General features: G+C 42.1%; 67 protein-coding genes and 1 pseudogene (1 of these 68 only partly in view). 9 read left to right on the top strand and 59 right to left on the bottom strand.

Going from position 1 to position 55,146, the window contains the following annotated elements; translation table 11 throughout:
• Window positions 1-232: 232 nt before the first annotated feature.
• The 31 genes from QM830_RS09415 to tgt form a co-directional block, all read right to left on the bottom strand.
• Window positions 233-1,504, bottom strand: coding sequence for a gamma-glutamylcysteine synthetase (locus tag QM830_RS09415; protein WP_414326683.1), 1,272 nt, complete (start codon window positions 1,502-1,504; stop codon window positions 233-235).
• 254 nt (window positions 1,505-1,758) lie between these two features.
• Window positions 1,759-2,145: a 50S ribosomal protein L17 gene (rplQ, locus tag QM830_RS09420; RefSeq protein ID WP_003002399.1), complete on the bottom strand. Its 387-nt coding sequence runs from the start codon at window positions 2,143-2,145 to the stop codon at window positions 1,759-1,761.
• A gap of 11 nt (window positions 2,146-2,156) precedes the next feature.
• Window positions 2,157-3,095, bottom strand: coding sequence for a DNA-directed RNA polymerase subunit alpha (locus tag QM830_RS09425; RefSeq protein ID WP_009732031.1), 939 nt, complete (start codon window positions 3,093-3,095; stop codon window positions 2,157-2,159).
• Window positions 3,096-3,140: 45 nt separating this feature from the next.
• On the bottom strand, window positions 3,141-3,524 hold the full coding sequence (rpsK, locus tag QM830_RS09430; protein WP_001118385.1) for a 30S ribosomal protein S11: 384 nt from the start codon (window positions 3,522-3,524) through the stop codon (window positions 3,141-3,143).
• Between the two features lie 23 nt (window positions 3,525-3,547).
• Entirely contained in the window at window positions 3,548-3,913 is a 366-nt protein-coding gene (gene rpsM, locus QM830_RS09435; RefSeq protein ID WP_003009631.1) for a 30S ribosomal protein S13, read from the bottom strand.
• A 17-nt stretch (window positions 3,914-3,930) separates the two neighbouring features.
• On the bottom strand, window positions 3,931-4,047 hold the full coding sequence (gene rpmJ / locus QM830_RS09440; RefSeq protein ID WP_001808836.1) for a 50S ribosomal protein L36: 117 nt from the start codon (window positions 4,045-4,047) through the stop codon (window positions 3,931-3,933).
• Between the two features lie 23 nt (window positions 4,048-4,070).
• Window positions 4,071-4,289, bottom strand: a complete 219-nt coding sequence (gene infA, locus QM830_RS09445) for a translation initiation factor IF-1 (RefSeq protein ID WP_001029883.1) — start codon at window positions 4,287-4,289, stop codon at window positions 4,071-4,073.
• A 116-nt stretch (window positions 4,290-4,405) separates the two neighbouring features.
• Complete coding sequence (locus QM830_RS09450; RefSeq protein WP_414326710.1) at window positions 4,406-5,044, bottom strand: adenylate kinase; 639 nt, start codon at window positions 5,042-5,044, stop codon at window positions 4,406-4,408.
• Window positions 5,045-5,140: 96 nt separating this feature from the next.
• Window positions 5,141-6,451, bottom strand: a complete 1,311-nt coding sequence (gene secY, locus QM830_RS09455) for a preprotein translocase subunit SecY (protein ID WP_414326712.1) — start codon at window positions 6,449-6,451, stop codon at window positions 5,141-5,143.
• 12 nt (window positions 6,452-6,463) lie between these two features.
• Entirely contained in the window at window positions 6,464-6,904 is a 441-nt protein-coding gene (gene rplO, locus QM830_RS09460; protein ID WP_414326714.1) for a 50S ribosomal protein L15, read from the bottom strand.
• Between the two features lie 145 nt (window positions 6,905-7,049).
• Window positions 7,050-7,232, bottom strand: coding sequence for a 50S ribosomal protein L30 (gene rpmD / locus QM830_RS09465; RefSeq protein ID WP_002894509.1), 183 nt, complete (start codon window positions 7,230-7,232; stop codon window positions 7,050-7,052).
• A 14-nt stretch (window positions 7,233-7,246) separates the two neighbouring features.
• Window positions 7,247-7,741 carry a 30S ribosomal protein S5 gene (gene rpsE / locus QM830_RS09470; RefSeq protein WP_006595182.1) on the bottom strand — a complete coding sequence of 165 codons (495 nt, stop codon included), beginning with the start codon at window positions 7,739-7,741 and terminating at the stop codon, window positions 7,247-7,249.
• 17 nt (window positions 7,742-7,758) lie between these two features.
• A complete protein-coding gene (gene rplR / locus QM830_RS09475; RefSeq protein ID WP_003010871.1) occupies window positions 7,759-8,115 on the bottom strand; it encodes a 50S ribosomal protein L18 in 357 nt (118 codons plus the stop codon).
• An 83-nt stretch (window positions 8,116-8,198) separates the two neighbouring features.
• Window positions 8,199-8,735 carry a 50S ribosomal protein L6 gene (gene rplF, locus QM830_RS09480; protein ID WP_009732027.1) on the bottom strand — a complete coding sequence of 179 codons (537 nt, stop codon included), beginning with the start codon at window positions 8,733-8,735 and terminating at the stop codon, window positions 8,199-8,201.
• Window positions 8,736-8,960: 225 nt separating this feature from the next.
• Window positions 8,961-9,359 carry a 30S ribosomal protein S8 gene (gene rpsH / locus QM830_RS09485; RefSeq protein ID WP_003010897.1) on the bottom strand — a complete coding sequence of 133 codons (399 nt, stop codon included), beginning with the start codon at window positions 9,357-9,359 and terminating at the stop codon, window positions 8,961-8,963.
• A 212-nt stretch (window positions 9,360-9,571) separates the two neighbouring features.
• Entirely contained in the window at window positions 9,572-9,757 is a 186-nt protein-coding gene (locus tag QM830_RS09490; RefSeq protein ID WP_001085699.1) for a type Z 30S ribosomal protein S14, read from the bottom strand.
• A gap of 17 nt (window positions 9,758-9,774) precedes the next feature.
• On the bottom strand, window positions 9,775-10,317 hold the full coding sequence (gene rplE, locus QM830_RS09495; RefSeq protein ID WP_003009606.1) for a 50S ribosomal protein L5: 543 nt from the start codon (window positions 10,315-10,317) through the stop codon (window positions 9,775-9,777).
• Between the two features lie 23 nt (window positions 10,318-10,340).
• Window positions 10,341-10,646 carry a 50S ribosomal protein L24 gene (gene rplX, locus QM830_RS09500; protein WP_003002315.1) on the bottom strand — a complete coding sequence of 102 codons (306 nt, stop codon included), beginning with the start codon at window positions 10,644-10,646 and terminating at the stop codon, window positions 10,341-10,343.
• 73 nt (window positions 10,647-10,719) lie between these two features.
• Entirely contained in the window at window positions 10,720-11,088 is a 369-nt protein-coding gene (gene rplN / locus QM830_RS09505; RefSeq protein WP_003002384.1) for a 50S ribosomal protein L14, read from the bottom strand.
• 25 nt (window positions 11,089-11,113) lie between these two features.
• Window positions 11,114-11,374 (bottom strand): 30S ribosomal protein S17, encoded by a 261-nt coding sequence (rpsQ, locus tag QM830_RS09510; RefSeq protein ID WP_000440801.1) that lies wholly within the window; start codon window positions 11,372-11,374, stop codon window positions 11,114-11,116.
• 23 nt (window positions 11,375-11,397) lie between these two features.
• A complete protein-coding gene (gene rpmC / locus QM830_RS09515) occupies window positions 11,398-11,604 on the bottom strand; it encodes a 50S ribosomal protein L29 (RefSeq protein ID WP_003002350.1) in 207 nt (68 codons plus the stop codon).
• Between the two features lie 9 nt (window positions 11,605-11,613).
• Window positions 11,614-12,027, bottom strand: coding sequence for a 50S ribosomal protein L16 (gene rplP, locus QM830_RS09520; RefSeq protein ID WP_000960947.1), 414 nt, complete (start codon window positions 12,025-12,027; stop codon window positions 11,614-11,616).
• A gap of 3 nt (window positions 12,028-12,030) precedes the next feature.
• Window positions 12,031-12,684, bottom strand: a complete 654-nt coding sequence (gene rpsC, locus QM830_RS09525) for a 30S ribosomal protein S3 (protein WP_003002336.1) — start codon at window positions 12,682-12,684, stop codon at window positions 12,031-12,033.
• Between the two features lie 12 nt (window positions 12,685-12,696).
• On the bottom strand, window positions 12,697-13,041 hold the full coding sequence (gene rplV / locus QM830_RS09530; RefSeq protein ID WP_000818139.1) for a 50S ribosomal protein L22: 345 nt from the start codon (window positions 13,039-13,041) through the stop codon (window positions 12,697-12,699).
• Window positions 13,042-13,052: 11 nt separating this feature from the next.
• The gene (gene rpsS / locus QM830_RS09535; protein ID WP_000533766.1) at window positions 13,053-13,334 is read right to left on the bottom strand and encodes a 30S ribosomal protein S19; all 282 of its coding nucleotides are present in this window, start codon (window positions 13,332-13,334) and stop codon (window positions 13,053-13,055) included.
• 96 nt (window positions 13,335-13,430) lie between these two features.
• Entirely contained in the window at window positions 13,431-14,264 is an 834-nt protein-coding gene (gene rplB / locus QM830_RS09540; protein WP_000512900.1) for a 50S ribosomal protein L2, read from the bottom strand.
• 17 nt (window positions 14,265-14,281) lie between these two features.
• Window positions 14,282-14,578 carry a 50S ribosomal protein L23 gene (locus QM830_RS09545; protein WP_003009593.1) on the bottom strand — a complete coding sequence of 99 codons (297 nt, stop codon included), beginning with the start codon at window positions 14,576-14,578 and terminating at the stop codon, window positions 14,282-14,284.
• Window positions 14,578-15,201 (bottom strand): 50S ribosomal protein L4, encoded by a 624-nt coding sequence (gene rplD / locus QM830_RS09550; protein ID WP_003009591.1) that lies wholly within the window; start codon window positions 15,199-15,201, stop codon window positions 14,578-14,580. Before rplD ends, QM830_RS09545 begins: the two co-directional genes overlap by 1 nt.
• 24 nt (window positions 15,202-15,225) lie before the next feature.
• Complete coding sequence (gene rplC / locus QM830_RS09555) at window positions 15,226-15,852, bottom strand: 50S ribosomal protein L3 (RefSeq protein ID WP_003010846.1); 627 nt, start codon at window positions 15,850-15,852, stop codon at window positions 15,226-15,228.
• Between the two features lie 81 nt (window positions 15,853-15,933).
• Window positions 15,934-16,242: a 30S ribosomal protein S10 gene (rpsJ, locus tag QM830_RS09560; RefSeq protein WP_003009585.1), complete on the bottom strand. Its 309-nt coding sequence runs from the start codon at window positions 16,240-16,242 to the stop codon at window positions 15,934-15,936.
• Window positions 16,243-16,674: 432 nt separating this feature from the next.
• The gene (tgt, locus tag QM830_RS09565; protein WP_003010858.1) at window positions 16,675-17,817 is read right to left on the bottom strand and encodes a tRNA guanosine(34) transglycosylase Tgt; all 1,143 of its coding nucleotides are present in this window, start codon (window positions 17,815-17,817) and stop codon (window positions 16,675-16,677) included.
• Window positions 17,818-17,967: 150 nt separating this feature from the next.
• Here tgt and QM830_RS09570 point away from each other — a divergent pair, with 150 nt between their 5' ends.
• Window positions 17,968-18,837 (top strand): DUF975 family protein, encoded by an 870-nt coding sequence (locus QM830_RS09570; protein ID WP_414326729.1) that lies wholly within the window; start codon window positions 17,968-17,970, stop codon window positions 18,835-18,837.
• A gap of 70 nt (window positions 18,838-18,907) precedes the next feature.
• Here the strand turns inward: QM830_RS09570 and QM830_RS09575 are convergent, their stop codons facing one another.
• From QM830_RS09575 to hisS, 16 genes and pseudogenes are all read right to left on the bottom strand, one after another.
• Entirely contained in the window at window positions 18,908-19,360 is a 453-nt protein-coding gene (locus QM830_RS09575) for a CoA-binding protein (protein WP_414326731.1), read from the bottom strand.
• 134 nt (window positions 19,361-19,494) lie between these two features.
• Entirely contained in the window at window positions 19,495-22,140 is a 2,646-nt protein-coding gene (gene polA, locus QM830_RS09580; RefSeq protein WP_414326733.1) for a DNA polymerase I, read from the bottom strand.
• 257 nt (window positions 22,141-22,397) lie between these two features.
• Window positions 22,398-23,861 (bottom strand): alpha-L-fucosidase, encoded by a 1,464-nt coding sequence (locus QM830_RS09585; protein ID WP_009732022.1) that lies wholly within the window; start codon window positions 23,859-23,861, stop codon window positions 22,398-22,400.
• Window positions 23,862-24,002: 141 nt separating this feature from the next.
• Complete coding sequence (gene trpA / locus QM830_RS09590) at window positions 24,003-24,779, bottom strand: tryptophan synthase subunit alpha (protein WP_414326735.1); 777 nt, start codon at window positions 24,777-24,779, stop codon at window positions 24,003-24,005.
• Between the two features lies 1 nt (window position 24,780).
• Window positions 24,781-25,986, bottom strand: a complete 1,206-nt coding sequence (trpB, locus tag QM830_RS09595; protein ID WP_414326736.1) for a tryptophan synthase subunit beta — start codon at window positions 25,984-25,986, stop codon at window positions 24,781-24,783.
• On the bottom strand, window positions 25,976-26,563 hold the full coding sequence (locus QM830_RS09600) for a phosphoribosylanthranilate isomerase (protein ID WP_414326737.1): 588 nt from the start codon (window positions 26,561-26,563) through the stop codon (window positions 25,976-25,978). Before QM830_RS09600 ends, trpB begins: the two co-directional genes overlap by 11 nt.
• A complete protein-coding gene (trpC, locus tag QM830_RS09605; protein ID WP_414326739.1) occupies window positions 26,550-27,317 on the bottom strand; it encodes an indole-3-glycerol phosphate synthase TrpC in 768 nt (255 codons plus the stop codon). The genes QM830_RS09600 and trpC overlap by 14 nt, the downstream gene beginning before the upstream one ends.
• On the bottom strand, window positions 27,314-28,318 hold the full coding sequence (gene trpD, locus QM830_RS09610) for an anthranilate phosphoribosyltransferase (protein ID WP_414326842.1): 1,005 nt from the start codon (window positions 28,316-28,318) through the stop codon (window positions 27,314-27,316). Before trpD ends, trpC begins: the two co-directional genes overlap by 4 nt.
• 9 nt (window positions 28,319-28,327) lie before the next feature.
• A pseudogene (locus tag QM830_RS09615) lies at window positions 28,328-28,888 on the bottom strand (aminodeoxychorismate/anthranilate synthase component II); the annotation flags it as partial.
• Entirely contained in the window at window positions 28,885-30,243 is a 1,359-nt protein-coding gene (trpE, locus tag QM830_RS09620; protein ID WP_414326740.1) for an anthranilate synthase component I, read from the bottom strand. The gene trpE and the pseudogene QM830_RS09615, both read right to left, overlap by 4 nt.
• Window positions 30,244-30,819: 576 nt before the next feature.
• The gene (locus QM830_RS09625) at window positions 30,820-31,182 is read right to left on the bottom strand and encodes a DUF1304 domain-containing protein (protein WP_049483572.1); all 363 of its coding nucleotides are present in this window, start codon (window positions 31,180-31,182) and stop codon (window positions 30,820-30,822) included.
• A 15-nt stretch (window positions 31,183-31,197) separates the two neighbouring features.
• Window positions 31,198-31,626, bottom strand: coding sequence for a MarR family winged helix-turn-helix transcriptional regulator (locus QM830_RS09630; protein ID WP_414326742.1), 429 nt, complete (start codon window positions 31,624-31,626; stop codon window positions 31,198-31,200).
• Between the two features lie 268 nt (window positions 31,627-31,894).
• Window positions 31,895-32,524, bottom strand: coding sequence for an HAD-IA family hydrolase (locus QM830_RS09635; RefSeq protein WP_414326744.1), 630 nt, complete (start codon window positions 32,522-32,524; stop codon window positions 31,895-31,897).
• On the bottom strand, window positions 32,521-33,798 hold the full coding sequence (locus tag QM830_RS09640) for an MATE family efflux transporter (protein WP_414326746.1): 1,278 nt from the start codon (window positions 33,796-33,798) through the stop codon (window positions 32,521-32,523). Before QM830_RS09640 ends, QM830_RS09635 begins: the two co-directional genes overlap by 4 nt.
• A gap of 50 nt (window positions 33,799-33,848) precedes the next feature.
• Window positions 33,849-35,333: a threonine synthase gene (gene thrC / locus QM830_RS09645; protein WP_414326748.1), complete on the bottom strand. Its 1,485-nt coding sequence runs from the start codon at window positions 35,331-35,333 to the stop codon at window positions 33,849-33,851.
• Between the two features lie 161 nt (window positions 35,334-35,494).
• A complete protein-coding gene (hisS, locus tag QM830_RS09650) occupies window positions 35,495-36,778 on the bottom strand; it encodes a histidine--tRNA ligase (protein ID WP_414326750.1) in 1,284 nt (427 codons plus the stop codon).
• Window positions 36,779-36,950: 172 nt separating this feature from the next.
• On the opposite strand from hisS, the gene QM830_RS09655 reads away from it, so the two are divergent.
• Window positions 36,951-37,292 (top strand): metal-sulfur cluster assembly factor, encoded by a 342-nt coding sequence (locus QM830_RS09655; RefSeq protein ID WP_009732009.1) that lies wholly within the window; start codon window positions 36,951-36,953, stop codon window positions 37,290-37,292.
• A gap of 48 nt (window positions 37,293-37,340) precedes the next feature.
• Here the strand turns inward: QM830_RS09655 and ilvD are convergent, their stop codons facing one another.
• Window positions 37,341-39,044: a dihydroxy-acid dehydratase gene (gene ilvD / locus QM830_RS09660; protein ID WP_414326752.1), complete on the bottom strand. Its 1,704-nt coding sequence runs from the start codon at window positions 39,042-39,044 to the stop codon at window positions 37,341-37,343.
• A gap of 187 nt (window positions 39,045-39,231) precedes the next feature.
• On the opposite strand from ilvD, the gene QM830_RS09665 reads away from it, so the two are divergent.
• From QM830_RS09665 to rpmG, 4 genes are all read left to right on the top strand, one after another.
• Window positions 39,232-40,254 carry an SPFH domain-containing protein gene (locus QM830_RS09665; RefSeq protein WP_414326753.1) on the top strand — a complete coding sequence of 341 codons (1,023 nt, stop codon included), beginning with the start codon at window positions 39,232-39,234 and terminating at the stop codon, window positions 40,252-40,254.
• A 2-nt stretch (window positions 40,255-40,256) separates the two neighbouring features.
• Window positions 40,257-40,457, top strand: coding sequence for a PTS ascorbate transporter subunit IIC (locus tag QM830_RS09670; RefSeq protein ID WP_003011522.1), 201 nt, complete (start codon window positions 40,257-40,259; stop codon window positions 40,455-40,457).
• Window positions 40,458-40,607: 150 nt separating this feature from the next.
• Window positions 40,608-40,790, top strand: coding sequence for a 50S ribosomal protein L32 (rpmF, locus tag QM830_RS09675; protein WP_003009516.1), 183 nt, complete (start codon window positions 40,608-40,610; stop codon window positions 40,788-40,790).
• A gap of 15 nt (window positions 40,791-40,805) precedes the next feature.
• Window positions 40,806-40,955, top strand: coding sequence for a 50S ribosomal protein L33 (rpmG, locus tag QM830_RS09680; protein ID WP_001265622.1), 150 nt, complete (start codon window positions 40,806-40,808; stop codon window positions 40,953-40,955).
• Window positions 40,956-41,434: 479 nt separating this feature from the next.
• On the opposite strand, the gene QM830_RS09685 is transcribed toward rpmG, so the two are convergent.
• Genes QM830_RS09685 through QM830_RS09700 form a run of 4 tightly spaced genes read right to left on the bottom strand, consistent with a single transcriptional unit; the run spans window position 41,435 to window position 44,195 of the window.
• Entirely contained in the window at window positions 41,435-42,220 is a 786-nt protein-coding gene (locus tag QM830_RS09685; RefSeq protein WP_003013947.1) for an ABC transporter permease, read from the bottom strand.
• Between the two features lies 1 nt (window position 42,221).
• Window positions 42,222-43,016 (bottom strand): ABC transporter permease, encoded by a 795-nt coding sequence (locus tag QM830_RS09690; RefSeq protein ID WP_414326762.1) that lies wholly within the window; start codon window positions 43,014-43,016, stop codon window positions 42,222-42,224.
• Window positions 43,013-43,999 carry an ATP-binding cassette domain-containing protein gene (locus QM830_RS09695; RefSeq protein ID WP_003010129.1) on the bottom strand — a complete coding sequence of 329 codons (987 nt, stop codon included), beginning with the start codon at window positions 43,997-43,999 and terminating at the stop codon, window positions 43,013-43,015. The genes QM830_RS09690 and QM830_RS09695 overlap by 4 nt, the downstream gene beginning before the upstream one ends.
• A complete protein-coding gene (locus QM830_RS09700; RefSeq protein WP_003010127.1) occupies window positions 43,992-44,195 on the bottom strand; it encodes a hypothetical protein in 204 nt (67 codons plus the stop codon). The genes QM830_RS09695 and QM830_RS09700 overlap by 8 nt, the downstream gene beginning before the upstream one ends.
• Window positions 44,196-45,148: 953 nt before the next feature.
• On the opposite strand from QM830_RS09700, the gene QM830_RS09705 reads away from it, so the two are divergent.
• Entirely contained in the window at window positions 45,149-45,745 is a 597-nt protein-coding gene (locus tag QM830_RS09705) for a hypothetical protein (RefSeq protein ID WP_009732005.1), read from the top strand.
• A 2-nt stretch (window positions 45,746-45,747) separates the two neighbouring features.
• A complete protein-coding gene (locus tag QM830_RS09710) occupies window positions 45,748-45,972 on the top strand; it encodes a helix-turn-helix transcriptional regulator (protein ID WP_009732004.1) in 225 nt (74 codons plus the stop codon).
• A 316-nt stretch (window positions 45,973-46,288) separates the two neighbouring features.
• Here QM830_RS09710 and QM830_RS09715 read toward each other — a convergent pair whose 3' ends face one another.
• Together QM830_RS09715 and QM830_RS09720 are read right to left on the bottom strand one after the other, a co-directional pair.
• A complete protein-coding gene (locus QM830_RS09715; protein WP_126403614.1) occupies window positions 46,289-46,924 on the bottom strand; it encodes an SdpI family protein in 636 nt (211 codons plus the stop codon).
• Window positions 46,911-47,192, bottom strand: coding sequence for an autorepressor SdpR family transcription factor (locus QM830_RS09720; RefSeq protein WP_195612289.1), 282 nt, complete (start codon window positions 47,190-47,192; stop codon window positions 46,911-46,913). Before QM830_RS09720 ends, QM830_RS09715 begins: the two co-directional genes overlap by 14 nt.
• A gap of 1,013 nt (window positions 47,193-48,205) precedes the next feature.
• On the opposite strand from QM830_RS09720, the gene QM830_RS09725 reads away from it, so the two are divergent.
• Window positions 48,206-49,375, top strand: coding sequence for a CynX/NimT family MFS transporter (locus QM830_RS09725; protein ID WP_009732001.1), 1,170 nt, complete (start codon window positions 48,206-48,208; stop codon window positions 49,373-49,375).
• Between the two features lie 90 nt (window positions 49,376-49,465).
• Here the strand turns inward: QM830_RS09725 and QM830_RS09730 are convergent, their stop codons facing one another.
• From QM830_RS09730 to QM830_RS09750, 5 genes are all read right to left on the bottom strand, one after another.
• Complete coding sequence (locus QM830_RS09730; RefSeq protein ID WP_414326765.1) at window positions 49,466-50,602, bottom strand: LysM peptidoglycan-binding domain-containing protein; 1,137 nt, start codon at window positions 50,600-50,602, stop codon at window positions 49,466-49,468.
• A gap of 370 nt (window positions 50,603-50,972) precedes the next feature.
• On the bottom strand, window positions 50,973-51,596 hold the full coding sequence (locus tag QM830_RS09735) for a V-type ATP synthase subunit D (RefSeq protein WP_009731999.1): 624 nt from the start codon (window positions 51,594-51,596) through the stop codon (window positions 50,973-50,975).
• Window positions 51,597-51,599: 3 nt separating this feature from the next.
• Complete coding sequence (locus QM830_RS09740) at window positions 51,600-52,985, bottom strand: V-type ATP synthase subunit B (RefSeq protein WP_414326767.1); 1,386 nt, start codon at window positions 52,983-52,985, stop codon at window positions 51,600-51,602.
• Entirely contained in the window at window positions 52,972-54,762 is a 1,791-nt protein-coding gene (locus QM830_RS09745; protein ID WP_414326768.1) for a V-type ATP synthase subunit A, read from the bottom strand. Before QM830_RS09745 ends, QM830_RS09740 begins: the two co-directional genes overlap by 14 nt.
• A gap of 33 nt (window positions 54,763-54,795) precedes the next feature.
• Window positions 54,796-55,146 carry the end of a GNAT family N-acetyltransferase gene (locus QM830_RS09750; RefSeq protein WP_414326770.1) on the bottom strand. The gene runs 354 nt beyond the window's last position, so only the last 351 of its 705 coding nucleotides appear in the window; its start codon lies off the right edge, out of view; it ends in the stop codon at window positions 54,796-54,798.

Raw genomic sequence — 55,146 nt, forward strand, 5'->3', positions numbered from 1 at the left:
TATTGTTTTTTTATTGTTCAGTTACTATAACTTCCGTTATAGCGCCCTGCACATTGGTTCGTCTTGTTCAGTTTTCAAAGGTCTTTGTCGCTCTCTCGCGACAACTATATTAGTATATCACGTACACGATCTCTTGTCAATAACTTTTTTTAAAAAATTTTACTTTTTTGAAAGTTTTTTTAAAATGATAAATTGTAAAAAGAAAAAAACCTGTAAACACAAGCTTTTTATCTCAATCTATCTCCTTATTAATCAATAAGTATTGTTCTTCACCATATTCTCTTTCTAATAATCCTGCTTTAGATATTTCAATAAGATCTTTTGAAAACTTTTTAATACTTTCCGTTTCTTTTTCACTTAATTTTTTCTTTGAATATTTTTTTCGGAGCTCTCGATAGTTTGTTCCTTCCGTTGCAAAAAATGGACAGGTCTCTAAATAGTTTTCTAGTTTCTCTAACTGAACGAATAGGCCTAATTCGAATGCTATTGGCGCAAATGTCCTTTCTAATGCTTGAGTACAGACACTTCTAAACTCTATCGTTCCCCGTGCTGTCAGATCTTGAAATTGGTAACTTCGATGGTGTTTTAGATCCTCTTCTAATGGTGTGATGATAACTTCTACTCCATCAGCTGTATAGGCCTTTATTTCCCTTTTTTCTAGATAGTTTTCAACTCGAATTGGTTTAAAATAAAGGGATTTGTTTTCCCGTATAGCGGTAAAGATAGCTGTTTTAGAAAGATGATGAAAAAAATCTTCTTCGTTTTTGTAGTCCTGTGGATATACGCCCACATTTTCTTTAAAATACCCATGCAATGATTTTTCCCAGAAAATATCTCTTGCGACTCTTGTATCCCATTCTTCTTCTATGAATTCTGAATTTGAAAACAAGTAAGCCTTTGCTGCTTCAATTTTATTAAAAGCATTAATGATCCGAAGATAATTATCTCGCCTAACATCCAATTGAACTTGGTTTCCGCAAATAAAAGCTCCATATGAAGGATAGCAGTGGGTTTGCATCTCTGTGTCTTTCATTGCAAGAAAAGCCATCAACATTTTGTATCGTTCAATTTTCACCGGACGATTATCGTTTTCTTTCCACTGAGGATGGATTCCTTTCCCTTGGATTTCATGGTTATCCTCTCGTAAAATGGGTTTTATCACACTTAAATAGGAATCAAAGCGTTCAGCAACCTCACGAATAGAATGAGCTCTCTCAAATGCAAATTCAATTGTATTGTAACTTAATTCAAATAAGATGCGATCTTTTGATGCTATATGAACTAATTGTATAGGGTTATTGTCTTGATCTTTTTTTTCGATCTCAAATTCAGGAAAATCTGCTAAGGTTTGAAATAATTTTTTCGTTACTTCAATATTTGTTTTGTTTCCATTTATTTCTACGATTGGAAACTCTAACTCGACGCCAACAAAGAGTTCCGAATCCTCTTTCATATTACTAAGGTACTTCTCTTTTAGTAATTTAATTGCTTGTTGTTTTGTCATTGAATCCTTTTTCTTCTATTGGAGATATGGGTTCCATTATATCATTTTTTGCTATTCTCGACTACTCACGAAAACAAGACAAAACGCCTGCTTACGAAATTGTTTTAAATTAAAGCAATTTCGTAAACAAGCGTCTACTATTTCATCTAGTATGATGAGTGTTCCCGCTGGGGAAAACCCCCAGCGGTAGACCAGAGCTAGACTAAGAATAACAATGTATTCCATCATCATAACACTCAACAAAATTGATGATATTATACCAATTCGATGATAGCCATTGGCGCAGCATCCCCACGACGTGGTTCAGTTTTAAGGATACGAGTATATCCACCATTGCGCTCAGCATAACGAGGTGCTAATTCAGAGAACAATTTTTGAAGTGCAGTTGTTTCTGAATATTTACCTGTTTCTTCATCAAAGTTTTGTGATGCAACTTCGTTACGTACGAATGCAGCAGCTTGACGACGTGCATGCAAATCACCACGTTTACCCAAAGTAATCATTTTTTCAACTGATTTACGGATTTCTTTTGCACGTGCTTCAGTTGTTACAATTGCTTCATTGATGATAAGATCTGTAGTCAAATCGCGAAGCATTGCTTTACGTTGTGAGCTAGTGCGTCCTAGTTTACGGTAAGCCATGTATTCCTCCTCTATTTATCGTTTTTTAACCCAAGGCCTAAGTCGGCAAGTTTGATTTTAACTTCCTCAAGACTCTTACGTCCCAAGTTACGAACTTTCATCATTTCTGCTTCAGATTTTTCAGTCAAATCGTAAACAGTATTAATGCCAGCACGTTTCAAACAGTTGTATGAACGAACTGAAAGATCTAATTCTTCGATGGTACGTTCTAAAATGCGATCATCAGAAGTTGTATCTACTTCCTTCATGACATCTGTTGCAATAGCAATTTCAGTCAAGTTTGTAAATAGATTAAGGTGTTCTGTCAAAATACGAGCAGACAAACCTAAGGCATCTTCTGGAATAATTGTCCCATTTGTCAAAATTTCAAGGGTTAGCTTGTCAAATCCATCGTTGCTACCAACGCGAGCTGGTTCAACTTGGTAATTGACTTTTGTCACTGGCGTATAGATTGAATCTACAGCAAGTGTGCCCACTGGTGCATCATCTTTTTTGTTTTGATCAGCTGGAACATAGCCACGTCCACTGTTTACAGTAAGCGTTGCTTTCAAAGATGCTCCTTCTCCGATTGTAAATAGATAATGATCAGGGTTTACAATTTCGATGTCACTATCTGTAAGAATATCACCAGCAGTAATTTCTGCAGGTCCTTCTACATCAAGTTCAATAATCTTTTCGTCTTGGACGTAAGACTTAACAGCGATTCCTTTAACGTTAAGAATAATTTGCATAACGTCTTCACGGACTCCTGGAACGGTATCAAATTCGTGGAGTACACCTTCAATGTTGATTGAAGTGACAGCTGCACCTGGAAGTGAAGCTAGAAGTACACGACGAAGTGAGTTTCCAAGCGTTGTACCATAACCACGTTCAAGTGGCTCTACTACAAATACGCCATAATCTTTATTTTCATCAATTTTTGTTATATTTGGTTTTTCAAACTCAATCATTTGCTATACTCCCTCTTAAACGAAAAGCTGTGTAATTGTTGATGATTATACACGGCGACGTTTTGGAGGACGAGCACCATTGTGTGGTACAGGAGTTACATCGCGGATTGCAGTTACTTCAAGACCAGCAGCAGCAAGTGCACGAATAGCAGACTCACGACCTGAACCAGGACCTTTAACAGTTACTTCAACAGATTTAAGTCCATGTTCTTGAGCAGATTTCGCAGCAGCTTCTGAAGCCATTTGAGCAGCAAATGGTGTAGATTTACGAGAACCTTTGAATCCAAGTGCACCTGCAGATGACCAAGCGATTGCGTTACCATGCACATCAGTAATCATAACAATTGTGTTGTTAAATGTAGCGTGAATATGAGCAATACCAGATTCGATATTCTTTTTCACACGACGTTTACGTGTTGGTTTAGCCAAGATTTTTACCTCCTTATTTTATTTTATTTTTTCTTACCTGCAATCGCAACAGCTTTACCTTTACGAGTGCGAGCATTGTTTTTAGTGTTTTGTCCACGAACTGGAAGTCCACGACGGTGACGGATACCACGGTATGAACCGATTTCCATCAAACGTTTGATGTTCAAGTTTACTTCACGACGAAGGTCACCTTCAACTTTAATTGCGTCAACTTCACGACGGATAGCATCTTCTTGATCTGGTGTAAGGTCACGAACACGAATATCTTCAGAAACGCCTGCAGCAGCAAGAATTTTCTTAGATGTTGGAAGTCCAATACCGTATACATAAGTCAATGAAATTACTACACGTTTGTCATTTGGAATGTCAACTCCAGCAATACGAGCCATGTTTTCTCCTTTCTATCTTATCCTTGACGTTGTTTGTGTTTTGGATTTGCTGGGCAAATTACCATAACACGACCATTACGACGAATTACTTTACAGTATTCGCAAATTGGTTTGACCGATGGTCTTACTTTCATTTTTATCCCTCCAAGTTTTTCGATTATTTAAAGCGGTATGTGATACGTCCACGTGTCAAATCGTACGGACTCATCTCCACTGTAACACGATCTCCCGCTAAAATACGAATATAGTTTTTACGAATTTTACCAGAAACTGTTGCTAAAATCTGATGTCCATTTTCAAGTTCAACCGTAAACATAGCATTCGGCATCGTATCAACTACTTTGCCTTCTACTTCAATCACATCGTCTTTTGCCACGCAAAAGTACCTCCATAAATTTCGATTCATTCCTCTGAGCACAGAGGTAACAATTATAAGTCAGACTAACTAATTGTATCACTTGTCGTCAAATATTGCAAGTGACTAAAACGTTTTTATTTTAAATTCTCCAAGACTTTTTGGATATCTTTGAAGACGTCGTTGATGTCTTGATTTCCTTCAATATCATGGACCAATCCTTTTGCACGGTAATGAGCAAGAATTGGCTCACCTTGAGCAATATTCACATCCAAACGGCGTTTCACTGTTTCTGGTTTGTCATCTTCACGTTGGTAATAGTCTTCTTCCTTGTAGTCAGCTGGTGGGTTGAATACTTTATGGTAAGTTTCACCTGTTTCGCGGTGAATAATACGACCACTCAAGCGTTCAAGAAGGCAAGATGGATCCACTTCGATATTGATTACTCCCTCAAGCTCCAAACCAAGGTCTAGCAAGATTTGATCCAAGGCATGAGCTTGTTCAATCGTGCGAGGAAAACCGTCCAAAAGGAATCCTTTTTCCTTAATGTCGTCTTGAGCCAAACGTTCTTTTACAATCCCATTTGTCACATCATCGGGCACCAATTCACCTTTGTCGATGAATGATTTTGCCAATACACCCATTTCAGTTTGGTTAGCCATTGCTGCGCGGAACATATCACCGGTAGAGATATGCGCTACGTGAAACTCTTCCACGATTTTCGCTGCTTGGGTCCCCTTACCTGCTCCAGGCAATCCCATAATTAAAAGATTCATGATGAATCCTCCTTATTTTGTTTTTAAATGGAAGCAGGAGCAAATTCCTATTTCCATTTAAAAACAAAATAGAAGGCTGACAAAGTCAACCTTATTCTATTCTGTTGTTGTGTCCATAAATCCGACATACTTACGTTTTAATAAGTAGCCTTCCAATTGTTTCATTCCTTCAATACCTGTTGAAATAATGATTAACAAACTCGTTCCTCCAAGAGCAACCGCATCTGTTAAACCAAATACATCACGAGCTAAGATTGGAATGATGGTAATAAAGCCAAGGAATACTGATCCAACACATGCTAAACGACGTAGCAAGCGAGACATAAATTCTTCTGTTCCCTTACCTGGGCGAACACCTGGAATATAGGCACCGCTCTTTTGAAGGTTTTCTGCCGTTTTTTCAGGATTGATCTGAACAAACGTATAGAAGAATGTAAATAGAATGATCAGTAAGGCGTACATAGCAACACCCGTAGGTGTGTTTGTAGCCAACATGGCTTGTGCTGTTTTCACCCATCCTGCATTATAACCCATGGCGCTAATGACTTGAAAAATTGCAGCAGGTGCTGCTGTAATCGAACTAGCAAAGATAACTGGGATAACTCCCGCTGGGTTAACTTTTAAAGGTAGGTAAGAACTTGATGGAGCTCCTTGGGCAATCTTTGTATATTGGATTGGAATCTTGTATTGAGCTTGCTCTACAAAGGTTGTAAAGTAAACAATGACCAAGATAGCAAGGATTAATACTCCAACAAAGATAAGTGAATTGGTCAATTGACCAGAGCGAACATTTACAAATGCATTTTCATAGATTTCTTTGATCATCTCCGGAATCGATGACACAATCCCTGCAAAGATAATCATTGAAACACCATTTCCGTATCCTTTATCGGAGATTTGCTCTCCGAGCCAAGTGACAATCATTGAACCAGTCGTTAGAATGGCACCGATCAAAAGATAGGTCTTGGTATTTGGAGTAGCTACCAATTTCGCTTGAGACAAAGTGTGGAAGGTGGCTGTAATCCCGATGGATTGAACAAAGGCTAGAACCAAAGAAATATAGCGTGTTGCTTGGTTGAGCTTTCTTCGACCAACTTCCCCTTGTTTGCCCCATTCAACAAACTTAGGTAACAGATCCATTTGTAAAAGTTGCACAACGATGGAAGCTGTGATGTATGGGCTAACCCCTAAAGCGAAAACTGAGAAGTTCCTCATAGCATTCCCAGAAACTAAACTGAGCATGTTCAAGAAGGACACATCTTGAAGGCTATTCAAAATTTTCGCATTTACACCAGGCACTGTAATCGTGGTTCCAATGCGGAAAACAAGAATGATAAAGATTGTAAATAAGATCTTTGAACGTACTTGTTTTACTTTAAATGCATCTTTTAATAATTTTAAAAACATAGGTCACCTCACTTAGATGACTTCAACTGAACCACCTTTAGCAGTGATAGCTTCTTCAGCTGATTTAGAGAATTTAGCTGCTTTTACAGTCAACTTCTTAGTCAATTCTCCGTTACCAAGAATTTTGATACCTGATTTTTCAGCTTTTACAATTCCTGATTCAACAAGTACTACTGGAGTTACTTCGGCACCATCTTCGAAGACGTTCAACTGATCAAGGTTTACAATCGCATATTCTTTAGCGTTGATGTTTGTAAATCCACGTTTTGGAAGACGACGGAACAATGGAGTTTGTCCACCTTCAAAACCAAGACGTACACCGCCACCGCTACGAGCTTTTTGACCTTTTTGACCACGGCCAGAAGTTTTACCATTACCAGATGAAGTACCACGACCAACACGGTTGCGGACTTTACGTGAACCTGTAGCAGGTTGTAATTCATGAAGTTTCATTATTTAATTTCTCCTCTTTTGTAAATTGCTAACGCATGCAATCAGGAAAAGGTGTCCCGACTACAAACTCGCCTATACTTATATTTAGTTTTAGGGGATGAGAAAATTCTCATACCCCTGAAAACTTTGTTCTATTATAAATAGATTATTTCACTTCTTCAACTGTTACCAAGTGAGATACTGCAGTGATCATACCACGTACTGCTGGGTTATCTTCTTTAATAACAGAGCTGTTCAATTTGCCAAGTCCAAGTGCTACAACAGTTTTACGTTGTGACGGGATGCGTCCGATTGGAGACTTAGTCAAAGTAATTTTAATTTGAGCCATTTGAATCTCCTTTCTTAAGCCAAGTCAGAAACTGAAATACCACGAAGGGCAGCAACTTCTTCAGCGCGTTTCAATTGAGCTAAACCTTCCACTGTTGCACGAACAATGTTGATTGGAGTGTTTGATCCAAGTGATTTAGATGTTACATCTGCAATACCTGCCAATTCGACAACGGCACGAACTGCACCACCTGCAGCAACCCCAGCCCCTTCGATAGCTGGTTTCAACAATACACGAGCTCCACCAAATACTGATGTTACTTCGTGAGGAATTGTTGTTCCAACCATAGGAACTTCAATCAAGTTTTTCTTAGCATCTTCTACTGCTTTACGGATTGCTTCTGGTACTTCTTGAGCTTTACCTGTACCAAAACCAACACGTCCGTTACGGTCACCAACAACTACAAGAGCTGCAAAGCGAAGACGACGTCCACCTTTAACAACTTTTGTAACACGGTTGATGGCAACTACGCGTTCTTCAAGTTCAACTGCATTGTCTTTAAATGCCATTTTCTAGTGTCCTCCTATTAGAATTTCAATCCGTTTTCACGAGCTGCATCAGCCAAAGCTTTAACACGTCCGTGATATAGATATCCACCGCGGTCGAACACCACTTCAGAAATACCTTTAGCAACTGCACGTTCAGCAACAAGTTTGCCGACAACAACGGCTTGTTCAGTTTTAGTTCCTTTAGAAACTTCTTTGTCAAGAGTTGAAGCGCTTGCGAGCGTTACACCCGCTACGTCATCAATTACTTGAGCGTAGATGCCTGTATTAGAACGGAATACGTTCAAACGTGGGCGATCAGCAGTTCCAGAGAGTTTTCCGCGAACGCGACGGTGGCGTTTTTGACGGATTTTATTTTTATCTGGTTTCGAAATCACAATTTTCACCTCTTAATTTTAAAATCATGTGCTAAGCACTGAGTTGGAAAATAGGTGGGTGGTTGATAAGCAACCACTCAACATTATTTACCTGTTTTACCTTCTTTACGGCGAACGAATTCACCAACGTAACGGATCCCTTTACCTTTGTAAGGTTCTGGTGAACGAAGGCTACGTACGTAAGCAGCTGTTTGACCAACTACTTCTTTTGAAATTCCACTGATAACGATAGTCGTTGGGTTTGGAAGTTCAAAAGTAATTCCTTCTGGAGCTTCAACTTCATCTGGATGAGATTTACCTACAGCCAAGACAAGTTTATTTCCTTGAAGTTGTGCACGGTAACCAACCCCGCGCATTTCAAGTTCTTTCTTGAATCCTTCTGATACACCAACAACCATGTTGTTCAAAAGGGCACGAGTAGTTCCGTGGATAGTTTTCATTTCTTTTGAATCGTTTGGACGGTGAAGAGTTACTTCAGTACCTTCCACACGGATTTCAATATCTTTTGAGAACTCACGAGTAAGTTCTCCTTTAGGTCCTTTTACAGTTACTACGTTGTCATTGTTAGTGAGTTCAACACCAGCAGGCAACACGATAACTTTATTACCAATACGTGACATGTTTTTATTCTCCTGTTAAATTGTCAGGCCTTTGAAGGCCAGTTTTCACGGGGTTAAGATACTTATTTAGTTCAATAGCTAAACTGAACACGCTCTAAGAACTGTGTATCTTGATTTGAGTTCGAGCTAAGAATTTGGTGAAAAAGATAAGTTTGTCTTGGAGCATCGCTCCTGCTACAAACTTCCTATTTTCACTGCATTCTTTTAACGCTCTCACATCATCAATTACCAAACGTAAGCGATAACCTCACCACCAACATTCTTTTGGCGTGCTTCTTTATCAGTAAGCAAACCTTCAGAAGTTGAAAGGATAGCAATTCCAAGTCCGTTAAGAACTTTTGGAAGATCTTCACGTTTTTTGTAAACACGCAAACCTGGTTTTGATACACGTTTCAAGTTTGTGATAACTTTTTCACCGTTTTGTCCGTATTTCAAGAATACACGGATGATGCCTTGTTTGTCATCTTCGATGAATTCAACGTTTTTTACAAAACCTTCGCGTTTAAGGATTTCAGCAATTCCTTTTTTGATGTTTGATGCAGGCACTTCAAGTACTTCGTGTTTTGCTTGGTTAGCGTTACGAATACGTGTAAGGAAGTCTGCGATTGGGTCAGTCATAACCATTTTTTATTTCTCCTCTTACTAGTAGTTTGCAAGTTGCACTTGCTAGTTAATGATTGAGCTAGGCTCAGAAAATTTTGATACATGAAAACGAGAATATACTCATTTGAACAAGAGCTACAACCTGGGCAAAAAAGATAGGTTTGATTCAGAGCTTCGCTCCATCACTAATCTCCTATTTTTGCTGGGGTTGTTACGCTCTTTGTATCATACTATTACCAAGATGCTTTAGTGACACCTGGGATTTGTCCTTTGTATGCCAATTCACGGAAGCAAACACGGCAAAGTTTGAACTTGCGGTAAACTGAGTGTGGACGTCCACAACGTTCACAGCGAGTGTATGCTTGAGTAGAGAACTTCGCTGGGCGTTTGTTCTTAGCAATCATAGATTTTTTAGCCATTAGTTTTACCTCCTATATTATTTTGCAAACGGCATTCCAAGGCCAGTAAGCAATGCACGTGATTCTTCGTCTGTGTTCGCTGTAGTTACGATTACGATATCCAAACCACGAGTTTTATCAACATCATCAAAGTTGATTTCTGGGAAGATCAATTGTTCTTTCACACCAAGTGTGTAGTTTCCACGTCCATCAAATGATTTTGTTGGAACACCATGGAAGTCACGCACACGTGGAAGTGAAACTGTTACCAATTTATCCAAAAATTCGTACATACGTTCACCACGAAGGGTAACTTTTGCACCGATCGCAACACCTTCACGAAGACGGAAGCCGGCGATTGATTTTTTAGCCTTAGTGATCAATGGTTTTTGACCTGAGATCAAAGCAAGCTCTTCAGCAGCTTTTTCAAGGTTCTTAGCATTTGATACTGCATCACCAACACCCATGTTCAAAACGATTTTATCAACTTTTGGCACAGCCATAACTGATGAATAGTTGAACTGTTCAGTCAATGATGGTACTACTTCATTAAGGTATTTTTCTTTTAAACGATTAGCCATTATACTTCTCCTTTCCTTCGTGATTAGTCAAGCACTTCGCCTGATTTTTTGTTGTAGCGAACTTTTTTGCCGTCTACAAATTTGTAGCCAACACGTCCAGCAACACCGTTTTTGTCCAAAACTTGAACGTTAGAAGCATGGATTGGAGCTTCTTTTTCAACGATCGCACCTTGAGGGTTTTCGTTATTTGGACGTTGGTGTTTCTTAATGATGTTTACACCTTCTACAACAACTTTATTTACTTTTGGAAGAGCAGTAAGAACAACAGCTTCTACGCCTTTGTCTTTACCAGCAATAACGCGAACTTTGTCGCCTTTTTTTACAAACATTTTATTCTCCTTTTATTCTTACGCCCGATGGGCACCCTGGCTGAGCCAGGGGACTGTGTTTGTTTTTGATTGATTAAAGTACTTCTGGAGCAAGTGATACGATCTTCATGAATCCACCGTCACGCAATTCACGTGCAACTGGACCAAAGATACGAGTTCCGCGAGGAGTTTTGTCGTCACGGATGATCACTGCTGCATTTTCGTCGAACTTGATGTATGAACCATCTTTACGACGAGCACCTGATTTAGTACGAACGATAACAGCTTTTACAACGTCACCTTTCTTAACCGCACCACCAGGAGTAGCTTGTTTTACAGATGCAACGATTACATCACCGATGCTCGCGAATTTACGTTTTGAACCACCAAGAACTTTGATTGTCAAGATTTCGCGTGCGCCACTGTTGTCAGCGACTTTCAAACGAGTTTCTGTTTGAATCATTTACGTTTTCTCCTTTCAGGTATGATTAGATGATGACCGCTTCTTCAACGACTTCTACAAGACGGAAGCGTTTTGTAGCTGAAAGCGGACGAGTTTCCATGATACGAACGATATCGCCTTCTTTAGCAACATTGTTTTCATCATGAGCTTTGTATTTTTTAGAATAGTTGATACGTTTACCATAGACTGGGTGGTTACGTTTAGTTTCAACTACAACTGTGATTGTTTTGTCCATTTTGTCAGACACAACGCGTCCAACAAGAACTTTACGATTATTGCGTTCCATTGAAATTCTCCTTCCCTAGTCTATTATTTAGCTTCTGATTGAACAGTTTTGATACGAGCGATTTGTTTTTTCACTTCTTTCAAACGTCCAGTTTGTTCCAATTGACCAGCAGCTGCTTGGAAACGAAGTTCAAACAATTCTTTCTTCAATTCATTTTCACGCTTCGCGAGTTCTTCTTGAGAAAGACCACGAAGTTCTTTAACAAATTCTTTTACTTCTGTAAGTTTCATGACCTCTCCTTATTCTGCTTCACGTTTCACAAATTTAGTTTTAACTGGCAATTTGTGGCTAGCAAGACGAAGTGCTTCGCGCGCGATCTCTTCAGATACACCAGCGATTTCGAACATCACTTTACCACGTTTAACTGGTGCTACCCAACCTTCAGGAGCCCCTTTACCAGATCCCATACGTACCCCGATAGCTTTAGCGGTGTATGATTTGTGTGGGAAAATCTTAATCCAAACTTTACCACCACGTTTCATGTAACGAGTCATGGCGATACGAGCAGCTTCGATTTGACGGTTTGTGATCCAGTGGCTAGTTGTAGCTTGAAGACCGTATTCACCGAATGCTACTTCTTTTCCACCTTTTGCTTCACCGCGCATTTTACCACGGAATTCGCGACGGTGTTTTACACGTTTAGGTACTAACATTGGTTATTTACCTCCTTTAGCGTCTTTACGAGCTGGAAGAACTTCACCACGGTAGATCCATACTTTAACACCAAGTTTACCGTAAGTAGTGTCTGCTTCTTCCCAAGCGTAATCGATATCAGCGCGAAGTGTGTGGAGTGGAACAGTTCCTTCAGAGTATCCTTCTGCACGGGCAATATCTGCACCGTTCAAACGACCTGATACTTGAGTTTTGATTCCTTTAGCTCCAGCACGCATAGCACGTTGGATCGCTTGTTTTTGTGCACGACGGAAAGCAACACGTTGTTCCAATTGACGAGCAATTCCTTCACCAACAAGGTGAGCATCCAAGTCAGGACGTTTGATCTCAATGATGTTGATGTGTACTTGTTTACCAGTCAATTTGTTAAGAGCTGCACGAAGTGCATCAACGTTTGCTCCACCTTTACCAATAACCATACCTGGTTTAGCAGTGTGAAGAGAAACGTTAACTTTGTTTACTGCGCGTTCGATTTCAATAGTTGAAACGGCTGCGTCAGCCAATTCTTTTTGAATGAATTTACGGATTGCAAGATCTTCATGAAGGTAATCCGCGTATTCTTTTTCAGCATACCATTTGGCATCCCAATCACGGATGATACCAACACGCATACCAATTGGATGTACTTTTTGACCCACGAGTTTACCTCCTTATTTTTCTGCAACAGCTACTGTGATGTGAGCTGTACGTTTGTTGATTGGTGAAGCTGAACCTTTCGCACGTGGACGGAAACGTTTCATTGTTGGTCCTTCGTTTGCGAATGCTTCAGATACTACCAAGTTAGCTTTTTCCAAACCAAAGTTGTTTTCAGCGTTTGCTACTGCTGAGTTCAACACTTTAAGGATGATCCCTGCAGCTTTGTTTGGTGTGAATGTCAAAATAGCGATGGCATCGGCTACGCTTTTACCACGGATGTTGTCAAGAACAAGACGTGATTTACGAGGTGAAACACGCACTGTACGAGCCATTGCTTTAGCTGAAGTAATTTCTGCCATTTATGTTCTCCTTATTTTCTACGTGTCTTCTTGTCGTCTGCCGCGTGACCTTTGTAAGTACGAGTTGGTGCAAATTCACCAAGCTTGTGACCTACCATGTCTTCTTGGATGTAAACAGGTACATGTTTACGTCCATCATAAACTGCGATAGTGTATCCGATGAAACTTGGGAAGATCGTTGAACGACGTGACCAAGTTTTAATTACTTTTTTCTTTTCGTCGTTTGCTTGAGCTTCAACTTTTTTCATCAAATGCTCATCGACGAAAGGTCCTTTTTTAAGACTACGTCCCATTTTGTAATTTTCTCCTTTAAAATTTAGTACCACAGCGGCTTGCGCTGCTAGGCAGCGCTACCGAGCTGGCGGAAAGTGTAAGCTAGTTGCTTATGATTATTTTTGGTTGCGACGACGAACGATAAGTTTGTCAGATTTCGCTTTCTTGTTACGAGTTTTAAGACCAAGCGCAGGTTTACCCCAAGGAGTAGATGGCGCTTTACGTCCAACTGGTGCTTTACCTTCACCACCACCGTGTGGGTGATCATTCGGGTTCATTACAGAACCACGAACTGTAGGGCGAACACCTTTCCAGCGGTTACGTCCCGCTTTACCAAGGTTAACAAGTCCATGTTGTTCGTTTCCGACAACACCAACTGTAGCACGGCAAGTTCCAAGAATCATACGAACTTCGCCTGATTGAAGACGAACAAGTACATATTTACCTTCAGAACCCAATACTTGAGCAGAAGCTCCAGCAGCACGTACCAATTCTCCACCTTTACCAGGTTTCAATTCGATGTTGTGGATCAAAGTACCAACTGGGATGTTAGCAAGTGGAAGAGCGTTTCCGACTTTGATATCTGCTTCTGGTCCTGATACGATGCGTTGACCTACTTCAAGACCTTTAGGGGCAATGATGTAAGCTTTCACACCGTCAGTGTAGTGTACAAGCGCGATGTTAGCTGAGCGGTTTGGATCGTATTCGATCGTTTTAACGACTGCTTCAACTCCATCTTTGTTACGTTTGAAATCGATCAAACGGTAATGACGTTTGTGTCCACCACCTTGGTGACGAACTGTGATACGACCGTTGTTGTTACGACCTGCTTTGTTTTTAAGAGAAACAAGCAAAGTTTTCTCAGGTGTGTTTGTTGTGATTTCAGCGAAATCCAAAGAAGTCATATTACGGCGACCGTTTGTTGTTGGTTTATAAACACGAATTCCCACGATATTTCCTCCTTAGATTATTCAGCTTCAGTAGCAAACAACTCGATTGCTTTAGAATCAGCTGCAAGCGTGATGATAGCTTTTTTAGTTTTTGAAGTAAAACCAGTGTAACGTCCAACGCGTTTTGCTTTAGGTTTTACGTTTACAGTGTTCACATTCGCAACTTTTACACCTTCAAACGCAGCTTCAACAGCTTGTTTGATCAAAAGTTTGTGAGCGCGAGTGTCAACTTCGAATACATATTTGCCTGCTTCAAGTTGAGCCATTGACTTTTCAGTGATAACAGGTTTTTTGATAACATCATACAAATTCATTATGCAAGAACCTCCTCGATTTTAGAGATAGCTGCTTGAGTAACAAGAAGTTTGTCACTATTTGCGATGTCAAGAACACTTGCAGTTGTAGCAGTCGCAACTTTCACGTTTGGAAGGTTACGAGCTGAAAGAGCTGCGAATTCATTTCCTTCTTCAAGAATAACAAGGACTTTAGAATCGATGCTCAAAGCTGCAAGAACTTTTGCAAATTCAGCAGTTTTTGGAGCTGTAAATTCAAGAGAATCAACGGCTACAAATTTGTTTTCAGCAACTTTTTCTGAGTAAACAGATTTAAGTGCAAGGCGACGAACTTTTTGAGGAAGTTTGTACGCATAGCTACGCGGAGTTGGTCCGAAGACAATTCCACCACCACGCCATTGTGGAGAGCGGATAGAACCTTGACGAGCACGTCCAGTTCCTTTTTGACGCCATGGTTTGCGTCCGCCACCTGAAACGGCTGAACGGTTTTTAACTGCGTGAGTTCCTTGACGAAGGCTAGCACGTTGGCTGATGATCACATCAAATACAACTGCTTGGTTTGGTTCGATACCAAAGATCGCATCGTTAAGAACAACTTCGCCCGCTTGTTTACCAGTTTGGTCGAATAATGTTACATTTGCCATTTTGACTGTATTCCCCTTTCCTTATTATTTACCAGCTTTAACTGCTGACTTGATAGTGATAAGAGATTTCTTAGCACCTGGTACGTTACCTTTGATAAGGATAACGTTCTTTTCTGGAACAACTTGTACAACTTCAAGGTTTTGAATTGTTACACGATCGCCACCCATACGTCCTGCAAGGTTTTTACCTTTGAATACGCGGTTAGGTGCAACAGGTCCCATAGAACCTGGACGACGGTGGTAACGAGAACCGTGAGCCATTGGTCCACGTGATTGTCCGTGGCGTTTGATAACACCTTGGAAACCTTTACCTTTAGAAGTACCAGTTACATCAACAATGTCTCCAGCTTCGAAAGTGTCAACTGTGATTTCAGCACCAACTTCCAAGCCTTCAACGTTTTTGAATTCACGAATGAAGCGCTTAGGAGCCGTGTTAGCTTTTGCTACATGTCCTTTAGCAGGTTTGTTGCTCAATACTTCGCGTTTGTCATCGAAACCAACTTGGATAGCGTTGTAACCATCTGTTTCAACAGTTTTAACTTGAAGAACAACGTTTGGAGTTGCTTCGATAACTGTTACAGGGATCAATTCGCCAGCTTCAGTGAAGATTTGAGTCATTCCCACTTTTTTCCCTAAGATTCCTTTTGTCATGAGAAAATAGTTCCTTTTCTATAGTTTTTTATTCAAAAAGTTTTTAACGAGCGTTTTTTATGCTCTCGATCAAGCTTTAGATTAAAGTTTGATTTCTACGTTTACACCACTTGGAAGATCCAATTTCATCAAAGCGTCAACTGTTTTTTGAGTTGGGTTGATGATGTCGATCAAACGTTTGTGTGTACGCATTTCGAATTGTTCGCGAGAATCTTTGTATTTGTGAGTCGCACGAATGATTGTGTAGAGGCTACGTTCAGTTGGAAGTGGGATTGGCCCCGCAACTTGTGCACCTGTACGAGTAGCTGATTCTACGATTTTTGCAGCCGCTGTGTCGAGTGTACGGTGTTCGTACGCTTTCAAACGGATGCGGATTTTTTTGTTTGCCATCTTTTTCTCCTTTTCGTCTATTTAAGATAATAGGCTAGCTCCACAAGAAAACCGACGCGCGTTGCGTGGCAATGCAACCGAGCGTGTCGCAACCTCTTGCATCAAAGCTAATAGCTGCTTTTCACAGCACCATAGTAGTTTAACACAAACAAAGGCCCAATGCAAGGGATTTGAGAAGATTTTTTTCGTTTTTTTGATGAAAGTGTTTTCGAAAGAAAAAGCGTGCTAAAAAAGTTGCTATTATATAGGAAAAAGGGAGCGAGACAGAACAAATTTATATCCAATTTGTTCGTCGTCTCGCCCCCGCACAGTTGATTAGGTTATCTTTGGAGCTTAACAAGCGAACAAAGATACCAATCAACCACTGCGTCTAGCAGTTATTCCTATTATTCTCAGATGGCTGTAGTCTTTTTTCTTCCTATTTATCTATTTCTAGAAATTCCGTCCTGATTTGTTATAGCCATATTTTTCGACGAAATGCTCACGGAATTCTAAGAGATTGTCATCCATGATGGCTTGACGGACCTGTTTCATGAGGTTGATCAAGAAATAGAGGTTGTGGTAGCTAGTCAAGCGAATGCCGAAGGTCTCATCTGCCTTGAGGAGGTGGCGAAGATAAGCTCGGGTGTAATTCTTACAAGTGTAGCAATCACATTCGGGATCCAGCGGTGTAAAGTCTTCTGCAAATTGCGCATTTTTCACTACTAGGCGTCCTTGACTAGTCATACAGGTACCATTTCGCGCAATCCGCGTCGGCAAGACACAGTCAAACATGTCCACTCCACGAATAACCCCATCAATCAAACTGTCTGGAGCTCCTACTCCCATGAGATAGCGTGGCTTGTTCTCTGGTAAGAGCGGAGTTGTGAAATCAAGCACGGCATTCATCTCTTCATGGCTTTCCCCAACAGCTAAGCCACCGATAGAATAGCCTGGAAAGTCCATGCTGACCAAATCTTGGGCAGACTGACGGCGCAAGTCTTCAAATCCAGCCCCTTGAACAATCCCGAAAAGACCTTGATCATGAGGACGACGGTGAGCCTTCAGGCCACGTTCTGCCCAACGACTGGTCCGTTCGATTGATTTTTTCACATAATCATAGGGCTGATAGAACTGAGGGCATTCATCAAAGGACATCATGATGTCGCTCCCTAGATTGTTTTGGATGGAGATGGCCTTTTCTGGAGAGAGGAACATCTTCGAGCCGTTGAGGTGGTTTTTAAAGGTTACCCCTTCTTCGGTGATGTTGCGGGTATCCGCTAATGAATAGACTTGGAAGCCTCCACTATCTGTCAAAATCGGCTGGTCCCAGTTCATGAACTGGTGCAGTCCTCCTGCTTTTGCGACCAAGTCGTCCCCGGGACGAAGCCAGAGATGGTAGGTGTTGGCCAAGATAATTCCGGAACCCATTTCCTTGAGTTCTTCTGGCGATTGGGTCTTAACGGTTGCCTGAGTCCCTACAGGCATAAACATTGGGGTTGGGAAGGTCCCGTGAGGGGTGATAATTTCTCCCAGACGAGCACCTGTATGCTTTTCTTTTTTGATTAATCGATATTGAATCGGTGAATCTGTCATGGTTACCTCCGTACTGGGAAAAACAGTCCCAGCCTTCTTATTCCTGTCACAGTTTTCCTGTGAGCACCTGTACGATTGTACCAAATTTTACCGGCTCTGTCACGGACTTATGTTATAATAAAAAGTACTACTATGAAGAGAGTGTCATCTATGAACCTTAAACTGATTCGCCTCCGGGCACGTACCATGCAAGTCCAGCAACCGGGCTTAGCTATCCTATTTGCCCTGCCAGTCCTATTGACCATTCTTGCTAACTTTCTCTTAAGCGGGCAAAATCTGATTGATTTGCTAGCGGATATGACCTTACAGCAAGCAAGTATCTACATGATACAGCTACAGCTCTTTCCCTCTGTTGTTGCCTTCATCATCTCCATTTTAGTGGTTGGTGCGACTTTTAGCTATCTGGATGCGATCAATCCCAAGATCGAACACCGAGCACGGGTCTTGGATATCTTTCAACAGGATCGCTTCACCCCTGTCTTCATCACCTTGTTCTTAAAGCAAGTCATCCTCTTTTTATGGGGACTCATCCTCTATGCTGGGAGTCTCGTTAGCACCTATGCTAGCACTCAATTCTTGGCGATCTACGACAAGGTCAGCAATCCCAGCACTTTGACGGCTGCTAGTCCTGAATTTCAGGCCATGATGCGTCAAATGCCTCTGATGACAGCAGGTGTCGTTCTAGGCCTACTTGGTCTCCTCTTTTACTTGCCACAGTACTATAGTCTCAGCTTGGTCGAATTGATCCTCTACGAACAACTACGAGACGGCGACTACAAGGGAGCTTTGGGAGTCCTTCGTCAAAGTCGTGAAACCATGAAAGGCTTCCGCAGCAATCGCCTGGTACTCGATTTAACCTTGTTTGGATGGTACTTCCTGAATTACTTCACGCGCGATGTCATTGGTTTTTATACTATGCCTTATTTTATCAACTGCCAAATTGCATTTTACGATCAAATCAAGCAGATCAAACAAGGGCCGCGCCATTTCACAGGCCATCCAAGCTATGAAACGAAATAAGAGTAAGAAGAAAACCCCAGTTTCCTGCTGGGGGTTTTCTTCTATCGTTCTACTGTTAATTTCTTGTCATTTATAAACCGTATAGAGAGTCTCCTAAGATCAGTCGGGTGTGTTCCCGTTTAATACAGCGGTTCATGACGATATCTTCTCGTCCAGCTTCACGAAGGATTTCTTCTGCTTCTTGATTTTCCAGCTCTAGTTGTGCCCAGAAAATCTTCGCATCCGATTCTATAAAGTCACGCGCTACATCTGGCAAAAACTCACTGCGACGGTAAACATCGACGATATCTACTGGGAAAGGAATTTCCTGCAAGCTAGCGTATACCGTTTCTCCAAGGATTTGCCCACCGGCTGCACGAGGATTAACGGGAATAATCCGATAGCCCCGCTCTTGCATCTCCTTGCTGACACGATGGCTGGTCGTATCTTCACGGTCAGATAATCCAACTACAGCAATGATTTTACTGGTTTCTAGGTAATGTTTGATAATGCCATCACTAGGATTGCGAAATGAATAGGCCATATGAATCTCCTTTTGTATGCGTTTCCTTTCTTTAAATAGTATAACAATACGAAGGGCATTGCAAGTGTTTGTCGTTAAAAGCGGTAGAAAACTGAAAAGTCTCCTACCGCTTTCTGTTTTAAACAAACTCGATCTTATTTGGCTTCATACCATGTTTTGCCTGCATTCTCATCGGCTTCCAGTGGTACCGCAAGCTCAATAGCGGATTCCATGGTCTCTTTGACGAGTTCTTTGATCGCTGCCAGCTCCTCACTTGGTACTTGCAGAACGATTTCATCGTGGACCTGAAGAAGCATCTTGGTCTTGTATGCTCCTCTTTCTAGCGCTTGGTCCAAGTGGATCATAGCAATTTTCAAGATATCGGCTGCCGATCCTTGGATCGGTGAGTTGATAGCCGTCCGATCCGCAAAGCCTCGAACATTGAAGTTGCGAGAATTGATATCTGGAATCTCCCGACGACGCTTGAAGAGAGTCTCCACATAGCCTTTATCACGCGCTTCCCGCACCACTCTCTCCATATAGTCCTTGATGCCAGGGTAGCGTTCGAAGTAGGTCTCAATGTAGGCCTTAGCTTCTTTTCGGCTGATCCCTAGGTTGTTAGACAGTCCAAAGTCGGAAATTCCATAAACCACACCGAAGTTTACTGCCTTGGCATTGCGACGGTCATTCGGTGTCACGTCTTCTGGTTTTTCAATATTGAAGACCCGCATCGCAGTCGATGTATGGATATCTGCCCCATGTTTAAAGGCATCAATCAAATGCTCATCTCCCGAAATATGGGCTAAGACGCGCAATTCGATCTGTGAATAGTCTGAACTCAACAAGACACTGTTTTCCTCTTCTGGGACAAAGGCCTTGCGAATAAGACGGCCTTGCTCCAAACGGACAGGGATATTTTGCAGGTTGGGATCCACGCTGGACAAGCGTCCTGTCTGCGTTAAATCCTGTACATAGCGGGTATGGATCTTTCCATCTTCCAAAATCCAGTCTTGAAGACCGATGACATAGGTCGATTGGATCTTAGCAATTTGGCGGTATTCAAGAATCTTAGACACGATCGGGGCGATTGGAGCCAGGCGTTCCAAGACATCAACAGCTGTGGAATAGCCGGTTTTGGTCTTCTTGGTGTATTCAAGAGGGAGTTTCAATTTTTCAAAGAGGATGACACCCAATTGTTTTGGAGAATTGATATTAAATTCTTCTCCAGCAAGCTCATAGATTTCTTGAGTCAAGCGCTCCAAGACTGCTTCGTTTTCCACCTGCATATCTTGAAGGGTCTGGCGTTCCACCTTAATCCCCGCGATTTCCATCTTGGCCAAAACAGCTGCTAGTGGTTGCTCCATATCATAGAGCAGATCTAGTTGGTCGTGAGCTTTTAGTTGCTCCATCATAGGCTCTTCAGTGTCTAGCAAAACAGCGACTTTTCGGGCCAAATGCTCTAATAGGACCGCCTTTTCTGGAATGGCTTTTTTTGCTCCCTTGCCATAAACGACTTCGTCCAGCGGTAGTGCAATCTGGCTATAGAGACTGGCAATGGTTGAAATTTCATTGTCCTCTACGGTCGATAAGAGATACTTGGCCAATCGACTGTCAAACGCGGGATTTTGAAGGGTAATGCCCAAGTGGGTAAGCAAGACTTTGGCCCGTTTGAAGTCATAGACCTTGAGCGGTGTTTTTTCTAAAAATTCTTTGAAAATCGGTGTTTGTAAAAGACCAGTATCTGTACTCGCGTAGAGCTGACCTTTTGTCCCCCATGCAAAACCAATGATGGGTTCTGTATGGTAGTTGTCACCAAACATCTCAAAATGGAAGAAACTATCTTCCGTGAGCATATCGGAAGTGACTTGCTCGACTTCTGTGTAGTCAAGGGCTACAGGAGTTGTCGCTTCTCCGCTCAAATCCAAGGCCTGACGGAGTTGCTTAAAGCCCATCTCCTCATAAAATTTGGCGAGATTTTCTAGATGAGGACCCGTATAGGTGATATCGTCCAGCCCAATTTCAATAGGCGCATTGGTATCGATGGTCGCCAAAGTCTTAGACAGATAGGCCTGTTCCTTGTCGTTGATGAGGTTTTCCTTCATCTTAGAAGCCTTCATCTCATCAATATGCTCATAAATGCCATCGAGAGAACCGTATTCTAGGAGTAGTTTAATCCCGGTCTTTTCTCCAATCTTGGTGACACCTGGGATGTTATCCGACTTATCTCCCATCAAGGCCTTGAGGTCGATAAATTGCTCTGGTGTCAGTCCCATCTTTTCTTTCAGATAGGCTGGAGTGAATTCCTCAAACTCCGCCACTCCTTTTTTTGAGATTTCAACCACCGTATTGTCATCTGTCAGCTGGATCAAATCCTTATCCCCTGAAACAATGGTCACATCAAAAGGATCAGAAGTTGATTCTGCCAACTTGTCCAGCGTTCCAATAATATCATCTGCTTCATACTGGGTCAGCTCATAATGGCGGATTCCCATATGATCCAGTTGTTCACGAATGAAAGGAAACTGCTCGCGGAACTCATCTGGTGTTTTTGCACGGCCCCCTTTGTAGTCGGCATACATCTCCGTCCGAAAAGTCGTCTTTCCTGCATCAAAAGCTACGAGGACATGGGTTGGTTGGATGCGCTCCAAGAGATGGCTCAACATAAGGTTAAAGCCATAGACCGCATTGGTATGCAACCCATTGGCATTTTTGAAGCGATCAATTTGATTGTAGAGTGCAAAAAAGGCACGAAAAGCGACGGAAGACCCGTCGATGAGTAGTAATTTGTTCTTTTTTTCCATAGGCCTATTATACCACGAATCACAAGGTCTCTGGTACATAAAAACTCTACCCTTTCGGGTAGAGCCTTCTTTAGGAGTTTCTTATGAAAAATGAAGAGAAGCGTTTATTCGCCGTAACAAGACCCTTGTTGTGGCAATTTCTTAAAGCGTTTTGGATAATTGACTGAGATTTTCATTTTCTGTACCTCATTTCTTATTGGATGAGTACAGTATACAAGAGAAACCTAAACCATTCCTTATAGAAAGCTTCAAGAAAACTAAAAACTGAGACGCAAAACACGCGGTTGTTTTTTGCTGCAAGCTGGTAATCGAAGGTGGAGCCCTTGGTCATCTTGACTCCAAGAAAGGAGCTGGCTTTCTCCAAGGAGCTCTACCTGCCGAATACGCGCATGAAGGATTCTCGGTTGCTTGAGATCATAGGCGAGAGACGGCAAGGTCAGCTCTTCTGTCCGTCCACTTGGTTCCAGCTGAATAGCATAAAGTAGGCCTTCACGCATGGTATAGCGGAAATCTTGGTTGGTATAGAGTGGCGCTTTCCCATCTGAGAAGGAACCTTCCTGGGCCTCGGTCGGTCCGTCCGACGACACCCGCCAAGGCCGGCTCTGATAAATGGCTTCTCCGTTTACCGCCAGCCACTCCCCGATCTCTGTGAGAATGTCTTGGTCTTGCTCAGGGATAGTGCCATCTGCCTTGGGTCCAATATTGAGCAGAAGATTGCCATTTTTTGCCACAACATCAACTAAATTTTGTAGCAATTCCTTACTGGTCTTGTAGGCTAGATCCTGGGTATAACACCAAGAATTACGGGCGATCGCGGTATCCATTTGCCACGGAAAGGCTTGCGTCTCTCCGTATCCTCCCCGCTCCATCTCGACGATTCCTGAACCAAAAGGTAGGGCATCCTGTTTGTAACAAACAGCCACCTTGCGATCCTCTTGTGCTGCTAGATTGTAATAATACGCCAAAAAGCGCATCAAGTAAGGACGGAAACTCTCATGCTGGATCCACCAGTCAAAATAAAGGAGCTCTGGCTGGTAGTCCCGCACCAGTTCACAGGTTCGCGACAGCCAATCTTCCAAGAATTCTTTACTTGGATAAGGCTTGGAAGTCAGATCAAAATGATCCTTTGGCTCTGGCTCGGCTGGCCAATAAAGGCTGTCTCTTGGGACTTCTTGCGGAATGTCACTAGCAAACTCCTTGCCATGTGAAAAGAAAAACTGGTGCTCTGCCCGGTGAGAAGATGTACAGAAGTGTAGACCACGTTTTTCTGCTTCCGCCCTCAGTTCTCCTAAAACATCTCGTCTTGGCCCCATTTCTAAGCTATTATAAGGCGAGAGAGTAGAGGCATACATCTGAAAACCATCGTGGTGCTCCGCAACTGGGAAAAAATACTGAGCGCCTGCTTTTTGAAAGAGATCCAGCCAAGATGCCGGATCAAATCGATCTGCTGTAAAGAGAGGAATGAGATCCTTGTAGCCCAAGCTAGCCTGGTCTCCAAAATACTCTCGATGGTAGTCATAGCAAGGATTCCCTTGGATATACATATTTCGTGAATACCACTCTGAACCGAAGGCAGGTACACTGTAGACCCCCCAGTGGATAAATATTCCAAATTTAGCATCCCGATACCAGTCTGGACAAACTTGATGGCTAAGAGAGTCCCAGCTTGGTTCAAAAGGGCCTGACTGGACGACTTGATCAATCTCTTCAAGGCTTATCATTCTCTTCTCCTCTTTTCTTATTACTATCTCTATTGTATCGAGAAACCCTCGTTTGTAAAGACAAACGAGGGCAATGTTTAAAATAGTAGACAAAGAGCTTGATCTAGGAGAATCGAGCCAATTACAAATAGAATAGACCTGTTAGCCCTTCACTGCTTGAGAAATAAAATGAGAGATGGCTTCTGTCTCCCCTTGGTGGAGAGCCTTAACGATTTTAGATCCCACAATAACGCCATCTGAGACCTTGTTGAAACGGTGAATATCCTCCATGCTGGAAACTCCAAAACCTGTTAAAACAGGAATCGAAGCTATTTCGTGTAATTGGGCCAAGTGGTGGTCCAGATCGTCTCGATAGCTACCAGCTTTCCCCGTCACACCATTGACAGCAACAGCATAGATAAAACCTTCTGCATCTTGGATCAATTTCTTCTGGCGCTCGATTCTTGTGGTTAAGCTCACTAGTGGAACCAAAGCGATGTCTTTATCCGCTATGAGAGGCTCTACCAGATCCGCATGCTCATGAGGAAGATCGGGGATAATCACTCCCTTGACCGCTGTTCCTTCTAAATCTCTAAAGAAGTTTTCGAGACCATATTGGAACAAGGGATTGAAATAGGTCATGATGACCAAAGGAACAGTTGTCTCCAGACGCTGGATTGTTTGCACCAGTTCCTCTGTCGTCGTCCCATGGGCTAAACTTCGCAATCCTGCCTCTTCAATCACAGGGCCATCTGCCACTGGATCTGAAAAAGGAATGCCAACCTCAATAGCTGAGACACCAAGCTCCTCCAAAAATTGGATGGTTTCCTGCAAACCTGCCAAGCCTTTTTCATGATCTCCTGCCATGATATAAGGAACAAAGATCCCTTGCTGCTGGTCTTTCAGCTTTTGTAAATGCTCTGTTAAGGTCTTTTCCATCTTACTCTCCTCTCTCTTGTTCTAGGCGGTCTTTGACTTGTACCACATCTTTATCCCCACGACCTGATAAGCAGACGATCATGGATTTTTTAGGCCCCATCTCCTTGGCCAATTTCACCGCATAGGCGATAGCATGGCTCGATTCCAGGGCTGGAATGATTCCTTCTACTTTTGAAAGCAATTGAAAGGCTTCTAGCGCTTCCTGGTCTGTTACAGGCACATAGGTTGCCCGCTTGATCTCATGGAAATAAGAATGCTCTGGCCCAATTCCTGGATAATCGAGACCTGCTGAAATCGAGAAGGCTTCTAAAATCTGTCCATGCGCATCCTGTAAAACATCCATCAAGGCTCCGTGAAGGACTCCCGGACGTCCCTTGGTCAAGGTTGCTGCATGCTGGTCTGTATCTACCCCAAGGCCAGCCGCTTCTGCCCCATACATAGCAACAGTTGTATCCTCTACAAAAGGATAAAAGAGGCCAATAGCGTTCGATCCGCCTCCCACACAGGCTAGGACGGCATCTGGCAGAGCACCGTCATTTTGCTCTGCAAATTGGCGTTTGGCTTCTCGACCGATGACACTTTGAAAATCACGGACAATCTCTGGGAATGGATGAGGCCCTAGAGCAGATCCCATGATATAGTGGGTATCCTCCACGTTTGCTACCCAGGCTCTAAGGGCAGCATTGACTGCATCCTTGAGGACACGCGACCCATCTGTTACCGATTGAACCTTTGCCCCCAACAACTCCATCCGAAAGACATTAAGGGCTTGGCGTCTGACATCTTCTTCCCCCATGTAGATGGTGCATTCCATATCAAATAAAGCAGCGGCCGTTGCCGTTGCAACACCGTGCTGTCCAGCCCCTGTTTCTGCGATGATCTTCTTTTTACCCATTCGGTGTGCCAGCAAAACCTGTCCTAGAGCATTGTTAATTTTATGAGCTCCTGTGTGGTTGAGATCTTCTCTTTTAAGAAAGATCTTGGCTCCACCGACATATTTGGTAAGATTTTTAGCATAATAGAGCGGTGTTTCCCGACCGACATATTGTTTCAGAAGCTGATCCAATTCTGCTTGAAAAGAAGGATCTGCTTGACTTTCTCTGTAGGCTTCTTCTAATTCTAAAACTGCTGTCATCAAGGTTTCAGGGACAAATCGTCCCCCGAACCGCCCGTAAAATCCGTTTTGATCTGGTTGTTTATATGCCATGCTTGACCCTTTCTATAAATCGTTTTATCTTTTCTTGATCTTTTATTCCATTTGTCTCGACCCCACTGGATACATCCACCGCATAAGGATGAAAGAAGCGGATGGCATCTGCTACGTTGTCTTCCGTCAAGCCTCCTGCAATAAAGAAGGGCTTTGTGACGTTTTGACTTTCGAGCTTTTTCCAGTTAAAAGTCTCTCCACTTCCTGCTACAGGAGCATCAAAGAGCAGATAGTCGGCACTGGTATCAGGAAGTGCTGCATCTTTCCCCACTTGAACAGCGCGAATCGTTTGTTGGGGAAACTCTTGCAAGATGGCATCATCCATCGGTCCATGCACTTGTATCAGGTCCAAGCCCACAACTTGGCAAGCTTTCTCCACTTCTTCTCTTTGTGGTGATACAAAAATTCCGACTTTTTGAACTCTCTCTGGAATCCCTGTAGCCAACTGCCGAGCTTGCTCTAGTGTCACTTGCCGTTTGCTTGGTGCAAAGACAAAACCAATGTAATCCGCACCTGCCTCAACAGCTGTCTGGACAGCTTCTGGGGTGGATAATCCGCAAATTTTAACCTTTGTCAATCTGCAACTCCTTTACTTTTTCAGCCACATTATCTGCCTTCATGAGGGCTGTCCCAACGAGAATGCCATTAAAATAAGGAGCGAGCATGCGCGCATCTGCTGCTGTAAAAATAGCAGACTCAGAGATGTAAACCGGTTCTTGTTCAAAATTGGTCGCCACTTCAAGGCTAGTATGGAGATCTGTCTCAAAGGTCACCAAGTTGCGATTATTGACCCCGATGATCTGAGCCCCAATCCGGTGAGCTACCTCTAGTTCTGTCAGATTATGGGTCTCCACCAAAACCTCCAGGCCAAGATGGGTCGCAAACTCATAGAGCTCCTTCAGACGAGCCTCTGACAAGGCTGCAACAATCAACAAGATCACGGTCGCCCCTGCGTTTCGCGCCCGAATTATTTGCTTTTCATCCACAATAAAATCTTTATTGAGGGTGGGGATACGTACTTGACTAGATATTTCCCGGAGATACTCGATACTGCCCTTGAAAAACACTTCATCGGTCAAGACAGAAATCATCACAGCTCCATTTTCTTCGTAGGTATTAGCCTGCGCAACGATATCCACATCCACATGAATATCTCCCAGACTCGGGCTAGCCTTTTTCACCTCTGCGATGACCTGAAGCTTATCTGGATGACTCTTTAGGTAATCATACAAGCGGTAGGTCTCACGCAAAGGTTGGAGTTCCTCTTCTTTCATCGTAGCCACTTCACGCGCCTTTTCCTTTAGAATCTTTGGCAAGAATTCTTGACTCATTTTTGATACTCCTGTAATAATCTCAATTTCTCAAGGGCAGCCCCACTGGCAATCACTTCACGTGCCAAGGCAACCCCTTCCTTGATAGAATCTACTTTGCCATTGGCAAAAAAACCAAGGCCAGCATTCAAGACAGTCACCTCTAAGAAGGGACTTGCTTCATTCTTCAAGACACTGAGCAAAATTTCCGCATTGCGTTTGGCGTCTCCACCACGTACTTGATCAATTTCAACGCGCTCCATTCCCATATCTTCTGGTTGAAAGTTGGATAAGGTAACCTGTCCATTTTCCAAAATAGCTAGCTGGGTTTCTCCATCAAGGCCTGCCTCGTCCAAACCTTGTGGGCCACTCACCACCACTGCGCGTTTCCTTCCCAAATTCTTTAGAATCTCTGCCGTACTTTCCAGCATATCCGGACGACTGGTTCCCAATAGCTGGGTTTCTAGAGGAATCGGATTAATGAGAGGACCGGTCAAATTCATCACCGTTGGAACTCCTAGCGCCAAGCGAGCTGGCATAATATAGCGCATGCCAGGATGCAGATTTTTGGCAAATAGAAAGACAATGCCCGCTTTTTCAAACACTCGTCCCAAGTCTTCTGGACCCAAATCAAGGTTAATCCCTAGCGCTTCTAGCACATCCGCAGAACCAGATTTAGAAGAGATCGAGCGATTTCCGTGTTTCGCCATCTTGACACCACCGCCAGCGAGAACAAAGGCAGCTGTTGTTGAAATATTGAAACTATAAGAACGATCGCCCCCAGTTCCACAATTGTCCATCGCTCCTTGAACTTCTGTAGGAATAGCGACTGCATAAGCCTGCATCACTTTTGCAATAGCCGTCCGTTCTTCAACAGTTTCCCCCTTCATTTTGAGGCCTAGAAGCAGGGCCGTCACCTGCGCTTCTGAAGCACGACCAGCAACGACTTCCTCCATAGCAGCTTCTAACTCTGCACCGGTTAGATCCATTCCTTCCGCTACTTTAGCAAGCACTTGTTTCATCTTCCGCTCCTTGACTAGTTTGACAAAATTTTCGATGGTCTTGAGCCCATCTGGCGTCCCGATACTTTCTGGATGGTATTGAAAGCCATAAATCGGTAAGCTGCGGTGTTGAATTCCCATAATTGCTCCATCATCCATCGTCCGAGAAGTAATGACAAACTCCTCTGGCATGTCTTCAATCGTCAGCGAATGGTAGCGCATGACTGGAACTTCTTTTGCGACACCCGCATATAGCGGAGAGGGAGCTTCTTGCTGGATCTGGCTTTGTTTGCCATGCATGACCTGAGGGGCCAATCCTAAGCGTCCTCCAAAAACTTCCGCAATCGCTTGATGTCCCAAGCAGATCCCCAAGATTGGTTTGACCCCCGCGAAATCTCGGATCATCTCCTCCATCTTGCCCGCATCCTTTGGCCAACCTGGACCTGGAGAAAAGACCAAGGCATCTGCTTCTTGGGCAACTTGGTACAGATCCGGATCATCATTTCGAAGCACCTGGACCTCATCAAATTTCCCGATATACTGTGCTAAATTGTAGGTAAATGAATCGTAATTATCAACTAATAAAATCATCCTTCTTCTCCAATCCTTGTCATCGATTTTGCCTTATTGACGGTTTCTTGGTATTCATTTTCAGCAATCGAATCATAAACAATTCCTGCTCCTGCCTGCACATAAGCCTTCTTATTTTTGAGGATCATGGTTCGAATGGCAATAGCAAAATCGAGATCCCCCGTCACAGAGAGATAGCCAATAGCCCCCGCGTAGACGCCTCTTTTCTCTTTTTCTGCCTCATAGATCCGCTTCATGGCTCGGATTTTCGGAGCACCCGAAACGGTTCCAGCTGGAAGAGTTGCCTTCAGAGCCTCAATGGAGGCTAGCCCCGGAAGTAATTGCCCCTTGACAACACTGGTCAGGTGCATGACATAACGGAAGAATTCCACTTCCATATATTTGGTCACTTCGACCGTCCCATTTTGAGCGATACGCCCAATATCGTTTCGCCCTAGATCCACTAACATGCGGTGTTCTGCGACTTCTTTTGGATCCCCTGTCAACTCAGCTGCCAACTGCCGATCGGCCTCTTCATCGATCCCTCTTGGACGCGTGCCGGCAATAGGGTTGGTCGTCACCACTCGATCCTTGACCGACACCAGACTTTCTGGACTGGCCCCGATAATTTGGTACTCCCCAAAATCATAAAAATAGAGATAATTCGAAGGATTGGTCACGCGCAAATTGCGGTAATAATCCAATGGTTTTCCTGAAAAATCAGCTGAAAAACGTTGACTGAGCACGCATTGGAACATATCTCCTTTTCGAATATAGTCCCGCGCTAGGGCCACCATTTCCTCAAACTCTTTTTGCTCCAAATGATTGTGGAAATGAAGCGCATGCAGGTCCTTGTCCTGAAACTCTTCCTTTGCAGGTCTTGCCAATTGCGCTAATACTTGCTCCAAGCTCGACGCTTGCTCCGCTTCACTCCGTCCACTATAGAGGTTCTCTTCCACCACATAGACCTTTTCCTTTTTGTGATCAAAAATCACATAGCTCTCATATATGAAAAAGTGGAGATCTGGTGTGCCAATCGTATCTTCAGGAATGGAACCAATGTTCTCATAGAGACCGATCAAGTCATAGCCGACAAATCCAATCGCTCCACCGTTAAAAGGAAGCTCTTCTGAAGTTTTCGTTTTGACCGTGATGCGATTCAAAAAGTCCAAAGGATCCTCTTCAACAATTTGATCATTGTAATAGAGGACGCCATGTTCAAACTTGACTTCACTGACCGGCCGATAGGCTACAATTGAAAAACGCGCGTTCTCTTTTTCACGAGGGATCGACTCCAAGATCATTTTATGGGGTGCATCCAAACGCATATAAGCCAAAATTGGACTCAAAACATCAGCAGATAAAACTTTTTTCATATCAGAAACCTCTCTTTTAGAACTCTTTTTCTAATGGATCGTAACGTCGCTTGCTAAGGCTATTAAGGTTATCCCATCGCTCTGTTTGCGCTTTGGGATCAATGTGCCTAAGCTCGCTTCGCTTGCTAAGGCTGTCAAGGTTATCCCATCGCTCTGTTTGCGCTTTGGGATCAATGTGCCTAAGCTCGCTTCGCTTGCTAAGGCACATAGAAAAGCCCTCACACAAAAAACTGTGTGAGGGCGTAGTGTCCGCGGTGCCACCTCTTTTATAGGGAAAAATAGCTGGTCTTTCCCTACATCTCTATCTCCTCTATCAAGGAGTTGCACGGTAAGGGGTGCCAACCGAATTCACATGGGTTAGAATTCATTGATCATAACAGTCCAATTTTCATCAGTCGCTATTGCTTGTTCACAATTCCCACAAGCTCCCTGAAAATAGCTGACTCATTACTTTTCTGTTGCTACCATTATAACCCTTTTTCTTCGAAAGTCAATAAAATTTTTAGTCTTTTTTTATACTTTTTTCTACACTAATTTAATACAATCAGCTCAAAGAGCCCTAGCGGCCCGTCCTTTTTATCCCAATAATAGGATACTCAACAAAGCTAAAATTGCAGGACCGCCTTGGGTCAAGATAATCTTTTTATTGGCTGTCATCGCACCGTAGGCCGCTGCTCCAATAATAAAGAGCACAAAAATCGTAACGACTTCAATATTTTTGGACACAAACAATCCATACAAGAGGAAGACACCAATCAAGGCATTGTAGATTCCTTGATTTTTAAATAAGGAGGTCACAGATGGGCGAGCGAGTTCTTCTTTATCCATGTTGAAAACCCGACTGGTGGTATCAGATGTGGTTCGGATACTCTCCAAATAAAAAATATACAAATGCTCCAGCGCAGCAAGACTCGCTAAAATAATCGTCAGTAATGACATTGTAGATTCTCCTTTTTATTCAATCGTTATTTGTTCAATACCAGACACTAATTTATCCAGTAGGTAAGAAAATTGCTCTTGTTCTTGAGCGTTTAAAATGCGGCTCATCTGTTCTTTCACCGCTACATGATAGCGAGGAGGGCGATTGACCAACCGATTATAGGCCGTATCTGTCAGATGGATTACGATTTCCCGCTGGTTCTTTGGATTTCGACTCCGATGGACAAACCCTTCCTTTTCTAGTATTTTGAAATGCCGGGTTAAAGCTGCTGGATCAATCTGCAAGCGTTCCTGAACCGCGATCTGATTACAAGGTGCTTGTTCTAATAGATACTGCAAGATTTGATAGCGTGTTAGGCTAATCCCTAGCCGCTTTTCAAATAGCTGTGTAATCGATTGATCTGCCAAACGTAGTTGGTAGAGCAAATCATTTATTTCTGCCATATTCCTTCTCCAATGCTTTTTTGATAAATCAACAATTGACTAGTCAATTGTAAACCATTTCTCATCTCCTGGCAAGAAAAAGAGCTTGCACTATTCTTTCGCACAAAAAAAGCCGCCTGATTGGGCGACTCTTAGGGAGATTATTATGAAAAAGAAAAGTTTTAGGATTTTTCTAAACAAAGTTAGGAGGTCTTTGTTTATGATTCTATTATAGCGGACATTTCTTAAAGAAAGCTTACGACTTTGTTTCAAAATGAAAACAAATTCTTTACAGATTCTTTTCAACGTTTAAAATAGCTGGAATATCTAATAAACTTTCCATCTGATGATTACCTTCATAGTCAGACGTCAAGAAATTGATACTCTGAATCTGGCTATTTCTTGCAAAGTCAATATCCAGGCTCCGATCCCCAATATAGTAGGTCTTTTCTGGCTTCAACCTATACTTCCCCATCAGATACATCGCAGCTGCTGGGTCAGGCTTGCGAGCAAAACCACTTTGACTGGTCAAAATCTCTGTAAAAAAAGATTCCAAACCCAAGTCCTGCAGGATGACCAAGGCATTCTCTCCCTTATGGGTATAGACAAACTGCTCGATCCCAGCATCCTTCGCCCAGGACAGGACATCACGCGCCCCATCCATCAGAAGGACCTGGGCATTTTTCTCTGCTAGACTTTCTGCTCGGCGATGATTTAAGTCCGTCACATCCAGATGGTGCTCCTCCGCCACCGCTACTAAAAGATCCTGAACCGAATGCTTTAAGATGTAGTCTTTAATGCTGGCTCGGTCAAACGGAAGCTGATAAGATGCATAGGTCTCCTCAAGACCCGCCAAAATAGCATCATAGGAATCCAGCAAGGTCCCATCCAAATCCCAAATAAGGGCTCGTTTTGTCATTTTCTCTCTCCTACCTTTCGTCTATAAAGTTGACTCAAAAACAGCCAACGGAAACCATTGTCCAGCAGCGTCCCCGTCCAGACACCTGGAAGGCCAAAGCCAAGAGTTACTCCAAGCAGATAACCGGCTCCAATTCGAATGACCCACATGCCAATGGTCGTTGCGTAAAATGGAAGCTTCCCATTTCCCAAGCCTTGCCAAACAGCTGTATAGATAACCGTTCCTGCTGTAAACGGCGTTCCTAACAAAGAAAAGAGGACAACCGAAAGGCTAGCTTCTACTGCTTTTGTATCTTGTGTGTAGAGATGGGTCAGAAGGGTGCCCCCAAAAAAGATTCCCAAGGCAATAGGTAACATTAACACGAAGGACAACCAGCAAGACTGCTTTCGAAGGCGATCAATCTGCTCAAGATCACCTTCACCGAGGCTCCGTGCTACGAGCATGACCGTCGCTGTGGCCACTCCAAATACCGGCATGTAGTTAAACTGGGTCAAAGTCTCTCCAATGGCATTGCCCGCGACTGCCTCGGTACCAAAAGCGACCACGATTGCAATGATCACTATATCTCCAGCCCGCATCATCAGCCGCTCTCCGGCAGCTGGCAGCGCTAAATTTAAAAGCTTACGGTCCAATCCCCAACGAAGGGGAGCAAAGGGCAGCTGGACCTTTTGCCACAAGAGGATAACGCCAATCAGACGCGCTAGCACAGTCCCCAAAGCTGCTCCGACAACTCCCCAGCCAAAAAGGAAAATGGCCACAGAGGAGAATAGAGCATTTAAAACATTGGTTAACAAGCTGATATACATAGGCAGACGTGGATTGTTGGCCACCCGAACCAAGGAGCCCAGGGTCGTCATCAACCCTAAGAGAACAATGGTCCCGCCGACCAAGGAAAGGTAAATCCCCCCACTTTCGGCTACTGTAGCTTCAGTCCCCAACAGCGAAATCATCTGGCGTCCAAATAACAGCGAAGCCCCTCCTAAGAGAGCACTCAACAACAAGGTCACCTTCAGCGACTCTGTCGCATGGTAGGCAATGGTGTCTTGATTTTTTTCGCCCAAGCTTTTGGACATGACACTGGCAACTGCCGCACCCAGTGCCAAAAAGATGGCTTGATAAATGGTGATGATATTCCCTGCGACGGAAACACCCGAGATAGCAATCAAGCCCAGGTGAGCCACTAAATAAGAGTCCACCATGCCCATCAGCATTTGTAAGAAATTTTCACCCATGGCAGGAAGGGCGATGTTTAAGATTTTTTTGTATGAATTCATGCGTATATAAAAGAGCCAAACGGCTCTTTTTATCTTTCTAATAGGGAGAATTACAGTCCCAAGTAGTCTTCTACGGCTGCTTGCATGTCTTTAGCTGCCACGCTTGTACGATGGCGAACCGGTGCAGTTTCAAGACCGTCTACAGCAGGTGGTACAGGGACACCTGAGAGGGTGTGTAATTTGGCCAAGGCTTCGAAATCGCCTAGACCTGTCTCGCCTGTCACCGCTTCTACTGCTACAACTGGGAATTTGTAAGGACTTGCTGTAGAGGCAATGACTGTTTTAGCAGTATCCCCTGTTTGAGTCCGGTATTTTTGATAAACGGCTGATGCTACGGCTGTATGAGGGTCTTCGATGTAATCAGACGCTTCATAGACCCGCTTGATCTCTGCAGCAGTTTCTGCTTCATCTGCGTACGCAGCCGCAAACAAATCTAAGATGTCTGCATCAAAGTTGGACAATTGGTACTGACCTGTTGCAAGGAGGCTTTCCATCAATTCTTTGGTCTTTGTGGCATCATTGCCAACCAAGTGGAAAATCAAGCGTTCCAAGTTTGAAGAGACCAAAATATCCATCGATGGACTAGTGGTTACTTTGAAGCTGCGTTTCTTATCATAGACGCGTGTTTTAAAGAAGTCTGTCAAAACATTGTTCTCGTTTGATGCACAGATCAATTTCCCAACTGGAAGACCAATTTGTTTAGCATAGAAAGCAGCTAAGATATTTCCAAAGTTTCCTGTTGGAACAGTGAAATTGACTTTTTCTCCAGCTGTGATTTGACCTTTCTTCACCAATTGCGCATAGGCGTATACGTAATAGACAACCTGAGGTACCAAACGGCCAATGTTCATCGAGTTAGCTGATGAAAACTGCATCTTGTTGGCTGCTAATTTTTCACGAAGGGCCACATCATTGAACATGTGTTTGACATTGGTTTGGGCATCGTCAAAGTTTCCATCGATGGCGATGACATGAGTATTGTCCCCAGTTTGAGTCGTCATTTGCAACTCTTGTACCTTGCTGACACCGTCTTTTGGATAAAAGACGATAATTTCCGTACCTGGAACATCGGCAAAACCTGCCATGGCAGCTTTACCTGTGTCTCCAGAAGTCGCGGTTAAGATGACAATCTTGTTTTCCAAACCGTGCTTCTTGGCAGCTGTCGTCATAAAGTAAGGCAAGATAGACAAGGCCATGTCTTTAAAGGCAATGGTTGAACCGTGGAAGAGTTCCAAGTTGTATTGGCCATCGAGTTTGACAAGAGGCGCAATGACTGGTGTATCAAACTTGCTATCATAGGCGTTGATGATACAGTAGTCCAACTCTTCTGCTGTAAAGTCGTCCAAAAAGGCTGACAAGACAAGCTTAGCCACTTCTTGGTAAGAAGCGTCTTTGAGGGTGTTAAAATCTAACTCTACTTGAGGGTATGCAATGGGGGTAAACAAGCCACCATCCGTCGCCAAACCTTGAAGGATGGCTTGACTAGCTGTTACAGTATTTTTTTCATCTCGTGTTGATTGGTAAACTAATGTCATGACTGATTCATTCCTTTACTTGTTATCTTCTCATTATATCATAAAAGGCTTGAAAATTTATTGGCTTTTCACCAAATGTTCGGAATTGTTGCTCTTAGAAGGCAGAAAATCCGGACCTTTTTTTAACACACAGAAAGAGCAAGCTCTGGGCTTGCTCTTTTTTATGCTAATCCTAATTCAACTAAAACGGCTTGGAAGTCCTGCTTCAAGCTTTCAAGAGCCACTGTTACTTCCTGACGAGTTTGGTTATTTTTCACAGTTACTTGACCGCTCTCAACCTCACTACCTCCTAAGGTAATTAAGGCCTTGGCCGCAAAGACATCGGCTGACTTAAATTGTGCCTTGAGCTTACGTCCAAGATAGTCACGCTCTACTTTGAAACCTTGGATTCGAAGAGCTTGAACCAAGCTAAGGGCTGCTTCATTGACCTCATCTCCTAGGACGGCTATATAGGCATCTAGGCCTGTTTCGATCGGTAATTCGATGCCTTTCTTTTCAAGGACGAGAAGAATCCGTTCCAGACCAATCCCAAATCCAAAACCAGCTGTCGCAGGGCCACCGAAGTATTCGACCAAACCATCATAGCGACCACCCGCACAGACAGTTAATTCATTGCCTTCAATTTCTGTAATAAACTCAAAAATCGTGTGGTTGTAGTAATCTAAGCCACGCACCATGTTGGTATCAATGACATAGGCCACCCCCAAGTCTTCCAACATTCGACGAACCGCATCAAAATGTGCTTGGCTTTCTTCATCTAGATAGTCTAAGATGGAAGGAGCTTGTTCAACAGCCACCTTGTCTTCTTTTTCTTTTGAATCCAAGACACGAAGAGGATTTTCTTCTAAACGGCGTTGACTATCCTTAGACAATTGATCCTTCATTGGCAAGAGGTAGTCGATCAAGGCTTGACGATATGCCTGACGACTGGCTGGACTTCCCAAAGTGTTCAAGTGCAAGGTTACATTGTCGATTCCCAATTCTTTAAGAAATTGTGCCGCCATCGCGATCGTTTCAACATCCGTTGCAGGATTGCTCGACCCAAAGCATTCTACCCCAATTTGGTGGAATTGACGTAAGCGCCCTGCTTGAGGACGTTCATAGCGGAACATTGGACCGATGTAATAAAATTTACTAGGCTTTTGTACCTCAGGCGCAAAGAGTTTATTTTCTACATACGAACGAACAACAGGGGCTGTTCCTTCTGGACGAAGTGTGATATGACGGTCTCCCTTGTCATAGAAGTCATACATTTCCTTAGTGACAATATCCGTCGTATCTCCTACTGAACGGCTGATGACTTCATAATGTTCGAAGATAGGCGTACGGATCTCTTCATAATTGTATCTCGCAAAGACCTTGCGTGCAAAACCTTCTACGTATTGCCATTTAGCTGAATCGCCAGGAAGAATATCCTGGGTCCCTTTTGGTTTTTGTAATTTCATAGCCTTCATCCTTTGTCTTACTTTTGCCTCTATTTTACCACAAATTCGAAGAGAAATGGAGGCTGGACTGTTTTTCGTTCGGCTCAATCGGTCAAATGACGGATCTATTCTTGCTTTATGATCGGAATTGTGAGAAAATAGTTTTCATCATACAGAGGGAAAGGATAGCGAGATGAGAGAGGATATCAAGATTAACGACCGTGCCCTAGCACTAGAGAAGCAATTGATTGAGAAGTTAGAGCTTGTATTTGATACAGATGTTGAGTTGGATGTCTACAACCTCGGTTTGATTTACGAGTTGGACCTGGATGAAGAGGGAACCTGCAAGGTAGTCATGACCTTTACCGATACTGCCTGTAGCTGTGCCGAGAGTCTTCCGATCGAAATCGTCGCTCGCCTAAAAGAAATTGATGGGATTGAGGATGTCAAGGTCGAAGTAACTTGGTCTCCGGCTTGGAAAATTACACGGATCAGTCGTTATGGGCGCATTGCCCTAGGACTTCCACCACGATAAATCGAAAAAACTCACTTTACAAATTAGTAAAGTGAGTTTTTTCATATCTTATTGTTTACCAGACTGTTCCATGTTCCAGAAGTCTGTCACGGCACCGCGTGAAGCAGAGGATACCGTGTGGGCATACTTACCGAGTACCCCACGGCTATAGAGTGGTGGTAAGGTTGTTTCAGCCTTCCGTTTCGCCAATTCTTGGTCTGAGACATGCATGGTGATTTCTTTGGTATCTTGGTCAACTGTCACCATGTCCCCTGTGTGGAGGTAGGCGATTGGACCGCCGACCTGAGCTTCAGGCGCGATATGTCCAACAACGAGACCGTAAGTACCACCAGAGAAGCGTCCGTCTGTCAAGAGGGCCACCTTATCTCCTTGGCCTTTCCCAACGATCATGGATGACAAGGACAGCATTTCCGGCATACCAGGACCACCCTTAGGACCCACAAAACGAACAACAACAACGTCGCCATCCACGATTTCATCCGAAAGAACCGCTTCAATGGCAGCTTCTTCGGAGTCAAAGACCTTAGCAGGACCCGTGATGTTACGAACTTTCACACCTGATACTTTAGCAACCGCCCCTTCTGGAGCCAAGTTCCCTTTCAAGATGATCAATGGACCATCCGAACGTTTCGGATTTTCAAGTGGCATGATGACTTTTTGACCCGGTGTCAAATCAGCGAAGGCTTCTAAGTTTTCAGCCACCGTTTTACCGGTACATGTGATGCGATCCCCATGAAGGAAACCATTCTTAAGAAGGTATTTCATAACGGCTGGCACACCACCGACATTGTAAAGGTCTTGGAAGACGTATTGTCCAGAAGGTTTCAAGTCTGCCAAGTGAGGCACGCGCTCTTGGAAATCGTTGAAGTCTTCAAGGGTCAAGTCCACATTGGCTGCGTGAGCAATGGCAAGCAAGTGAAGAGTCGCATTTGTTGAACCACCAAGTGCCATTGTGACTGTGATGGCATCTTCAAAGGCTTCACGGGTCAAGATGTCAGATGGTTTCAGTCCCATTTCAAGCATTTTCACAACTGCACGACCTGCTTCTTCGATATCGGCTTTTTTATCCGCTGATTCAGCAGGGTGAGAAGAGGAACCTGGCAAGCTCATCCCAAGGACCTCAATCGCTGTCGCCATGGTGTTGGCCGTATACATCCCACCACAACCACCAGGGCCAGGGCAGGCGTTACATTCCAATTGTTTCACTTCTTCAGCAGTCATATCACCATGGTTCCATTTCCCGATCCCTTCGAAAACAGAAACCAAGTCGATATCCTTGCCGTTCAGATTACCCGGTGCAATGGTCCCACCATAGGCAAAGATCGCTGGGATATCCATATTGGCAATGGCAATCATCGAACCAGGCATGTTCTTATCACAGCCCCCGATGGCTACAAAGGCATCCACGTTGTGACCGCCCATGGCCGCTTCAATAGAGTCCGCAATGATATCACGAGACGTCAAGGAGAAGCGCATCCCTGGTGTTCCCATAGCGATCCCGTCCGCAACCGTAATGGTGCCGAATTGGACTGGCCAAGCTCCCGCATCTTTGACACCTTCTTTTGCCAATTTTCCAAAATCATGGAGGTGGATGTTACAAGGTGTGTTTTCAGCCCAAGTAGAGATTACCCCTACGATTGGTTTTTCAAAGTTTTCATCTGTCATCCCAGTTGCCCGGAGCATGGCCCGGTTAGGGGATTTGACCATACTGTCGTAGACACTACTACGATGGCGTGTATCTAATTCTGTCATCTGATTCCCTCTCATCGTTTTTCTATTATTATAGCACAATTTACGGCCCAACGACAGAAGAAAATTCTTGAATTTTCAGACAATTTAGCTCAATTGCTTGCTTGCTAAAATAGTTTACAGTTATATCTTGACTTTTAAAAACAAAGTGATATCATTTAGATATCATAAAGAAAGAAGGGCTTGTCCCATGGAAGAAAAAATTTTAACCCAAAAGAAAAACGGCTTAGCTGTCCTTGTAGGCTTGCTAGTTGGAGATCTTGTTTTAGTTTTTGCCTTTATTAGTGCGATTGCTAGTTTACCAGAAGGTTTCCCGCTTGCAATTGGAGTTATTACCTGTATTTTTCTCTTTATTGCTAGTCTGGTGTGCTATGCGGGGATCAAAATTATTAAACCGCAAGAGGCCTTGGTCTTGACCTTGTTTGGGAACTATATTGGAACCATTCGTGAAGCGGGTATTTACTTTGTCAATCCCTTCTGTGTCGCTGTCAATCCTGCCAATAACACCCGCTTGGGCCAAAGTGGTGATGTCACCACCAAGTCCCCCATGTCTGTCAGTAAAACATCAGAAGGCAACAATATTTCCATCGAGACAGGTAAAAAGAATATTTCCTTAAAAGTGATGACCTTGAACAACTCTCGCCAGAAGATCAATGACTGCTTAGGGAATCCTGTAGAAATTGGTATTGCAGTTACTTGGCGCGTAGTGGATACGGCTAAAGCAGTCTTCAATGTGGATAACTACAAAGAATATCTCTCATTGCAGTGTGATAGTGCCCTTCGTAATATTGTCCGCATCTATCCTTATGATGTAGCTCCTAATGTCGATACGACAGGAGACGGCCAGGCAGATGAGGGTAGCCTCCGAGGCTCTAGTGAAATCGTGGCCAGTCGCATTCGAGAAGAGATTCAAGCACATGTTAAAGATGCTGGGCTCGAAATTCTAGAGGCTCGCATTACTTACTTGGCCTATGCTCCAGAAATCGCAGCTGTGATGCTTCAACGCCAACAAGCGTCTGCCATTATCGATGCGCGGAAGATGATTGTCGATGGAGCAGTTGGGATGGTTGAAATGGCCCTTGAACGCTTGAGCGAAGGAGAGATTGTAGAGCTAGACGAAGAACGGAAGGCTGCCATGGTATCGAACCTTCTAGTCGTTCTATGTGGCAATCATGATGCACAACCAATTGTCAACACAGGAAGTCTCTATTAAGAATGGCTGATCAAAAGAAAAAGCAAATTCCACTTAGACTGTCAGCCAAGTTATATGCTGCTATCGCATCATGGGCAGAAGATGACTTTCGATCGGTCAATGGTCAGATCGAGTACCTGCTGACAGAATGTGTCAAGCAACGAAAAAAGGATGGCAAATACGTTTCGGAAACGATTGATGAGCCATTTGAAATAGACCTTTAAGGAAAACTCCTGTCCCATTTGATGAGGCAGGAGATTTTTTTAATAATTTTTTGTCAAGTAACTTTACTTTACAAAAAAGTTTTGTTATACTGTTACAGTTGATGAAAATCAAACCTAATTGAATTTATATCTTAAAAGGAGAAAAACGAAATGGCAGTACCTGCACGTCGCACATCAAAAGCGAAGAAAAACAAACGTCGTACGCACTACAAAGTAACAGCTCCATCTGTAAACTTTGACGAAGCAACTGGAGATTACTCACGTTCACACCGTGTATCACTTAAAGGATACTACAAAGGACGTAAGATCGCTAAAGCTGCATCAGCTGAATAATAGAAGGGAGATACCATGCGCGTAAACATTACACTTGAACACAAAGAATCTGGTGAACGCTTGTACCTTACTTCTAAAAACAAACGTAACACTCCAGACCGTCTTCAATTGAAGAAATACTCACCAAAACTTCGCAAACACGTTGTGTTTACAGAGGTGAAATAGGGGTTCACTACACGTCAATAGATGTTAGAAACCTTGATTTTAAGCGATTCTTGAAATTCTAAATTTCACTACATTGCAATATAAATCAACCGAATCACTACCTTTTTCACTACCTTTTTTGAAATAAGAATAATGATTCGGATATATAAAAGAAGAGGAACTTTATTGTGAAGCTCCTCTTTTTGTTATGTGTTCTTTTTCTCACAGATCGTATGACCTGGTTTGACACAGTTGGATTTCAGGTACTTTCAGTTTAGCTTTATATCAACCATCATCAAAATCCAACTATTTTCTTATTTTAAAAAATATGAATAAGTTTGATTGAATGAGGGAATTTCTTTAAATTTTTTCTTAGCACCTATAAGTTAATAATACTATTCTTTAAATTATAGTTTATAATTATCTGATGTTTCAATGACCACAAAACAAAGTACAGCGAATCACTTCCTTTAGTCAAACATATAACTGAACAACATTGTTTATCTTCCTGCACTTTCATATTTTTTCAATCCTTTTCTAAAAATTGTACGACTGATAATAATCAAAAAAACTGTAAAAACTATTTGATAGAAAAATAGGTTCAATGTATCTTTCCCTAAAAATATTAATACTGCAGGATTGGCAATTAATAAATTGGGAACAAATAACATAGTGATCAATCTGTTAATACCTGTAAAAATATTATATGGATACTTGGAAATTCCAATATAATTCAAAAATACATCTACTTTTGAAAATTTAGTTGGGAACCAAAATGAACTAATCGTTATTAGAAACCAAATTGAATAATATATAATACAACCACACATTAAAGAAAGGATATAAAATAATATTTTTAATGAATTTAAATGTACATTTAAATTTCCATAACTTATAAAAATGATCGCAAGACCAAAAAAAGTATTCACGAATTGAACTAAATTAAATGATCTAAAAATATAGAACAACTGAGTATCAAACGGCCTCAATAAAATTTGATCCAAGTTACCACTCAAAATATCTGATTCTAAAATTCCCATACTTCTAATTAACAATCCCATCATAACTCCATCTACAATAGTGTAGGAACCTACCAAAAATAAAATTTGATAATAGTCCCAACCATTAAAAGAGTCTATGTTTAAGAAAATCAATCTAAAAAATACAATAGGTAAACCAATCCACAGTATCGACGAAAATAGACCACAAAAGAAGTCAAAATGAAAATTCATATCAGATTTAAAACCAAAATGAAGTAGCCTAAAAATTACTTTTATTCTAAACATTTTATCCTCCCACATTTGAGAAGTGCTCCACTCCTTTTCTCAATATGAATCTTGATATAATATAAAAAATGATGCACCAAATCAATTGAATACAAATAATTCTCAAATAGTCTATTAATTTATATGTATCATTACTAAACATCTGAAGCGGTTCATATACTAAGTATTTAAAAGGTAATACATCTAAAAACAGACGAAAATTATTTGAAAAAAAACTTAAAGGCAATAATATTCCTGATAAAAACTGAATTACTATTTCTTTAACAGTAAGGACAAAAAATATATTTTCTAACCAAAAAGAAAGCATACCTACACAACATGATATTAAAAACCATAGAACCATAGATAGAATAATTGCAATACTTCCTAAAATAAGAATTTCAATGGTTAATAACTCATTCTTGTAATAAACACTGGAGAATAAAATGACAGGAATGATGATAAATAATAAATGAGCAAGCCTATCTCCAAGCATTTTACAAAAATAATACTTATAAAAAGTAACAGGTTTTATTAATATGCTAAAAAAATTTCCTGAATGAACATCGTCATTGATTTCCCAATCAACTGGATAAAAAACAAAATATGAAAAAATTATAGTCCCCAAATAGTATTGAACCATTGAGGTAAAATCATATCCTGCTATATTTATCTGGTTACTCTGATATATATACGTCCATAAAAATACTGATATCATAATTTGTGTACTTGCCTGTAACATTAACAATAGTACACTTGATTTATAGTTCAAAATAGATCGAAATGATATCAGAATAATAGACATTTCTTTTTTCAATTGTGCTCCTTTTTTGTAAAATAGTTTTGTAAAATAATTTCTTCTAAAGAAAGATTTGATATTTCAAAATCTTCTATATCTACAAGCTTATTGATTGATTCTAATGTCTCAAAGACAAAATCTCTAGGTATTTTTAGTATACATTCCGATTTTGTTTGAGAAATGACTACTACTCCTTTAACAGAGCATAACTCTGGTACCAAATCTAATGTCATTTTTATCTTTAAATATTTAAAATCAGAAAATTTAGATAAAATAACATCCATTGACTCCTGCAAAATAATTTTTCCTTTGTCAATGACGATTAATTCGTCACAAACAGACGAAATATCATCCATATCATGACTCGTTAAAATAATAGTAGTATGACATTCTTCATTCATTTTCTTTAAAAATGTTCTGATATCTTTTTTAGACTGTATATCTAACCCTATAGTAGGCTCGTCTAAAAATAATATTTCCGGACTTGTTAAAGATGCCGCGATAAACTCCATTTTCATTTTTTGTCCAAGAGAGAGGGTCCGGACCTGCTGGTAAAGCTGATCTTTTACATTCAACAAATTGCTTAATTCCTGAATTCGTTCTTGTAAAATCGCCGGTTCTACCTCATATAAAGTACCAATCAATTGAAAATAATCCATAGCCGAAACATCTTGAAATAACTGTAATTTATTTCCTACTACTATTGAAATTTTTTTTCTAAAATTTATACTTCTTTTAAATGGAATTTCTCCATTCACTTCTAATTTTCCGGAACTAGGATAAAGAGTCCCAGTCAACATTTTAATCGTTGTGGATTTACCAGCTCCATTACTCCCAATAAAGCCAACTATACTCCCTCTCTTAATCGTAAAACTAATATCTTGAACAGCTCGAATCGTTATTTGATTACGTTTCAAAAATCTCTTGATAAATGGGAGTCTTGAATCAAAATTATAAAAATTTTTAGATAAATTCTGAGCATTAATAACTATTTCACTCATATATCTCTCCTTTCGATAAAATATATTTACTTGTACTTTTTCCATACTTTACCAAAATGCTAAAGATTGAGCTAAAATCTTCGGGATGGGTAAAATAATATTTGTCTTTAAAAAGTTTCTCAAAACCTTCAAGGCGATTATTGAAATCATTAAATTTTGTATTGTCTAGCTGGTTGAATGTCTCTTTAATATCCATAAACTTTCTCCGTGATTCTTTATTTCACTTTATAAATAGAAGAGTGTCTATATATTTATAGATCCTCAAGAACTTGCATTTTATCAAGTATAAGTAGAATAGTATGTAAGGGTTTACATATTCATATTGTATGATTATTTAAGGAATCCGTCAATTTTCCACATTATTATATGACAAAATGTATTTTTTAAAAATGCAAAAATCTATGAGCAAGATGTTTGACTTCCTTTTTTAAAGTATATATACTTATATTAACCTTAGAAAAGAAAAAATGTTTGAACAGATATTCAATAATAATTACTTTTTTTTAAATTAAAATTCGAACTTTAAATTTTTATCTTTTTTATATTATTGAGTAACCTAAATTGCCCAATTTGTAAAATTTAGCTAGACAAAAAAAGACATCCAAGAGAAATTTCTTAAATGTCTGTAAACGTTGATATAAGCGTGTTGATTAACGTTTTGATAATTGTGATGCTTTACGAGCTTTCTTAAGACCTGGTTTGGAAAGTTTGGGTTTCAGTTGGATTAAAAATAGCGTCATATCAAGGCTTTTCAGAACGGAATCTACTGATTAATTTCATAAAATTTGAATCAGTATTTTTTTAAACAGGGGAATAGTTTAGGTCTGAAAGAATTAACTTATACATTTACAAGGTTCATTCTGATCGACTTTATAACTGTCTAAGAAAAAAGTAAAGATTCATACAGTATCTAGATTTTCCAAAAATTCTTTATCATCAAATATTATTAACAAAACTATCCAAACCAAATCCGATACATTGCTTCAAAGAATTCTTTAGTTGTTTGACTAGCGAGGTCTTTAATTAAAAAAATTTTTAAAATAATTGCCACCTTGACACATAAATTCTTGCTTTCCAAGTTTAAATGTGATATATTTATAACATAAATTTTAAGTGTTATATATTTATAACATGAAAAAGGAGTCTATCATGAAAAAAAGTCAAAAAATGCGTGGCCTCATTGCAATGATTGCCGTAGCTCTCTTTATTGATTTTATTGTTTTATTTGGTTCTAATCTTAGTTGGGGATCCAAGTTAGTTATTACTGGTATTTCAGTGTCAGGTCAAATTATAGCTATATGGAGCTGGCTACATATGAAACCACGGCCTCATAAGATTCAGAAAGGTGAGGGGAAGACTATTTTTGACTTGTCTGCTAAGCTTTACACGATACTTTTTTTTGCAGCAAGCATTTTTTATACAGTAGGGATTTGGGTTGCGACCCCAAGCGAAAGTTCTGGTATTAAAGAATGGATTTTGGGAATTGGTCTCGTTATTGAAGTGATTGTATTTGGTTTTTTCTGTTTGAAAAATGTCAAGGAAACTCCGGACGAACGCTTTTATGCTAATTTAGCCAAGGCAGCTAGCTTGATGTTTGTTTTTATACTAGGCGCACTGATGATTCTAGCAGTTATCATTGGGTATATAGGGTCTCTCACTCTTCACATGGGCCAGATCTTTATTAGCATATCTGCCTTGATTTTCATCTTTGCGGTTGTCTATCTTATCTTGGAACGGAGAGGATAAGCATGGCCAAAGAAAGCAAGATTATTACTAATCTCAAATCTGTTCGTGAGTCCACAGGCATGACCCAGCAGGAGTTGGCCGACCTCATCGGCATGCGACGCGAGACAATTCTGCACCTAGAAAATAACCGTTACAATCCTTCGCTAGAAATGGCTCTTAAAATTGCTCAAGTTTTTAATCTGAAAATAGAAGACCTCTTTGAACTCAGACAGAAAGAGGAAGCATAATTCTTTTCGAGACCTAGTATTAAGTTCATTGATTAATTAGGAATTGAAGCCAAAGGAAAAATCCTTTTTAGTCGTGATAAAGAAGTTATTTCATTGATACCTAACTTACATTGCTTAAAGAGAAATAAAAATGGAACCCCTAGTCATCCAGTCTACTTATCCAAAGACATAAAACCTTCCTCATACAAAGGATAGACCTTTGACTTTCCAAAAATAAGTGTTTTCCTGAATGTTTTGAATTTGAAGCGATGAACATGCAAAAACAACCGGAAAAGAAACAGTTCCCAACTAGTTCTTCTCTGGTTGTTTTTTTATACTAACGATTTTTCCGACTTAATTGATAAGAGTACATCATAGGGATAAACACAATGGCGAGGATGACCAGCACCAATACATAAGAAAGCGCGAATTGAAGGCCTGCTTCAAGAAGAAGGATCAAGCCTCCGAGGACCCACAACTTCCCTGCCAAGCGATGGGTTTTGTGCCAGTTATCTTCACTCTGTAAAGTCCAAGGTAGGCGGATTCCAACCGTATGGTTCACTTTTAGCTTAGGCATGTAGTTGCCCATGATCAAAAAGATGAGCCCTAGCAAAGCCGAAACAAAAACAGATGGATTGGTAGTAGAACCTAGCGCTTTGCTATAGATGAGATAGGAGACGATTAAGGAGACTATTGGAATCAACCAGTAGATTACTTTGACCATTTTCTCATTCATCGTGCGATTCTTAGGATCACGTCCGATCATAAAAATCACAAACAGATGCACCAAGAGAAGGAAAACAGGAAGACCAAACACAGCTAGTGCTTTCGACTGGAAGTTATTGGCCTGACCAGCAGCATTAAAGTGAATCGGGATTTGGTTAGGCAATTGTGACCAAATCATCAGCCCCCAAAGCATGGGGAAAAGTATCACCATAGAAGTTAATATCAATAGTTTTTTATTCGTTTTCATCAGTAGAGTCTCCTTTCAAATCAACGAGCCAGACCATTAAATCCTCCAAGACTGAAGTATTGAGTTCATAGTAGATAAAATTCTTCTCTTTTTCCTCTCGAATTAAATCTGCCTGCTTGAGTATGCTTAAATGATGGGAAATGGTCGCTCCTGCTACATCAAAGTGGCCAGCGATATCTCCAGCAGATAATTTTCCCGTCTTTAGCAGTTCTAGGATACTTCGTCTTATCGGATTTGATAAAGCTTTAAATGTTTGCGCAAAATTCATTCTTCATCTCCTCTAATCTATTTAGATATCTTTCTAAATAGATTCTAGTACTTTAAACTAAAATTGTCAACTCTATTTAGAAAAAAATCTAAATAGTTTCTATTGTAAAAAATTATCCGACCTAAGACCGATTATTATAAATAGCGTCTTTTCTTAAGTTTTCTTTAAGAAATCAGCCTTATAATAAAACCATCAAATGAAGACCTCCTAACTTTGTTTGATAGAAAATCCTAAACTTTTTCATAATAATCTCCCTATAAGAGCCACCAAAATCGGTGGCTTTTTCTATGTACCTTAGTGAGTCAAGTCCACCCGGGACGCAGACGAGCTTAGGTACGTTGATGCAGTTCGAACGCTAGTAAGAACTACGATCTTTATAATACTTAACGAGGTGAACTCAGAGAGTTCAACCGAATTTAGAGATATTGATGCAGTTTGAGCGAAGCGAAAACTACGTTCCTTATTCTCTTTTTCGAACGTTTATGAGCTTAGGTACGTTGATGCAGTTCGAACGCTAGTAAGAACTACGATCTTTATTATTTTAAATAAAAAACGCATCCTGTTTATGATGCTGGCTAATGTATTTTCTCAGACTTCAGACCGATTCTTTCCATTAGAGACTTTTCTTAAGTTTTCTTTAAGCAAGATGCCTTATAATGAAATCATCAAATGAAGACCTCCTAACTTTGTTTGATAGAAAATCCTAAACTTTTTCATAATAATCTCCCTATAAGAGCCACCAAAACCGGTGGCTTTTTCTATATCTCTTAATGAGGTGAACTCAGAGAGTTCAACCGAATTTAGAGATATTGATGCAGTTCGAACGCCAGTGAGAACTACGATCCTTATTTTTTAGTGAGTCAAGTCCAATAGGGGCGTAGACGAGCTTAGGTACATTGATGCAGTTCGAATGACAGTGAGAACTACGATCCTAACCCTTCATTTGTATAAATACTCCAATTGTTGCTTAATCTATGTTATAATGAAGAGAATTTTTTGTCTGAGGAGGATTTATGAAAAAAACACATTCTATGTTATTCATCCCAGGCATCATTATGCTTGGGATTGTTTTACGAACACCATTTACAACGCTTCCGACAGTCTTGTCTGACATCGCAGCTGGTTTGGGGGTTGATGTGAGCTCTCTGGGACTATTGACTAGCTTGCCACTTCTGACTTTTGCCATTTTCTCACCTTTTGCGATTCAATTTGCTCAAAAATTAGGGATTGAGCGTCTCTTCTTTCTTGTCTTGATCGTAATGACGATTGGATCTGCCATTCGAACGATCAACCTCCCCTTTCTCTATCTGGGAACCATCTTGATTGGAGCAAGTATTGCTTTTCTCAATGTTCTGCTTCCCAGTCTTATCCAAGCAAATCGACCGAAGCAACTCGGTATTTTAACCACTTTATACATCACTTCTATGGGGATGTCTACAGCGATCGCAGCTTCTGTGGCTGTTCCCATCACCCAAGCTACTTCTTGGCAAGGGCTAGTCAACATCTTGACTGTCGTCTGTGCACTGGCTTTACTCATCTGGATCCCCAACCTTCGCTACAACCACCACCTTAAAAAGACGACTACTAGTGAATCTAGTAGTAAATGGTATACCAATAAATACGTTTGGGCTATCATGATTTTTGGTGGACTTCAGTCTCTACTTTTCTATACAAGCATGACCTGGCTTCCAACTATGGCTGTTCAAGCTGGTGTTTCACAGGTTGAATCTGGTCTTCTTGCTACAGTTTTTACTCTCATTAGTCTACCTTTCTCTCTGACTATCCCAAGTTTAACCACACGGTTGTCAGATCGTAATCGACGCTTGATGCTTACGATTGTTGTCGGAGCAGGGATTCTAGGAGTAGCCATGCTCTTAATTCCGACGAGCAACTTTTTCTACTGGCTCCTTCTAAACGTCCTTATCGGAAGTTCCGTTAGCTCGCTTTTCCCTTACCTCATGGTTGCTTTCTCCATGAAATCGAGCACACCTGAAAAAACGGCCCAACTTTCTGGCCTTGCTCAAACAGGAGGCTATGTCTTTGCGGCCTTTGGTCCTATCCTCTTTGGGTATAGTAAATCGATCTTCCACTCATGGACACCAGCGGTCCTCATGTTGCTGGTCTTAACCATCATCATGGCAATTGCCCTTTATCAGGTTGAAAAGGTCGATCACATTTTATAATTTCATTCTGGTTGGAGCATTCGTGTTCCAGCCTTTCTTTTTTAAAAAATACAAAAAAGAACTAGGCACTAGGCCTAGTTCAATGGTTTATTATCCGTTAAATGAGATATGCACGTGGTCGTTGTGGTTTGCTGTGTCATCACCACGGTCTGGCATTTGATTCCAAGTGTTAGCTGGTCCGTAAATATTATTTACTGGCATATAGAATTGTTGTTTCCAGATAATATATGAGATACCTGCACGGTCCATGTTATCAATCGCATATTGCGCAACTTGATCTCCAAGTTCTGAATTTGTAGGAACCATAACGTCTACTGCAAGTCCTTTACCATGATCATCTGGATCTCCTGCACGGTAACCACCGATGTTGGTGATGCCGAATTTCGCTGCAACTTCTTGACGGAAAGCTTCAGCCTGTGGTTGAAGGTTTGGATCAGTTGGAATAGTATTTCCACTTGTTGGAGTTGATGCTAATGGTTGCACTTCAGGTGTGGCTGGAGTTTCTGCTGCTGGTTGTGCTGGGGCTTCTTCTACTGCAGGAGCTGCTGGCGCTTCTGCTGGAGTTTCTGCCACTGGGGCTGCTTGAGGAGCTGCTGGCGCTTCTTGATTTTGAATTTCAACATTCACAGCTGGAGCACCGTAGCTTGGTGTTTCTGGAACAACTGGTTGTGCTGGAGTTTCTGCTGCTGGAACTTCAACAACAGGAGCTTCAGCTGGTTGTGCTGGGGCTTCTTCTGCTGGAGCTGCTGCTGGCGCAACTGGTACAGCTTTGTTATCTTCATTCACTGGTTTTGACAGATCGTTTACAGCGACTGTTTGATCAGCAACTGTCACTTGATTCGTTGTCAAGTCAGCACTTGCAACTGTTGCGTCTGTCGAACCTACTTGAGGAGTTTGGATTTCAACTGAAGTTACTTCTTTTTGATCGTTTACTGTTGTTTTCAAAACAGTACCTGGGTAGATCAAATCCATGTTACTGATATTGTTCAAGTTTGCCAACACATGAACATCGATTCCTAGCGCTTCTGCGATAGAGCTCAATGTATCACCGTATTTAACAGTATAAGTTTGTTGGTTTTCACCGCTTTGTTGGATATCATGTTTGATTTCATCTACTGAACGAGCTACCCAATCTTCGAGTGTTTCTGCAGTGGCTTTTGTAAATGGAATCACTGCAAGAGCTACTGTTGAAGCGATCAAGGCTTTCGTATTAACTTTTAATTTCATCTTTTATCCTCTTTTTTCTTTGTTTTTTTGCTCAAGATTATCTTGGACAAATGAACTACTATACTATCTTATCACAATTTAAAAATAATAACAGGCCTTTTTAGCTATTTAACAAAACTGTATTTTTCTTGTAACATTTCGTCTTTCTTGTCATATTGTTACAAACTAGTAACATAATAAGGTGCTGGAAGAAGAGTTCCAGGGTACAAAAAAAGCCTCATCCAGGAGCGGTTCCTAGATGAGGTTCTTGTATGTATAAAGCAATTGAACACGCCTACAACTCTTTGGAAAAAGATAAATCTAACGACGAAGCTGGTGCTTCGTCGTTGGATTTCCTATTTTCCTTTGAGTTGCTTAACGGCTTTGTATCTTACTTCACCTTCATGATTCTGACGAGGTTGGCGCGTTCGGCTTCTTCGAGTTTCATTTCGATATAGTAGATGGTCTCTTTGAGGTCTGGGATCGTCGCATACTCGAGTCCATTCACTCGACGACGGGTTTTCTCGATTTCGTCTGCCATGAGTTGGCAACTTTTTTCGATTTCCGCTAATTTAAGCAAATCTGGGAGGAGTGCTCCCATTTCTTGAATGGTACTATCCATTTGACTGTTGGATGCTAGGTAGCTATAGACCACATCTCCTTCATCATCTCCGTATGGATTATCGATACGAGCATGAAGCTTGGGCACGCGCACACTCATGACATTTTCTTCTTCGATATGAAGAGAGACTTCACGGGTTGGCACAGCAAAGATTTCTTCCACCATGAGGTCGCTCTCTAAGGACTTGGCCATGACGAAATCTTGCATATTGCCTACAAGCGCTGCCTCTACCTTTTGGCGCAGACGATTATTCTCACGCACAGCTTCAATAAAGCGGCGCATGAGTTCATCCCGCTTGTCCTTGAGCAACTTGTGCCCCCGGGTTGCTGTCTTAAGGCGCTCTTTGAGAATATTAAGCTCCATCCGAGTTGGTTTTACATTTAATCGTGCCATAGGCTAGTCCTCTTTGTTTGGCAGATACTTGTCAATCATCTCATCCTTTATCCGTTTAAGCTCTGTTCGTGGAAGGATGGATAAGAGTTCCCAACCGAGATCCAAACTTTCCTCAATCGTCCGATTGGTAGTGAAACCTTGATTGATGTATTCTTGCTCAAAGCGATCGGTAAATTTGACATAGAGCTTGTCGGTATCGGACAAGGCAGACTCCCCCAGTACTACAGCCAGTTCTTTGGCTTGTTTTCCTTGGGCGTAGGCCGCAAAGAGCTGGTTCATGGTCGCCGCATGGTCTTCCCGAGTTTTGCCTTCACCAGAACCCTTGTCCTTCAAACGAGAAAGGGATGGAAGAACATTAATCGGTGGGCGGTAACCACTATTGTAGAGATCGCGGGACAGAATAATCTGACCTTCGGTGATGTAGCCTGTCAAGTCAGGGATGGGGTGGGTGATGTCATCTTCTGGCATGGATAGGATCGGAATTTGGGTCACAGATCCTTTCTTTCCAACCAAGCGTCCTGCACGTTCGTAGAGGGTTGAGAGGTTGGTATAAAGGTAGCCTGGATAGCCCCGACGTCCTGGAACTTCCCGGCGGGCAGCAGATACTTCCCGAAGGGCTTCACAGTAGTTGGTCATGTCGGTCATAATAACCAAGACGTGCATATCTTTTTCATAAGCCAAATATTCGGCAGCGGTCAAGACGATCCGAGGAGTGGCAATCCGTTCGATAGCTGGGTCATTGGCTAGGTTGATGAAGAGAACAGAGCGGTCAATCGCACCTGTCTCCCGCAGGTCGTTCATAAAGAACTCGGCTTCTTCAAAGGTAATTCCCATGGCCGCAAAGACCACGGCGAAGTTTTCCTCCGAATTAAGCACCGTCGCTTGACGAGCAATCTGAGCCGCCAACTCCTTGTGAGGAAGACCAGAACCTGAGAAGACTGGGAGTTTTTGACCCCGAACCAAGGTATTCAAATGGTCAATAGCTGAGATCCCTGTCTGGATAAATTCATCCGGATAGTCCCGTGAAACAGGGTTGATGGCTTGACCGTCAATGTCCAAGTACTTCTCTGGGATAATCTCTGGACCACCATCGATAGGTTTACCCATCCCGTTAAAGATCCGTCCCACCATGTCTTCTGATACTGGAAGTTCTAGGGGACGTCCGGTAAAGCGAACCTTGGCTTTTTCCAAGTTGATCCCGCTAGATCCTTCAAAGAGTTGGACCATGGCCTTGTCTTCTTGGACTTCGAGGACTTGTCCCTGACGGGTTGTTCCGTCATGGAGCTTGATTTCTACGAGTTCATTGTAGTGAACCCCCTCGACCTGATCGACAATCATCAAGGGTCCAACAACTTCGCTGACAGTACGGTATTCTTTAATCACGCTCATTGTCTACTCCTCCTTTTGCGACGATTTGGTGTAGGGTTTCTACGATTTCTTCTTTCAGGGCTTGAATGGTTGCCAACTGGTCCTCATGGATGAACTTACTCCGGGCAATACGGTCTCGAAGGGCCACGGTGCCTTCCATGATTTCTGTGAAGTAAGCCCCTAATCCCAATGCTTTTTGACTTTCTTGGTCAAAGGTCAAAATGTTGGTCAACAAGGCCACCTGCTTGCTGAAGGAAGTATAGGTGTCCACCTCATCAAAGGCATTTTGTTGCAGGTAGTCTTCGCGGATCATCTTGGCCGCATTCATGGTTAAGCGGTCTTTTTCAGACAAGGAATCCAAACCAACCAAACGCACGATTTCTTGCAATTCACTTTCCTTTTGAAGCAAGTTCATAGCACGGGTCACTTTTTCAGACCAGCTGATTTGTTCATGCAGATCGATATAGCGACCAACTTCATCTTGGTAAAGGGAATATGAACTCAACCAGTTGATAGCTGAGAAGTGACGGCGTTGGGCCAATTGAGCATCTAAGCCCCAGAAAACCTTAACAATTCGCAAGGTATTTTGCGTCACCGGCTCTGAAATATCTCCACCTGGAGGGGAAACGGCACCGATAGCGGTAATCGAACCTTCACGCGCAGTGGTTCCAAGTGTCTTGACTCGACCGGCCCGTTCGTAGTACTCAGCAATCCGGCTACCAAGGTAGGCTGGGTAGCCTTCATCCCCGGGCATTTCTTCTAGACGACCAGACATTTCACGGAGAGCTTCCGCCCAGCGCGATGTCGAATCGGCCATGATGGCAACGGAATAGCCCATGTCACGGAAGTATTCGGCAATAGTAATCCCTGTGTAGATGGAAGCTTCCCGCGCAGCCACTGGCATGTTCGAAGTGTTGGCGATCAGAACGGTCCGTTGCATGATGGATTGACCAGTCGTTGGATCGATCAATTCTGGAAATTCATTCAGAACGTCCGTCATTTCATTTCCACGTTCCCCACAACCAACGTAAATTACGATGTCTACATTGGCAAACTTGGCTACCTGGTGTTGCACAACGGTCTTTCCAGCTCCGAAAGGACCAGGAACAGCTGCAGCTCCACCTTTCGTAACAGGGAAGAAGGTATCAATGACCCGTTGACCGGTAACCAAAGGCTCTTCCGGAATCAGTTTTTGTGCAAAGGGACGGCCTCGACGAACCGGCCATTTTTGCATCAGACTTCCAGTAAAGAGGCTACCATCTGCCTGCTCGATCTCATAGACCGGCTCTTCTACTGTGTAAGAACCTGCTGCGATCTTGGTCACACGTCCACTGACACCGAACGGTACCATGATGCGGTGTTCCACCATATTGGTCTCCTGAACGGTACCGACGATGTCTCCTGCGACTACCTCCGTTCCTTCTGCTACACTTGGTTCGAAGGTCCATTTGGTGTCACGATCGAGATTGGGAACTTGCACCCCACGAACCAAAAAATCGCTGGCGGTGACTTCTTGGAAACGTTCCAAGGGGCGTTGGATCCCGTCAAACATCTGAGAGATCAAGCCTGGTCCCAACTCGACAGAAAGGGGAGCTCCAGTTGTTACCACTGGTTCTCCTGGACCGACTCCAGATGTTTCTTCGTATACTTGGATAGAGGCTTCATCCCGCCGCATCTCAATAATTTCGCCAATCAAACCAAGATCGCCGACCCGGCAAATATCTTGGATATTGGCCTCCTGCATCCCTGATGCAACCACCAAGGGACCGGAAACTTTGATAATTTTTCCTTGAGTCATGTATTCCTCCTGGGAATCCTTTGTTTCTTTGTTTTACTTTTGTGCTATCTCTCTTAGAGATTGCTTTTGTCGGCCATTGGCATCGAAATTGCTTGGATCCAACCAAGCTTCGAAGCGCTCTTTGATAGCTGGCCATTCTTGGCCAATGATAGATAACCAATCTGTGTCTCGAGTCCGACCTTTATAAACAACAGCCTGACGGAAACAGCCTTCATAGGTGAACCCTAAGCGCTCAGCTGCTTTGCGAGATGCTTGGTTTAAGGCATCGCATTTCCACTCATAGCGGCGGTAGCCTAACTCCTCAAACACGTAGTGCGCTAACAGATACTGGGCTTCCGTAGCCATGCGTGTTTTTTGGAGGGCTGGTGAGTAGGTCACTGCTCC

The organism is Streptococcus sp. OMI750, from assembly GCF_047463895.1.
Taxonomy (GTDB): Bacteria; Bacillota; Bacilli; order Lactobacillales; family Streptococcaceae; genus Streptococcus.

Excerpts from the sequence above, each read along its gene's own strand:
- rplP (WP_000960947.1), bottom strand. The coding sequence starts at position 12,027 with ATGTTAGTACCTAAACGTGTAAAACACCGTCGCGAATTCCGTGGTAAA.
- QM830_RS09640 (WP_414326746.1), bottom strand. The coding sequence starts at position 33,798 with ATGAATTCATACAAAAAAATCTTAAACATCGCCCTTCCTGCCATGGGT.
- QM830_RS09670 (WP_003011522.1), top strand. The coding sequence starts at position 40,257 with ATGGCTGATCAAAAGAAAAAGCAAATTCCACTTAGACTGTCAGCCAAG.
- QM830_RS09585 (WP_009732022.1), bottom strand. The coding sequence starts at position 23,861 with ATGATAAGCCTTGAAGAGATTGATCAAGTCGTCCAGTCAGGCCCTTTT.
- rpsM (WP_003009631.1), bottom strand. The coding sequence starts at position 3,913 with ATGGCTCGTATTGCTGGAGTTGACATTCCAAATGACAAACGTGTAGTA.
- QM830_RS09630 (WP_414326742.1), bottom strand. The coding sequence starts at position 31,626 with ATGGCAGAAATAAATGATTTGCTCTACCAACTACGTTTGGCAGATCAA.
- QM830_RS09450 (WP_414326710.1), bottom strand. The coding sequence starts at position 5,044 with ATGAATCTTTTAATTATGGGATTGCCTGGAGCAGGTAAGGGGACCCAA.
- QM830_RS09740 (WP_414326767.1), bottom strand. The coding sequence starts at position 52,985 with ATGAGCGTGATTAAAGAATACCGTACTGTCAGCGAAGTTGTTGGACCC.
- ilvD (WP_414326752.1), bottom strand. The coding sequence starts at position 39,044 with ATGACAGAATTAGATACACGCCATCGTAGTAGTGTCTACGACAGTATG.
- QM830_RS09635 (WP_414326744.1), bottom strand. The coding sequence starts at position 32,524 with ATGACAAAACGAGCCCTTATTTGGGATTTGGATGGGACCTTGCTGGAT.
- QM830_RS09695 (WP_003010129.1), bottom strand. The coding sequence starts at position 43,999 with ATGAGTGAAATAGTTATTAATGCTCAGAATTTATCTAAAAATTTTTAT.
- QM830_RS09685 (WP_003013947.1), bottom strand. The coding sequence starts at position 42,220 with ATGTTTAGAATAAAAGTAATTTTTAGGCTACTTCATTTTGGTTTTAAA.
- tgt (WP_003010858.1), bottom strand. The coding sequence starts at position 17,817 with ATGACAGATTCACCGATTCAATATCGATTAATCAAAAAAGAAAAGCAT.
- trpC (WP_414326739.1), bottom strand. The coding sequence starts at position 27,317 with ATGAGTCAAGAATTCTTGCCAAAGATTCTAAAGGAAAAGGCGCGTGAA.
- QM830_RS09625 (WP_049483572.1), bottom strand. The coding sequence starts at position 31,182 with ATGTCATTACTGACGATTATTTTAGCGAGTCTTGCTGCGCTGGAGCAT.
- QM830_RS09730 (WP_414326765.1), bottom strand. The coding sequence starts at position 50,602 with ATGAAATTAAAAGTTAATACGAAAGCCTTGATCGCTTCAACAGTAGCT.
- rpsJ (WP_003009585.1), bottom strand. The coding sequence starts at position 16,242 with ATGGCAAACAAAAAAATCCGCATCCGTTTGAAAGCGTACGAACACCGT.
- rplN (WP_003002384.1), bottom strand. The coding sequence starts at position 11,088 with ATGATTCAAACAGAAACTCGTTTGAAAGTCGCTGACAACAGTGGCGCA.
- QM830_RS09665 (WP_414326753.1), top strand. The coding sequence starts at position 39,232 with ATGGAAGAAAAAATTTTAACCCAAAAGAAAAACGGCTTAGCTGTCCTT.
- rpsQ (WP_000440801.1), bottom strand. The coding sequence starts at position 11,374 with ATGGAACGCAATAATCGTAAAGTTCTTGTTGGACGCGTTGTGTCTGAC.
- QM830_RS09720 (WP_195612289.1), bottom strand. The coding sequence starts at position 47,192 with ATGAATTTTGCGCAAACATTTAAAGCTTTATCAAATCCGATAAGACGA.
- rpmF (WP_003009516.1), top strand. The coding sequence starts at position 40,608 with ATGGCAGTACCTGCACGTCGCACATCAAAAGCGAAGAAAAACAAACGT.
- rplV (WP_000818139.1), bottom strand. The coding sequence starts at position 13,041 with ATGGCAGAAATTACTTCAGCTAAAGCAATGGCTCGTACAGTGCGTGTT.
- QM830_RS09545 (WP_003009593.1), bottom strand. The coding sequence starts at position 14,578 with ATGAATTTGTATGATGTTATCAAAAAACCTGTTATCACTGAAAAGTCA.
- rplQ (WP_003002399.1), bottom strand. The coding sequence starts at position 2,145 with ATGGCTTACCGTAAACTAGGACGCACTAGCTCACAACGTAAAGCAATG.
- trpB (WP_414326736.1), bottom strand. The coding sequence starts at position 25,986 with ATGGCATATAAACAACCAGATCAAAACGGATTTTACGGGCGGTTCGGG.
- secY (WP_414326712.1), bottom strand. The coding sequence starts at position 6,451 with ATGTTTTTAAAATTATTAAAAGATGCATTTAAAGTAAAACAAGTACGT.
- rpsE (WP_006595182.1), bottom strand. The coding sequence starts at position 7,741 with ATGGCATTTAAAGACAATGCAGTTGAACTTGAAGAACGCGTAGTTGCC.
- rpmJ (WP_001808836.1), bottom strand. The coding sequence starts at position 4,047 with ATGAAAGTAAGACCATCGGTCAAACCAATTTGCGAATACTGTAAAGTA.
- QM830_RS09705 (WP_009732005.1), top strand. The coding sequence starts at position 45,149 with ATGAAAAAAAGTCAAAAAATGCGTGGCCTCATTGCAATGATTGCCGTA.
- QM830_RS09570 (WP_414326729.1), top strand. The coding sequence starts at position 17,968 with ATGAACCTTAAACTGATTCGCCTCCGGGCACGTACCATGCAAGTCCAG.
- rpmD (WP_002894509.1), bottom strand. The coding sequence starts at position 7,232 with ATGGCTCAAATTAAAATTACTTTGACTAAGTCTCCAATCGGACGCATC.
- QM830_RS09490 (WP_001085699.1), bottom strand. The coding sequence starts at position 9,757 with ATGGCTAAAAAATCTATGATTGCTAAGAACAAACGCCCAGCGAAGTTC.
- QM830_RS09655 (WP_009732009.1), top strand. The coding sequence starts at position 36,951 with ATGAGAGAGGATATCAAGATTAACGACCGTGCCCTAGCACTAGAGAAG.
- hisS (WP_414326750.1), bottom strand. The coding sequence starts at position 36,778 with ATGAAATTACAAAAACCAAAAGGGACCCAGGATATTCTTCCTGGCGAT.
- QM830_RS09415 (WP_414326683.1), bottom strand. The coding sequence starts at position 1,504 with ATGACAAAACAACAAGCAATTAAATTACTAAAAGAGAAGTACCTTAGT.
- QM830_RS09425 (WP_009732031.1), bottom strand. The coding sequence starts at position 3,095 with ATGATTGAGTTTGAAAAACCAAATATAACAAAAATTGATGAAAATAAA.
- rplE (WP_003009606.1), bottom strand. The coding sequence starts at position 10,317 with ATGGCTAATCGTTTAAAAGAAAAATACCTTAATGAAGTAGTACCATCA.
- rplF (WP_009732027.1), bottom strand. The coding sequence starts at position 8,735 with ATGTCACGTATTGGTAATAAAGTTATCGTGTTGCCTGCTGGTGTTGAA.
- thrC (WP_414326748.1), bottom strand. The coding sequence starts at position 35,333 with ATGACATTAGTTTACCAATCAACACGAGATGAAAAAAATACTGTAACA.
- QM830_RS09745 (WP_414326768.1), bottom strand. The coding sequence starts at position 54,762 with ATGACTCAAGGAAAAATTATCAAAGTTTCCGGTCCCTTGGTGGTTGCA.
- rplC (WP_003010846.1), bottom strand. The coding sequence starts at position 15,852 with ATGACAAAAGGAATCTTAGGGAAAAAAGTGGGAATGACTCAAATCTTC.
- QM830_RS09715 (WP_126403614.1), bottom strand. The coding sequence starts at position 46,924 with ATGAAAACGAATAAAAAACTATTGATATTAACTTCTATGGTGATACTT.
- rplO (WP_414326714.1), bottom strand. The coding sequence starts at position 6,904 with ATGAAACTTCATGAATTACAACCTGCTACAGGTTCACGTAAAGTCCGC.
- QM830_RS09725 (WP_009732001.1), top strand. The coding sequence starts at position 48,206 with ATGAAAAAAACACATTCTATGTTATTCATCCCAGGCATCATTATGCTT.
- QM830_RS09575 (WP_414326731.1), bottom strand. The coding sequence starts at position 19,360 with ATGGCCTATTCATTTCGCAATCCTAGTGATGGCATTATCAAACATTAC.
- polA (WP_414326733.1), bottom strand. The coding sequence starts at position 22,140 with ATGGAAAAAAAGAACAAATTACTACTCATCGACGGGTCTTCCGTCGCT.
- rplX (WP_003002315.1), bottom strand. The coding sequence starts at position 10,646 with ATGTTTGTAAAAAAAGGCGACAAAGTTCGCGTTATTGCTGGTAAAGAC.
- rpmC (WP_003002350.1), bottom strand. The coding sequence starts at position 11,604 with ATGAAACTTACAGAAGTAAAAGAATTTGTTAAAGAACTTCGTGGTCTT.
- rplD (WP_003009591.1), bottom strand. The coding sequence starts at position 15,201 with ATGGCAAATGTAACATTATTCGACCAAACTGGTAAACAAGCGGGCGAA.
- QM830_RS09710 (WP_009732004.1), top strand. The coding sequence starts at position 45,748 with ATGGCCAAAGAAAGCAAGATTATTACTAATCTCAAATCTGTTCGTGAG.
- rpmG (WP_001265622.1), top strand. The coding sequence starts at position 40,806 with ATGCGCGTAAACATTACACTTGAACACAAAGAATCTGGTGAACGCTTG.
- rpsH (WP_003010897.1), bottom strand. The coding sequence starts at position 9,359 with ATGGTTATGACTGACCCAATCGCAGACTTCCTTACACGTATTCGTAAC.
- rpsS (WP_000533766.1), bottom strand. The coding sequence starts at position 13,334 with ATGGGACGTAGTCTTAAAAAAGGACCTTTCGTCGATGAGCATTTGATG.
- QM830_RS09735 (WP_009731999.1), bottom strand. The coding sequence starts at position 51,596 with ATGGCACGATTAAATGTAAAACCAACTCGGATGGAGCTTAATATTCTC.
- QM830_RS09700 (WP_003010127.1), bottom strand. The coding sequence starts at position 44,195 with ATGGATATTAAAGAGACATTCAACCAGCTAGACAATACAAAATTTAAT.
- trpD (WP_414326842.1), bottom strand. The coding sequence starts at position 28,318 with ATGAAACAAGTGCTTGCTAAAGTAGCGGAAGGAATGGATCTAACCGGT.
- trpA (WP_414326735.1), bottom strand. The coding sequence starts at position 24,779 with ATGGAAAAGACCTTAACAGAGCATTTACAAAAGCTGAAAGACCAGCAG.
- trpE (WP_414326740.1), bottom strand. The coding sequence starts at position 30,243 with ATGAAAAAAGTTTTATCTGCTGATGTTTTGAGTCCAATTTTGGCTTAT.